Consider the following 56,942-nt stretch of genomic DNA (forward strand, 5'->3'; position numbering starts at 1 on the left):
GTCTCGGTCAGCAGGGCGCGCACGTCCGCGCCGCTCAGGGTCAACACGGATAACTGGTTTTTGAATGGCAGCAGGGTGAGCGCCGCATCCCCTTCGCGCAGTTCTCCTGCGGGAAGATCGGCGCGCACGCCGCCCACTGCCAGCAACGCAAAGTGAACCGGGCCACCGGTCAGGGCCTGCACCGCCTGGGTGTTGGCCCAGTAGTATTGGCCTTCGGCCACCAGGGGGGCGACGTCTGAGCCGTGGCTGTCGCTGCCATTGTCACCGGGGCGGCGGGCATTTTGCAGCAGTGCCGGTACAGTGGCGATAACGGGGCCAAAGGCCTGCTCCAGTGCGGGCTTGTAGTGACTGTCGATGATGCCGCGCAGGCGCGGGTCTTCATCCACCGTCACCAGGTTGGGTTGGGCATCGACAAACTTGCTTGCCTGTTTGCCACTCGCCTTGTCCAGCGCCTGCCGGCGGGCAGGGTCGGCGAAGAAGTCGCGGCTGGCCAGCAGCTTGTTTTGACCCTTGCAACCAATGACCCGGCCCTGGCCGTCGAAGCTGACCCGGGCCAGGCCGATGGCCTGGGCGTAGGAGCCAGCCTGCACCACGCAGGTCAGGCCAACGCCGTCCGGATTGGTCACCAGCTGGGCGTATTCGCCGGTCTTGCCCCAACCTATGTTGGTAAAATCGCCGAGCAGGCTGTGGGAGTGGCCGCCGACGATGGCATCGATGCCATTCACTCTGGACGCCAGCGCCAGATCCCGCTCATTGCCGATGTGGGTCAGGGCGATGACGTGATGGATCCCCTTCTTGCGCAGCATGTCCACTGTGCTCTGGGCCGATTCAACCTCCTTGCCAAAACGCAGTTTGCCGACGTTGGGGGAGATATTGGCCATGTCCTCCAGCACCAGTCCCATCACGGCCACCAGTTGCTTGCCCTGGGGCAGTTTGTTGAGATCGGTAACCGGACTCTTCTGGTTGCCATCGAAGGCATAGACCACGAACGGCTTGAGGTTGGTCGCGTGGCGCAGCGCCGGATCGTCACGGGTGTCCAGGTTGGCAGCCAGCAGAGGGAAGTTGACCCCCTCGATGAAGCGGGCCAGCTTCCGGTTGTCGAGATCGAACTCGTGGTTGCCCAGCGCCATGGCATCGAGACCGAACTGACTCAGCAGCTCGGCGTTGGCCATCCCCTCGTTGAGTTTGAAGTAGCCGCTGCCCTGCCAGGCATCGCCGCCGTGCAGCAGCAACAGTGGCTGATTCTTGGCGAGCGCCTCGGCCTGATAGGATTTCACCATGGTGAGCAGGCGCGGATAGCCGCCAAAACGGGTGTAGAGGGTGTCGGTTTCCCCCTGCTTGCCAAAGATGGGTCCCTTCAGCTCGACGTTGACCGGGTCAAACTGGGAGTGAGTGTCGTTCATGTGCGCCAGGGTCAGTGCGAAGGGCTGGTTTTCTTTGCCGGGCTGACAGGCGAACAGGAAGCTGCAGCAGGCAAGGAGCAGCAGCGGGCGCAAGCGATTCATGGATCAATCCTTAACCTGCGGTGGGGCAGGGCAATACCGGGTGTGACAGGGCTAGAAAGACAAAAACCGCCAGCTGGCGGTTTTTGTCACAACAGTGTCTATCAATGCTCAAACATGGCAGAGATGGACTCTTCGTTGCTGATACGACGAATGGCTTCGGCCAGCACGGTTGACAGAGTCAGCTGCTTGACCTTGTCCACTGCCTTCATCTCGGCTGTGAGCGGGATGGAGTCGGTGATGATCAGCTCGTCGATCACTGAGTTCTTGATGTTTTCCACGGCAGAACCGGAGAAGACCGGGTGAGTGGCGTAGGCGAATACACGCTTGGCGCCGCGCTCTTTCAGGGCTTCTGCGGCTTTGCACAGGGTGCCGCCGGTGTCGATCATGTCATCGACGATAATGCAGTCGCGGCCTGCGACGTCACCGATCAGGTGCATGACCTGGGAGACGTTCGGGCGGGGACGACGCTTGTCGATGATGGCGATGTCGGTATCGTCCAGCAGCTTGGCGATGGCACGAGCGCGCACCACACCACCGATGTCCGGCGATACGACGACAGGGGATTCGAGGTTTTTGGACTTCATGTCTTCCAGCAGCACAGGGCTGCCGAACACGTTGTCGACCGGGACGTCGAAGAAGCCCTGGATCTGCTCGGCATGCAGGTCAACGGTCAGCACACGGTCCACACCCACGCTGGAGAGGAAGTCGGCGACAACCTTGGCGGTGATGGGAACACGGGCGGAGCGGACGCGGCGGTCCTGACGGGCATAACCAAAGTAGGGGATAACGGCAGTGATACGGCCAGCTGAAGCACGACGCAGAGCATCCACCATGACGATCAATTCCATCAAATTGTCGTTGGTCGGGGCACAGGTGGATTGAATGATGAAGATATCGCCACCACGTACATTCTCATTGATCTGTACGCTGATCTCGCCGTCGCTAAAGCGACCTACGGCAGCATTGCCGAGTTTGATAAACAGGCGATCTGCGATCTTCTGGGCTAGTTCCGGCGTTGCGTTACCAGCAAACAGCTTCATGTCAGGCACGGTTTGAAACCTCGGGGTTGCATCCAGTATGTGGGGAGTCTGATTCAGACCCGTATCGTTTTGGGGCAAACGATTTATCAAGTTGACGGGTCAGGCCACTATAGGCCGCTTTCAGGCTAAGTGCATATCGTTACATGTTTCAAATCAGATGGCTGTCGCGTTTGGACTGCCCGTCATCAACGAGGCCGATGACCTCTTCGCGATTAACCCGGGGCACCCTGTTGGCGGCAGACCAGCTTGACGAGATTGCACTCTTTCAAGTTTCGCTGCGGCCAGTCAATCGATGCACCCGTATCAATCACCAAGAGAATGGCTGGGGTACTAGGATTCGAACCTAGGAATGGCGAGATCAAAACCCGCTGCCTTACCGCTTGGCGATACCCCAATCACTGATTTGTTGCAATGTCACGAATAGTGGTGATATGTTCTCGCCCTTGGCGACAAACCCATCCCATCTTTCCGGCACCTTTGCCAACACTTCCCGAGCAGCCTTTTCGTCTTCAAATTGAGCAAAGACGCAGGCTCCTGTGCCCGTCATTCTTGACGGCGCGTATTCTAGCAACCAGCCGAGCGCATTGGCAACCTCGGGGTGGCGCTTTTTCACCAGCAATTCGCAATCGTTTTTCCACTCCCCCTCCAGCAAGTTGTGAAATGCCATTTTCGGGGTCGCTCTGGGCAGGTCCGGATCCTGGAACACGGCGGCCGTTGCCACGTGGCAATCGGGCTTGAGCACCAGATACCAGGCGCTTGGCAATTCGACCGGTTGCAGTCGCTCGCCCACCCCTTCTGCAAAGGCGGCTCGTCCGCGCACAAACACCGGCACATCGGCCCCCAGCTGAACGCCAAGTTCCGCCAGTTCATCTTCGCCCAAGCCTGCCTGCCAGAGGTGATTGAGCGCCACGAGCGTGGTGGCTGCATCCGAGGATCCACCGCCGATACCACCGCCCATGGGCAGCAGCTTCTCCAGCCGGATATGGGCCCCCTGCGGGCTGGGCAACCGCGCCTGCAGCAGGCGGGCGGCGCGGATGATGAGGTTCTGCTCATCGGGCACGCCGGGAATGGCCGGGCTCAAGGTGAGCTGGTCCGTGTCCGGCAGTGGCTCGAATTCGAGCCAGTCGCCGTGATCCAGAAAGATGAACAGGGTCTGCAGCTCGTGATAGCCGTCCGGACGACGGCCATTGACATGCAGGAAGAGGTTGAGTTTGGCCGGTGCCGGCCAGCGAATGGTGGCCATTCTTGGCTCCTTGTCAGTCGCAGCCATCAGCGTGCAAGCGTCCATTGGTTGATCTGCAACTTGAGGCGACTGCCCTGGCCCGTCATGGTCAGCAGGTGGGGCAGGCGATAGCCGTCCTGATCCCGGTAGTCGCCATAGACAATCTGCCACTGGCCGTCACGCACACTGGCCAGGCTGCTGTCGGAATTGAGCTCGAATTCGGCCTTGCCCGGCAGTCCCTTGATCCACTCCGGCAGCCCCTGCACCGGAATGTCCCAGCCAGTGAGCTGATAGATGAGCGCCTCGGCATCCTGGCTTTGGTGCGGGTTGCCCTCGTTGTCGATCAGGGTGATCTCGCCCTTGCTGCGGGAGAGCTCCAGAATGTGGGTACCGATCAGGCTGGTTAGGTTGAGGCGATAGTCGTCGCCATTTTGCTGCCAGTTGACCCGGGCGCTGCCCTTCTGCTGGGCTGTGATGATGGCCATCTTGCCAGATAGCTGCCAGTGGCTGAGCTGCTCGAGACGAGTCCGCTCTTTCTGCCAGTTGACCTGATCCCGCTGGGGCTGGGTGGTGGTACAGCCGGCCAGCAACAGCAGGCAGCCAAAGGTGAAAATACGCAAGAACAAGGTCATGCTCCAGATGAGGGGATTTGCCACAGTATACGGGGCGGCCGTATTGCTTTTAAAGACTTACCCTTTCTCGTACAATTGGCAGCCTTTGCACCCAGTGTATGAAATGATCGTCGCCCACTCATGAGTTTGCTTGCCCTCGGAATCAACCACAACACCGCCAGTGTCGCCTTGCGGGAGCGGGTCGCGTTCGGCCCGGACTGCATCGATCGCGCCTTGCGTGAGCTGGTCACCCAACCCGGCGTAAGCGAGGCGGTGATCGTCTCGACCTGCAACCGCACCGAGCTTTACTGCAGCCTGGAAAAGGGGCAGGGAGAGCAGGTGCTGCACTGGCTGCAACGTTTCCATGGCCTGGATGCGGCCGAAGTGGTATCCGCCATTTACCAGCATCAGGACGAAGAGGCAGTGCGTCACCTGATGCGGGTGGCCTGCGGCCTCGACTCTCTGGTGCTGGGTGAGCCGCAGATCTTGGGGCAGATCAAGCAATCCTATGCCCATGCCCAGCAGTCCGAAGCAGTGAAAGGCTCGCTGGAGCGCCTGTTCCAGAAGTCCTTCTCCGTGGCCAAGCGGGTGCGCACCGATACCGAGATTGGCGCCAGTGCCGTCTCGGTGGCCTTTGCCGCCGTCAGTCTGGGGCGACGCATCTTCTCCGATCTCTCCCAGACCAAGGTGCTGCTGGTCGGTGCCGGCGAGACCATAGAACTGGTGGCCCGCCATCTGCGTGAGCAGAACGTCACCCGCATGATGGTGGCGAACCGTACCCTGCAGCGGGCTCAACTGCTGGCCGAAGAGTTCGGTGCCCAGGTGATGACGCTCGAAGAGATCCCGGATTACCTGCACGAGGCTGACATTGTCATCAGCTCCACCGCCAGCCCCTTGCCCATCATCGGCAAGGGCATGGTGGAGCGCGCTCTCAAGGCCCGCCGTTTCAAGCCCATGTTTCTGGTGGATATCGCCGTACCGCGGGATATCGAGGCCGAGGTGGACGAGCTCTCCGATGCCTATCTCTACACGGTTGATGACCTGCAGGGCATCATAGAGCAGAACCTGGAGACCCGTAAAAGGGCCGCCGCCGAGGCGGAGGTTATCGTGCTGGAAGAGCGCGATGAGTTCATGGGCTGGTATCGCAGCCAGCATTCGGTGGATCTGATCCGCGATTATCGTCATCAGGCCCAGCAGGTGGCCGATGAGGAGTTGCAGCGCGCCTTGCTGTCCCTGCAACAGGGCGAGAATGCCGAACAGGCCCTCAAGGCCATGGCACACCGCCTCACCAACAAGTTGATCCACGCACCGACCCAGGCCTTGCGCCAGGCGGCGGCCCAGGGGGATCACCATCAGTTGTCCCGCCTGCGTCAGGTGCTGGGATTGCCACAAGAGTAATTGTTCGGGGTGGCCAGCTGGCGGCCCCTTCCTCCATCGAGAAAACAAGATTTATGAATCCGTCACTGATCAGAAAGCTGGAAGGCCTCATCGAGCGCCACGAAGAAGTACAGGCCATGCTCGGCGAGCCTGGGGTGGCCTCGGATCAGGATCGCTACCGCGCCCTGACCCGGGAATATGCCCAGCTGGAAGATATCGTTCATGCCTTCCAGCGCTTCCGCCAGGCCGAAGAGAACCTGGAAGCCACCAAGCTGATGCTGGAAGAGGATGATGCCGACCTGCGCGAGATGGCGCAGGAGGAGTTGCCGCTGGCCAAGAGCACGCTGGAGGAGCAGGAGCAGGCGCTGCAGGTGATGCTGCTGCCCCGGGATCCCAAGGATGACAACAACTGTTACCTGGAGATCCGTGCCGGTGCCGGTGGTGACGAGGCGGCCATTTTTGCCGGTGATCTGTTTCGCATGTATTCCCGTTACGCCGAGCGTCAGGGCTGGCGTATCTCCATCGTCAGCTGCAACGACGGCGAGCACGGTGGCTACAAGGAGGTGATCGCCAAGGTGGACGGCGAGCATGTCTACGGCCGCCTCAAGTTTGAATCCGGCGGTCACAGGGTGCAGCGAGTGCCCGAGACCGAATCCCAGGGCCGGGTGCACACCTCTGCCTGTACCGTCGCCGTGCTGCCGGAAGTGCCGGAAGCCGAGCAGATCGAGATCAATGCGAACGACCTGAAGATAGATACCTTCCGCGCCTCCGGGGCTGGTGGTCAGCACGTCAACAAGACGGATTCCGCCATCCGCATCACCCACCTGCCGACCGGCCTGGTGGTGGAGTGCCAAGATGAGCGCTCCCAGCACAAGAACCGCGCCAAGGCAATGTCCGTGCTGTCTGCCCGTCTGCAGGCGGCCGAGGATGAGCGCCACCGCGCGGCTGAACAGAGCACCCGTCGCAACCTGGTGGGTTCCGGCGATCGCTCCGAGCGTATCCGTACCTACAACTACCCGCAGGGTCGCCTCTCGGAGCACCGCATCAACCTCACCCTCTATCGCCTTGGCGAGATCATGGAGGGGGATCTGGACTGCATCATCAGCCCCATGATCCAGGAATATCAGGCCGATCAGCTCGCCTCCCTGGCGGAAAATAGCTGATGCAGCCCGTTTGTGCAGATATCGCCGTCACGGCGATGGCGCGCAGTTGATGCAGATTCAGCAGGCCCGCGCCCACATAATGGCGACCCTGGCCGGGGGGGAGTCTCCCCGCGCCGACGCCGACGTGCTGCTCTGCCATCTGCTCGATTGCCGGCGCAGTTATCTGATGACCTGGCCGGAGCGCGAGCTGGATGTGACCCAGCAAGAAAAGCTGCAAGGGTGGCTCACTCGTCGGCTGGCAGGCGAACCTATCGCCCATCTGGTAGGGGAACGGGAGTTCTGGTCGCTGCCGCTCAAGGTGAGCCCGGCTACCCTGATCCCGCGTCCCGATACCGAGGTGCTGGTCGAACAGGCGCTGGCACGGCTGCCCCCCAGGCCAGCCTCGCCGGATCAGGCGCCCTGCGCCCTGCTGGATCTGGGCACTGGCACGGGGGCCATCGCATTGGCGCTCAAGTCAGAGCGACCCGATGCCGATGTATGGGCGGTGGATCGGATGCCGGAGGCGGCCGCACTGGCGCGCGACAACAGCGCCGCGCTGGGTTTGCCCATCACGGTGCGCGATGGCAGCTGGTTTGAGCCGCTTTGCGATCCGCTCCTGAGTCAGGCCCCACGCTTTGCGATGATTGTTTCCAATCCGCCCTACATAGACGGTGCCGACCCTCATCTGAATGAAGGGGATGTGCGGTTCGAACCTCGTTCAGCCCTGGTCGCCGACGAGCAGGGGCTGGCGGATATCAGCCTCATCGTCGCCGGTGCGCCTGCTCATCTGTGTCCTGGTGGCTGGCTCTTGCTGGAGCATGGCTGGCAGCAGGGCGAGGCGGTGCGTCAACTCCTGCTGCAACAGGGGTTCAGCCGGGTGGAAACCGTGCGCGATTACGGGGATAACGAGCGGGTAACGCTGGGATGCCTGGCTCATTGATGGTGAATGGCGGGCCTGAGCCTGCCTTTGTTCAAGGACACGTTATGTATTTTGCTCTCAAACATCTGCATCTGGTGCTGATCGCCTCGGCCGTGCTGATGTTTATGCTGCGTTTTTACTGGGTGCAGACAGGTTCCGGCCGTGCCTACAGTGGCCAAATCATGAAGGTGAGCGGCTGGCTGAACGGGCTGGTGGTGCTCTCCGGCGTGCTGCTGTGCATGGTGCTGGATCTCAATCCACTCAACAACGGCACCCCCTGGCTCAGTGAGAAGCTGACCGCCATCCTGGTGGTGGCGTTTTTGGCCATGATGGCACTGCGACTGGCTCGCAATAACGGTATCCGCTGGTTTGCCTTCCTCGGCGCCATCGGTTGGGTCTTCTTTATCGCCAAACTGGCCGTATACAAGCAGGCCAGTCTGTTCGGTTAAGGATGATGACGATGATACGTGTAGACGAATGGACCGATTTCGAGGCCCACGACATCGCCGAGCTGGCGCTGTCGGTAAGTGATGAGATCCATGGTATCAGTGGCCGCGGTGAGGCCGAGCTGGCCCGTCTCGATGCCTGGCTGGATGAAGCGATTGCCGAGGGCAGTTGTGACGAAGTACGCCGCCAGCTGTTGCAGGGGTTCTACCAGACCCTGGGTTTTCACGGTGACTGGCAGGATTATTTTTCTGCCGCCAATTCCGATCTCGCCCAGGTCCTTGCCACCAAGCGGGGCATACCGGTTAGCCTCGGCATTCTCATCATACAGCTGGGCCGCAAGCTCGGGCTGGATGTGGAGGGGATCTGCTTCCCCGGTCACTTCCTGGTGAGCTTTGCCGGCAGCGAAGGCGAGGTTTATGTGGACCCCTTCACCGGTGACGAGTTGAGCCTGCACCACATGGAGTTGTTGCTGCGCGGTGCCCTTGGCAATCTGGCCACCCTGACCCCTGAACACCTGCAACCCTCGGGCCAGTGGGAGATCATCGAACGGCTGCTCAACGTCAGCAAAGGTGCTCTGCTGCGGGAAGATCGTATGACCGAAGCCCTGCGTTGCAGTGAGCTGCTGCTGCGTATGAAGCCGGGCGATCCGCTGGAGACGCGGGATCGGGGATTCATCTATGAACAGCTCGACTGCCCGCGTTTCGCCGCCGACGATTTTGAATACTTTATTGAACAATGCCCGGACGATCCGGTGGCCGATGTGCTCAAGGTACAACTGGCCGCGCTGGATCTTAGCCCCAAGCCCCTCCATTAAGGATGCCCGGGAACTGAAACAGAAGAATATCAAGGCCGGTGTGCCTAGGGCATAACTGACCGACTTGGATGCAAGCCCCAGCTTCTTCACTTTGAGTGATGCCTGGGAACTGAAACAGAAGAATATCAAGGCCGGTGTGCCCAGGGCATAACGGACCGACTTGGATGCAAGCCCCAGCCTCTTCACTTTGAGTGATGCCTGGGAACTGAAACAGAAGAATATCAAGGCCGGTGTGCCCAGGGCGCAACGGACCGACTTGGATGCAAGCCCCCAGCCTCTTCACTTTAAGGATGCCTGAGATGGAACAGAAGAATATCAAGATCAATGACATCGATGTAGCCAACGACAAACCGTTCGTGCTGTTCGGTGGCATGAACGTGCTGGAATCCCGCGACATGGCGATGGCGGTGTGCGAGAAGTACGTGGAAGTGACCAGCAAGCTTGGCATCCCCTTTGTGTTCAAGGCGAGCTGGGACAAGGCCAATCGCTCCTCCATCCACTCCTACCGGGGTCCTGGCCTGGAAGAGGGGATGAAGATCTTCCAGGAGCTCAAGGCGACCTTCGGCATGCCGGTGATTTCCGACCTGCATGAAGTGCATCAGGCCAAGCCGGTTGCCGAGGTTGTGGATGTCATTCAGCTGCCCGCCTTCCTGGCGCGCCAGACCGATCTGGTGGAGGCCATGGCCCGCACCGGCAACGTCATCAACATCAAGAAGCCGCAGTTCCTGAGCCCGAGCCAGATGAAGAACATCACCGACAAGTTCGAGGAGTGCGGCAACGACCGTCTGATCCTGTGCGAGCGCGGTGCCAACTTTGGCTATGACAACCTGGTGGTGGACATGCTGGGTCTGGGCGTGATGAAGAAGAGCACGGGTGGCTATCCGGTGATCTTCGACGTGACCCACTCATTGCAGTGCCGCGATCCGCTGGGGGCTGCCTCGGGTGGTCGTCGGGATCAGGTGACCGAGCTGGCACGTGCCGGCATGGCGGTTGGTCTGGCGGGTCTGTTTATCGAATCCCATCCGGACCCGAAAGTGGCCCGTTGTGATGGCCCGAGTGCCCTGCCGCTGGACAAGCTGGAAGGCTTCCTCAAGCAGATGAAGGCGATCGACGATCTTATCAAGGGCTTCGAGCCACTCGATACTTCCGCCTGATCCACCGCGCCAGTTTCGTGATGCCAAATGCCCCGCCATGCGGGGCATTTTTATATCCAGGATGTTGTCATTGAGGTCTTAAATAAATCACCGACCAAATATATCACGGTTGCCGTGGTGTTAATGATGTTAAATGTGTTGTGTGATTAATGTCTCTTAATTGCTTCTTATAACGTGTGAAAGTGGCGCCGTTACGATGACGAAATAGCATTAAGCTGGCGAGAGAACGATGATCTCTCGTTACGGCTCCCTGCATGCTTATTTCTACCATATGAGATGTCGATTAATTAACAGGACGTTAATAATGCGAAAAAAAATATTCAGCAGCCTTTATTTTCAGGTGCTGCTTGCGATCACCCTGGGGGTATTTCTGGGGCACGTCTATCCCGACCTAGGGGCGGATATGAAGCCATTGGGTGATGGCTTCGTTAAATTAATCAAGATGATCATAGCCCCCGTTATTTTCTGTACCGTGGTGACGGGTATCGCCGGCATGGAGAGCATGAAGGCGGTGGGGAAAACCGGCGCCATAGCACTGCTCTACTTTGAGGTGGTGAGCACCATCGCCCTGGTCATAGGGCTGTGCGTGGTCAACCTGCTGCAACCCGGGGTGGGCATGAACGTGGATCCCGCCACGCTGGATGCCAGCGCCATCTCGGCCTATGCCGAGCAGGCCAAGTCGCAAGGCATCATCGCCTTCCTGCTGGACGTGATCCCGGGCAGCGTGATCGGCGCCTTTGCCAGCGGCAATATTCTCCAGGTATTGCTGTTTGCGGTGCTATTTGGTTTCTCCCTGCATCATATTGGCGAGAAGGGAAAATTAATCTTCAATGTCATCGATAGCTTCTCCCAGGTTATTTTCGGCATCATCAACATGATCATGCGACTGGCGCCGGTTGGCGCATTCGGGGCGATGGCCTTTACCATTGGAAAATATGGTATTGGCTCGCTGGTGCAGCTGGGACAATTAATCGCCTGCTTCTACGTGACCTGTCTGCTGTTTATCTTCATGGTGCTGGGTAGTATCGCCAGGGCAAATGGTTTTAGCATCTTGCGCTTTATTTCCTATATCAAGGAAGAACTGCTGATCGTGCTGGGGACCTCCTCTTCGGAATCCGTATTGCCGCGCATGCTGGTCAAGATGGAGGCGCTCGGCTGCAAGAAATCGGTGGTGGGGCTGGTGATACCGACCGGTTACTCCTTCAACCTGGATGGCACCTCCATCTATCTGACCATGGCGGCCATCTTCATCGCCCAGGCGACCAACACGCCGCTGGATCTGTTCCAGCAGATCACCCTGCTGGTGGTGCTGCTTATCTCTTCTAAAGGGGCGGCCGGCGTCACGGGCAGTGGTTTCATCGTGCTGGCGGCTACCATCTCTGCGGTGGGGCATCTGCCGCTCGCCGGGTTGGCGCTGATCCTGGGGATAGATCGCTTCATGTCGGAGGCGCGTGCCCTGACCAACCTGATCGGCAACGGGGTGGCCACTGTGGTGGTGGCTCGTTACTGCGATCAGCTCGATGAGCAGCAGATGAACGAGGTGCTCGCCAACCCGGCCGCCGTACAGAAGGTCGACCAGCACGGATAGCTGGGGGCGCGGCCTGCGAGGAGAGGATGGGCAAGCACGGTTTCTTGCCCATAAAAAAACGGCCCGCGTGGGCCGTTTTTCATGGTGCAGATCACCGCAGAGGGAATTACAGGCTCTGGGTAAAGGTGCGGGTGACCACGTCACGCTGCTGTTCCGGGGTCAGTGCATTGAAGCGCACGGCATAGCCGGAAACACGAATGGTCAGCTGCGGATATTTTTCCGGATTGGCGATGGCGTCTTCCAGGGTTTCACGGCGCAGTACGTTGACGTTCAGGTGCTGGCCACCTTCTACGGCAGGTTCAGCTTGAACCGGCAGTTCACGGTATTCGAACTGACCCAGATCAGACAGTTTGACTTCCTGATCGGCGGCGAAGGTGTCGCCCTTGGCGCAGATGCAACGCGCTTGTTGCTTCTCTTCGTCCAGCAGCCAGAAAGAGTTCAGCAAAGCTGTGTTGGCGGACTGGGTGATTTGGATGCCCTTGATCATGGTATGACTCCTCATAGGAAAGCGGATTCAACTGTAAGGAAATTACCCTGATGTATTTAAACCACCGGGATGACTTAAAGGGCCCTTGCCTTACACCTTTACTTCGTTGGGTCATATATACCACGATGGTAATATTACGAAAATTGATCTAAATCAAGAAATGTGTGTTTTGCGCAGGAGTTAAGGGATTAATTCATTGAGATTAATCAAAAATAGATCATTTTTCTGATTATGTAAGATATCCAAATTATGCATTTTTTATTAATTTAATCTAGTAATTTAACTACATCTTATAGGGTGTTCCCCCGTGATTAAGGTGCTCGGCTCTCTCTTGAAGGGATAGATATTTTGGTTCATCGGCAGTATGGGTCAGGGAGCCATTAGGCTGGAAATGGGGCCTGTAGCCATTGATCTTCTCTTCTATATAGAAGGGCTGTACAGCCAGCTGGGAGGACGCGTGACCGAGTCTGCGATACCGGGGCCGGGAGATGCCCCTGCTGCGTGTTATCACTCAAGGATACAGCCTTGCTTGGTGGGCTCAGACGATGGCGCTACGGTTGCGTCTTGCTGTCTGGCCCCCTATCCTGAGCCCCTTGCTGTATTAATTGAGGATATTGGGGTGCGGACCTGGACAGATGTGATTGGATCAGAAAAAGAGCAGGACTATTTCAAGGCGACCCTGGCGACGGTCAGGAGCGAGCGGGAAGCGGGCAAGGTGATCTATCCTCCCGCAACCGAGGTGTTCAACGCCTTCAAGCTGACCGAGCTGGATCAGGTCAAGGTGGTGATCCTGGGGCAAGACCCGTATCACGGCCCAAATCAGGCCCATGGCCTCTGCTTCTCCGTGCTGCCCGGTGTGCGTACGCCTCCCTCTCTGGTCAATATCTACAAGGAGATGCAGCGGGATCTGCCGGACTTTGTCACACCCAACCACGGTTTTCTTGAATCCTGGGCCCAGCAAGGGGTCTTGCTGCTCAATACAGTGCTGACGGTACAGGCGGGCATGGCCCACTCCCACGCCCATCTGGGTTGGGAGACCTTCACCGACAGGGTTATCGAGCAGATCAATGCCAGCTGTCAGGGAGTGGTCTTTTTGCTGTGGGGGGCCCATGCCCAGAAGAAGGGACGCTTCATTGACCGGAGCCGACACCATGTGCTGAGTGCGCCTCACCCCAGTCCGCTCTCGGCTCATCGCGGTTTTATCGGTTGCGGCCACTTCTCCGAGACCAATCGTCTGCTGTCCCAACAGGGGATGAGCCCCATCAACTGGCATTCGGTCTGCGGGTAACGGCCATAAGTGTCGCGGGCAAGCCTGCTCTGGTCACGTCATGAACGGATCCTGGTGAGGGTGGCTTGGTGTCTGCACATGGGCTGAGGAGCCGAATTGGCGGGGCTTGACGGGCGTATGTGAGGGGGCTGAGCTCTTGCTTGCTTGTCGCCTTGTCTGCAGATGACTTGATTGAGTGCAAAGTTAGCGCGATAAATGACCGTATACTCGAGACAGGATCTTCCCATTTCAGCGCAAGGAGTGCCCATGTTATCCAGTCTGCACAAGGACCATCTCAATATCGCCAGGTTGCTGACGCTGCTCAAACACAAGCTCGTCGCCATTCGCAATGAACAGCCAGTCAGCTACTTCCTGATCCGGGACGCGGTGGACTATTTGCGAGAGGTCTCTGACAAGTACCACCATCCGAAAGAGGACATGATCTACGACTACTACCTGAAATACCGGGTGGTGGAAGGGGAGGTGGCCAACAGGCTGCAGGAGGAGCACGCCAGATTGTTGGGTGCCGGTGCCGAGCTCAAGGAGATGGTGGAGATGATACTGATGGATTCGGTCATTCCGCTGGATCAGTTCACCGCCAGGCTGGAGCAGTTTGTGGCGCTGCAAGAGGCGCACATGAACTATGAAGAGGCGGTCATCTTCCCTCATCTGCGTGATTCACTGACCGAGGATGACTGGCGTCACCTGGAGCAGCTCTGGCAGAATCGCGCCATCGGGGATCCCCTGTTTGGCGCCGAGATCAGCCAGCACTTTCAGGAGTTGGCCCAACGGCTCTCGCTGCCCCCCTCGTCCTGAGGGCAAGGTACTCAAAAACAAGGCCCCGGTTGAACCGGGGCCTTGTTTTTACAGTTCGATCTCGTCTGAGAGACCTTCATAAGCGATGTCGATGGATTGCAGCTCCTTCTGCAGGCGATGTTTATCTTTCAACGCCTCAATCTCACGCCATTTACGTTTTTTTCCCGTTGTCCCGCGGCTACGCGAACCGAGCTCAACTACATCGTCATAATCGAAGTTGAACATTTCCATGGCTCCCTCCTTGGTTATTCTCGTTTTCATCACCCGTATAACATAACGCCATTGAAAATAAAACGTTTTCGTGACGAACTCATGACAAGGGATCAAGCGCTCATAAAAAAACCGGGCTCCCTCGCGGGAGCCCGGTTTTTGTCTGGTCCTGACGCCTTATCAGAGGCGGCTGGCCAGCATGGTTTCCAGCTTGCCCTGATCGATGGCAAACATGCGGATGCCTTCACCCAGCTTCTCGTGAGCCATGGCGTCCTGGTTCAGCTCCCAGCGGAATTCGGCCTCGGACATCGGAGTCGGTTTTGCCTTGCGCTCGCCGGTGTAGTTCAGCTTGCGCACCACGGCGCCTTCGGTTTTGCTCAGCTCTTCCAGCAGGGCAGGGCCTATGGTCAGACGATCACAACCGGCCAGCTCCAGGATTTCGCCGGTGTTGCGGAAGCTCGCGCCCATGACCACTGTCGGGTAATCGTGCTGCTTGTAGTAGTCGTAGATGGCGGTGACGGAGACAACGCCCGGATCTTCGCTCGGGGTATAGTCACGGTTGTGCTTGGCTTTGTACCAGTCGAGGATGCGGCCCACGAACGGGGAGATCAGGAAAGCACCGGCTTCGGCGCAGGCACGGGCCTGAGCGAAGGAGAACAGCAGGGTCAGGTTGCACTGGATACCCTCTTTCTCCAGTACCTCGGCGGCACGAATGCCTTCCCAGGTGGAGGCCAGCTTGATCAGGATGCGATCGTTGGCGATGCCCGCTTCGTTATAGAGACGGATCAGTTTGCGGGCCTTGGCGATGCTGGCTTCGGTGTCGAAGGATAGACGGGCATCCACCTCGGTGGAGATGCGGCCCGGAACGATTTTCAGCACTTCCAGACCTATGTTGACCGCCAGCTTGTCGCCCGCGTCGATGATTTGCTGTGCCTTGTCCTGGCTCTGGGATTTGGCCCAGCTGATGGCGTCTTCGATCAGCGCCGCATATTCGGGGATCTCGGATGCCTTCAACACCAGGGACGGGTTGGTGGTGGCATCGATGGGCTGGTAGCGCTTGATGGCTTCGATATCACCGGTATCGGCGACAACTGTGGTCAGGGCTTTCAGCTGGGTTAATTTATCGGCCATGGCAAATATCATCTCTTTATGAGGGCGCATTCTCTTGGTGAGGGCGCAGGCTCTGGGGTGGCGGGCGTGAGACGACAGTTCTGAAATAAAATTACAAAATCACGGCGACTCAGGCTCAGAAAAGCACGATGGGGGAGGCCCATCGCCACTGCCTGCCTAATTAATACGGATGTGGCTCATCCTGCAATAGGGTGGCTTGTATGCTTATCATCCAGTCCTCGCCAGCAGTGGGAAGTAGTGGGTGAAAGTAGTTGATTAAAAACGACTTTTATCCATTTTTCGTGATCGTTTTTATCCCCTGATAAAAACAACTTTTTTGGTTGATTCTCGGTTTTGTGTAGTCGATCACATAAATTGTGTGGTTAGCTACTTGAAATTTTATTACGTGTAAAACGTTTGGCGAAGTCGCCCCATTTTGAAAGCCATTTCAGGTAAACGCTTGCGCAATAGTTTGCCTCCCGACGAGCACGGCTACCTCTATGTAGATAATTGCCAAAATGTGCTCTTTTGGGTCTAATTTATCGCCGGATAAATTTGACTCTCAGTTTTGTTGAAACTTTGCGTGTTAAATGAAGCTTTATTGCGTTGAAACGCTCGTTTTTTGTTTCTGTAGTGATCGGGATCACTATTCTGAACTCCCTCGCTATGCTAGATTCCGCCCCTTTAGTGAAACGCTAATTCAGAAATAGACAGAAAGGGGTCAGCGCAGACTGGCCATGGATGTGATAACAACGAGAGAAATATGGACACCTTGATCGCAATGCTAAACGACCTGATGTGGGGAGCTGTGCTCATCTACCTGCTGATAGGGGTCGGCATCTTCTTTACTTTCCGCCTGGGTTTTATTCAGGTTCGCCACTTCGGCCACATGTTCTCCGTCTTGCGCAATAGCCGCAAATCAGACAAGGCCGGTATCTCCTCCTTCCAGGCTCTTTGTACCAGCCTTGCCGCCCGTGTGGGTACCGGCAACCTGGCCGGTGTGGCCGTTGCCATCTATCTGGGTGGCCCGGGCGCCATTTTCTGGATGTGGCTGATCGCTTTCATTGGTATGGCGACGGCGTTCGTTGAGAGCACCCTGGCCCAGTTGTACAAGGTGAAGGATGAGGATGGCAACTATCGTGGTGGCCCGGCTTACTACATGGAGCGCGGTCTCGGCATGCGCTGGATGGGGGTGGTATTCTCCCTCTGTCTGCTGCTGGCATTCGGCCTGGTGTTCAATGCGGTGCAGGCCAACTCCATCAGCCTGGCGATGAAGGTAGCGTTCGGCATTCCTGACTGGGCTACCGGCCTGGCGCTGGTGGTGCTCTCTGGCCTTATCATATTCGGCGGCATTCGAGGCATAGCCCGTTTCGCCGAACTGGTGGTGCCCTTCATGGCGCTGGCCTACATACTGATGGCGCTGTTCGTGGTGGCGATGAACATCACCGAGCTGCCCGGGGTATTTGCCCTGATCATCAAGTCTGCCTTCGGCATCGAGCAGGCAGGTTCAGGCGCCATGGGTTATGCCATCTCCCAGGCGATGATCAATGGCATCAAGCGCGGTCTCTTCTCCAACGAAGCGGGTATGGGCTCTGCCCCCAACGCCGCCGCGACCGCGACGCCCTATCCGCCACACCCGGCTTCCCAAGGCTATGTACAGATGCTGGGGGTCTTCCTCGACACCATCGTCATCTGTACCTGTACTGCGGCCATCATACTGATGTCCGGTCAGTTTGAACCCGGTTCAGGCATCACGGGTGTTGAGCTGACCCAGCGTGCACTCTCTTCACAGATTGGTGGCGGTGGCAACATCTTCATCGCGGCAGCCATCTTCTTCTTCGCCTTCACCTCCATAGTGGCGAACTACTCCTACGCCGAGACCAATCTGGTGTTCCTGGAGCACAACCACAAGGGTGGCCTGATGCTGTTCCGGATGTTCGTGCTGGGCATGGTGATGTTCGGCTCAGTGGGTGAACTGCCGACCGTGTGGGCCATGGCGGATGTCTCCATGGGGCTGATGGCCATCGTCAACCTGGTGGCCATACTGCTGCTCTCCAGCGTGGCCATCAAGCTGGCCAAGGACTACAACGATCAGCTCAAGCTGGGCAAGGTGCCCACCTTCGATGCCAACAAGTACCCAGAGATCCGCAGCCAGCTGGAAGAGGGGATCTGGGATAACCCGACCCAGCACGGCAAGCAGCTTTAAACCCTGCGCAGGTCAACATGGGATGATAAAGAAGGGGAGCCATTGGCTCCCTTTCTTTTTTGGTGGATCCTTGTCGATATTCCATGCTGGCTGGATTGCCACTACCTGCGCTTGTCCCATAGCTGGCAGGTTTGGCGCAGCCGTCGTTGCAGTTGTCGCAGGGCTTGTTGCCGCCGTTGTTCGGAGAGAGGGGCATAGCGCCAGCGCCGATAGAGCCAGGCGCAGCGCTGCAGTGGCCGCGCCAGCTCGGGGTCAAGGTGGATGAGCCGCTCGCACCAGCTGGCCAGACTCTCCCCTGCGTGGGGCTGCCACCCCTGGCGGGCAGCCCGTCTGAGCAGGGGTTGCCATACCTTCAGGTGTGGCAGAGCCCGTCCCGGCCATAGCAGCAGTGTGCCGATCAGGGTGGCGACTCCCAGCAAGCAGGTCAGGATCAACCAAGGGGTATGACTGGCAAGGGCCGGCCAGCGCAACCCCACCTGTTGCCACAGCCGGGCCGCATCGTAGTTGAGCACCCGCCGCGTCCATTGATAGTCGAGGTTGGCTCCCCACCAGCGCAGCTGGTTTAGCAGGGCCCATTGGCGATAGCGCTGCAGGGAGAGGGGATCGGCGGCGGTGAACTCTTCGCTCAAGGCTGCCGTCATGCCGCCCTCGACCCGCTGCGGTGCCACCGCCGCCGTCGGGTCCAGTCGCTGCCAGTTGCCACTGTCATCCTGGTACTCCACCCAGGCATGGGCATCGAACTGATGCACCTCCAGATACTGGCCCTGTGGATTCCACTCCCCGCCGAGATAACCGGTCACCAGCCGCGCCGGGATCCCGGCTGCCCGCAGCACGAAGGCACTTGCCATGGCGTAGTGACCACAAAAACCACGCCGGCTGTTGAACAGGAAGTCATCCACCCCGTCAGGCCCCAGCAGGGGGGGCTGCAGTGTGTAGTAGAAGGGCTCGCGCCGAAAGCCGTCGAGCAGGGCGGCGACGAGCTCGGCTCGCACTGGATGGCGGGCCTTCAGTGCCTGGGCATGGGCGCGGGCTCTTGGGTTGCCGGCGGCGGGCAGTTGCAGGTTGCGCCGCAGGGTGGCGCTGTCGGCAGGCAGCGCCGTCGGCGCTGTGGTGACCCGGTAGCTGATCCTTTGATCCCCCCGATCGCGGCGATACAGGGTTGCCAGCGGGCTGACCAGCACAGGGCCGAGCAAGACGCTGGGCTGGGAGAGCGCCAGCGTCCAGCGGTGGCGCTGGGGTTCGGCGATCACCTCGTAACTGGCGGGGGGCAGGGGACCTGCGCCGGTTTGTAGCTGTATGCTTTGCATGGGCTGGGATTGCTGCCACTGCCGGGTCTCGGCACTCAGCAGCCAGCGGCGGCCATCGAATTGTTCCTGGCGCATCACCGGAAAATAGCGCTCGCTGGCGGGGGGCGGGCCATCGGCAAAGGTGACGCGAAAGGCCAGCTCGGAGGAGTTGACCAGCTCGCTGATGTCGCCGGGGGCCACCTCTTCCGAGAGCCCCGACAGGGCGCGGCTGGTGGTCGGCATCTGCCAGAGCGGGGGCAGTCTTGGCAGCACCAGAAACAGGGTCAGCAGCAGGGGGAGAGCCAGCAGCAGGGAGGCGCCGGCGCTGCGCCACGGCTGTCTCTGCTCCGGTGCTACGGCCGTCACCAGTGTGCTCACCGTCAGCCAGAGTGTGCCCGCCATGGCCAGCGCCCAGCCCATGCTCTGACGTTGCACCAGCGCCAGCGCGATGAGAAAGAAGGCGAGCAGCAGCACCTGTTCTACATCCCGCTCCCGCCGCACCTCTATCATCTTCAGACTGTAGCCGAGCCAGAGCAGGTTGATGAGGGCTGGCAGCGTGCCCAGCGCCCGCCATTGCCAGGCCAACAGCAGAACCCCCGTGATGGCCAGCAGTGCCAGTACGCGAGCGGGGGGCGATCGCCACTCCTGCCACAGCATCATGGCCCGCACGCCCAGGGTGATGGCGCCGACTGCGACGACCCAGAGCTGCAGCTGGGGCCAGAGTGCCAGCACCAGCACACCTTGCTGCAAGGCGATGAGGGGCAGCAGACGGCGATTATCGAGCAGCATTGGGAGAGCTCTCGTTTACAGATCCGGCTCTGTCATCGAAGCGGGCCAATGCCCGCTGACAGTGCCGAAGAAAGGCGGGGCCGCTCTCCGGGCCCAGGGTCTGGCCTGTCAGGGTCAGGGTGAAAGGAATGCCCCGCTTGCCATAATCGGCGCACCACCAGGCCAGGGCTGACAGTCGTTGCTCAAGATCCGTGCCTGTGACGCCTTGCAGGCTGAGGTGAGTGTCATCTTGTTCGGGTTCCTGGAACTGCTTGACCAGCAGGCCGCGCCCCTGAGCGAACTGCTTCCAGGCAATTCGGCCGAAGGGTTCCCCGACCTGGTGTGCCCGCAACATGTCAAAATCGCCGAGGGGGGCCGGACCAGCTTGACCCTGGGTACCTTTCTGCCCTGATGGCGAACCGCCCCGCAGTGGCCCATAGAGAGGCTTGGGCGAGAGCCAGGCTTCCAGTTGCAGATCCAGCAGCGACCAGCAGCGAAACAGACCGAGTGGGTAGCGGCTCTCGACCCGAAGACGGCCCAGTGGCAAGCGGCCGCGTTGCATTCCCCGCACCGGCAGGGTCAGGCTCTGGGGTGTCGAGTTTGCCTGCGCCAGCCAGAGGGAGCCTTCATTGAGGGCAAAGTGCAGCGCCTGACACGGGCGCACGCTTCGTACCGTCACCTGGATGGGGACCTGGCTGCCCGCCTCCCCCAGCACGGTCGAACCTCCCAGCAGTTCCAGCCCCAGCAGGTTGCGATGGGTAAGCCACATGGCGGCCATGAAGAGGCTGCCGAGGCAATAAGAGACCAGCAGCACCAGGTTGTTCTGGTAGTTTGTTCCGAGCAGGTAGATGGCGATCATCACCAGCAGATAGAGCAGCCCCATGCGGGTGGGCAGGATAAACAGGCTGCGCGGCCCCAGAGCCATCTGGCGGGCGGGGGGGATACGGCGGGTCAGCCAGCGTTGCTGCCACTGCTCCCTGAACCGGCGCCAGCCCAGCAGGGGGCGTTTCATCAAGGATTGTCCGGACTGACGCTGGCCAGCAGGCGCTGGCTCAGGGGGCTGGCCTCGCCGCGCTGTACCCCGAAGCTGCCTCTGAGCCTGTGCTCGGCAACGTAGGGGAAGACGGCCTGCACATCCTCCACAGTGACGAAACGGCGCCCCGCCACCAATGACCAGGCCCGGCTCACCGCCAGCAAGGTCTGGGCCGCTCTGGGGGAGAGAGGTTGGGGCAGCTCGGCATCGAAACGGCTCTGCTGTACCAGCGCCAGCAGGTAGTCGAGGGTGGCATCGGAGACATGAATGGCATCCACCTCGGCCTGCAGGGTGGCCAGCCCGGCAGCATCCAGTTGCCGGGTCAGGGGGCTGGTCTGGTTACCGCTTCGCAGCAGCTGGCGTTCGGCCTCCCGTGGTGGAAAGCCGAGCGACAGGCGCACGGCGAAGCGATCGAGCTGGGACTCGGGCAAGGGATAGGTGCCCGCCTGATCCGCCGGATTCTGGGTGGCGATGACGAAGAAGGGGGCGGGGAGCGGGTGGGTGTGGCCCTCTATGCTCACCTTGCCCTCGGCCATGGCCTCCAACAGGGCACTTTGCACCTTGGGGCTGGCACGGTTGATCTCGTCCGCCAGCAGCACCTGGGTAAAGACGGGGCCGGGGTGAAAGCGAAATTGTTGCTGGTGGGGGTCAAAGATCTGCAGCCCCAGCAGGTCGGCGGGCAGCAGATCAGCGGTGAACTGTACCCGTCGGCAGTCGAGCCCCAGCACCTGTGCCAGCCCGTGGGCCAGGGTGGTTTTGCCCATGCCGGGCAGATCCTCGATCAGCAGGTGACCACGGGCCAGCAGGGTGACCAGGGCTATCTTGAGTTGCAAGGGCTTACCCAAAATCACCTGCTCCAGTGCCGCCAGCAGCCCTGCTATCTGTTCTTGTGCTTTCACTCGTGCTTCCCCCTGTGTCTCATTGCCCCTACAGCTTATACGTCAGCGATGGAGGAGGGGGCAACGAAAGGGCAAGCCATTGAGCCGGGTCATTTTTGGGGCGACTTCACACAGACTTCACTCTGGTTCACTGTGGGCACATGGAGCTCATCTATGCTGACGCACGGATTGACTGTGCCAGCCATGGGGTTGGCGTTACCTACATTCATCATGAGACTCATCAAATGGAAAAAGCTACAACCCGGTCGCTGTTGGTACTGAGTACCCTGCTGCTCTCCCCCTTATCCCATGCAAAAGAAGCCGAGGCCCTGACGGCCGTGGTGGATGGCGCCATCCAGCCTTTGCTCAAGGAGCACAGGGTTCCGGGCATGGCGGTCGCCGTGCTCAAAGAAGGCAAGGCGCACTACTTCAACTACGGGGTGGCGGATCGGGAGAGCGGAGCTCGCGTCAGCGAGCAGACCCTGTTCGAGATTGGTTCGGTCAGCAAGACACTGACCGCGACCCTTGGCGCCTATGCCGCGGTCAAGGGTGGTTTTCAGCTGGAGGACAAGGCGAGCCAGCATGCGCCCTGGCTGAAAGGCTCCGCCTTCGACGGCATCACCATGGCCGAACTCGCCACCTACAGTGCGGGCGGTCTGCCGTTGCAATTCCCCGACGAGGTGGATTCCACCGACAAGATGCGTGCCTATTATCGCCAGTGGACGCCAGCCTACCCGGCGGGTACCCATCGCCAGTATTCCAACCCCAGCATAGGTCTGTTTGGTCACCTGGCCGCGAATAGTCTGGGCCAGCCGTTTGAGCAACTGATGAGCCAGACCCTGCTGCCCAAGCTGGGTTTGCATCACACCTATATCCAGGTGCCGGAGTCGGCCATGGCGAATTATGCCTATGGCTACTCGAAGGAAGACAAGCCCGTCAGGGTCAATCCGGGCGTGCTGGCTGACGAGGCCTATGGCATCAAGACCGGCTCTGCGGATCTGCTGAAGTTTGTCGAGGCGAACATGGGGTATCAGGGAGATGCCGCGGTAAAAAGCGCGATCGCGCTGACCCACACAGGTTTCTACTCTGTGGGGGAAATGACCCAGGGACTGGGCTGGGAGAGTTATGCCTATCCGGTGACCGAGCAGACATTGCTGGAGGGCAACTCCCCGGCGGTGACTTACAATGCCAACCCGGTCAAACCTGTTGCCGCGTCCCAAGAGATGGGGGGAGCGCGACTCTACAACAAGACGGGCTCGACCGGCGGCTTTGGGGCCTATGTGGTGTTCGTGCCGGCCAAGGGGATAGGCATCGTCATGCTGGCCAACCGCAACTATCCCATCGAGGCCAGGGTCAAGGCGGCTCACGCCATCCTGAGCCAGCTGGCTGAGTGACAGTGCGGTTGTTTTGATTGAGATGAGTACGCCGGGATTGCCCGGCGTACTTTTTGGTGCTGCCTGGCACGGCCATCGTTCACGTTAATGCCCAAATAGCTCGGCACTTAAAATAAAATGTCCAAATTGGAATGTACCGATCGCCATCTCTTCACTAGGTGCAGGAGGGGGTCGCCCATATAGTTCCCCCATTGCGACCCTGTTCGTTGTCATGTTCGTTACTACGTTCGTTACTACGTTCGTTACCACCTTGGCCCCGCCCACTCTGGCCGCCTGTTTCAGCCGTCAGGCGGGTGCTTGCGGGCCACTCTGTTATGGAGCATCCATGGGTATTTTCCTGTTGTGCAGTTTTCTGATGATCATCCTCTATCCGGTCGGGATCGATCTCTATCTGGTGGCGGTGCCCCAGATTGCCGACACCCTGCAGGCGAGCGAGGCGCAGATCCACACCGCCTTCTCCATTTATCTGTTCGGTATGGCGGCCACCGTGCTGCTGGGGGGAATGATTGCGGATCGTTACGGACGGCGCTGGGTGGTGATCGGGGGCGCCCTCATCTTTGTCATCGCCTCGCTGGTGGCGGCCAATGCGGCGGGGATCAGCCAGTTTTATCTCGGCCGTTTCTGGCAGGGCGTCGGGGCGGGGGCGCTCTATATCATGACCTTTACCGTGCTGCGGGATGTATTGAGCCAGGAGCGGCTGGCGATGGCGCTCTCGATGATCAATGGCGTCATCTGCGTGATCCCTGTGCTGGCTCCGGTGCTCGGTTATCTCATCCTGTCCCACTTTGACTGGCGCGGGATCTTCGTGGCGATGGCGCTGGTGGCGGCCATTAGCGGTCTGGTGAACTTGTTGCTGCTCAAGGAGACCCGTCCTGCCCGGCAACCGGGGAGTGACACGGCGTTGCCCTTCGCCCTGCTGCGCTCCCCGCGCTTTATGCTGCTCTCCCTGCTGACCAGTGCCAGCGTGACGTCCATTTTGGTCTACGTCAGCGTCTCGCCACTGATCCTGATGAAGGAGTTTGGCTTTACCACCGAGCAGTACTCCATCGTGATGATGGTGATGGCCGGGGTGAGCATGTCTACCTCCTTCCTGACTCCATTGTTGTTGCGCCGCCTGGGCAAACAGCAGGTGCTGGCGCTCTCCCATCTGGCCTATCTGCTGGCGGCGTGCTTGCTGCTCGGTAGCTGGCAGTCGGGAGGGGATATCCACTTGCTGCTGCCGGGGTTTGCACTGGTCTGCGTTGGCTTTTCTTGCGGCTTCGGGGTGGCGATGGGGGAGGCGCTCGATGGTTGCCAGCACAATGTGGCGTTCGCCAGCGCCGTGCTCTGCATCATGCAGATCAGTCTCTCCGGCCTCTATATCTGGTTGCTGGGCCAGCTGGGCTTTGCCCCGACCGAGATGCTGATCTACGCCCTGTTGCTGGCACAGCTCAGTTACCTGGCCGTCAAAGGACTGCTACCATTGCTCGCGGTACGTGAAGCGCAGTCGCGGGGATAACGAAAGATGAGAGGGGATATGCGCAATCTGGGTGAGCTCGATTTGAACCTGCTGGTGGTCTTCAAGTACCTGATGCAGGCGCGCAGTGTGGCAGGGGCGGCCAAAAAGCTCTGTGTCACCCCGTCTGCGGTGAGCAAATCCCTCGCCAAACTGCGGGACTGGTTTGATGATCCCCTGTTTGTACGGGTGCGGCAGGGGTTGCAGCCCACCAACCTCTCCCTGACCCTGGAGGAGGAGCTGAAGGTCTGGTTCCAGCTCACTGACACCATCACCTCGCTCAACAGCGAGGCGATCCCCGACGGGGCCCGCTTTAGTCTGGTAATGGAGTCGCCTTTCTACATCAGCTTCCTGAGCGACTTGCCCATGGCCATCTACCAGAAGTACCCCAACTCTGTGGTCAGGATGCTGGGGTGGGATCACCATTCCCTCAATGACATTGTCAACGGGGATGCGGATCTGGGATTTTGTGCCAGGGAAACCTATGCCCGCTCCCGGGCCAAGGTCAACCGGTTGCCCTACTACATCGACCATGAGGTGCTGTTCACCGATCGCCCCGTGGTCTTTCTGCGCAAGGATCACCCCCTGCTCGAGCAGAAGTGGTCGCTGGAGAACTTTCTGGCGTCTCCTCAGGTCAGCATGGTGTGGGAAGCGAATGACAGCTGGGCTCTCGACAGTCTGCTGGAGGAGGAGGGGCTGAAACGAAATGTGCCCATCATGGTCTCCAGCTTCGAGCAGGCGTTGCATATTGCCGCCCAGTCCAGCCACGAGCTGATTGCCATCGCCCCTTCCTACTGCGGCGGTTATGCGGCCAAGCATCACGACAACCTGATTGCCATGCCGCTACCGCTGTCCGAGAAGCTCTACGCCCAGTTGGAGATTGCCTTCGTTCTGCTCTGGCACAAACGCCACAATCAGGATGTTAAGGTGATGTGGCTGCGCAACGAAATCCGGCGACTCTACAACGACGTATCGCCACGCTAATGTCGCAGTCACGGTTCCCATGGGGCATTCGGAACACCTGAGTCTGACAGAGGATGAGGCGCTGGCGCCTGATCAGTCACAGGCATGATGGGGGAGTATGTGGCAAGGGCTGAGGCCCTTGCCTTGTTGTTTCTGGATTAGCCGTACTGCTCTTCCATCCAGGCTTCCAGAATGAGCTGGGCGGAAACCCCGTCCACGCTGCCTTTATCGAGCGCCTTGTAGCCACCCCGTTCAAACAGGCGGGCGCGGGCATCCGTGGTGGTGAGCCGCTCGTCCTTGAACTCCACCTGCTTGCCGAAGCGGCCGTGCAGGCGATTGCCGAATTTGCGAGCCCGCACAGTGATCTCCTGCTCTGTACCATCCATGTTCAGCGGCAGGCCGACCACCAGCAGATCCGGTTGCCACTCCTTGAGCAGCTTCTCGACGTCGTCCCAGTTGGGCACACCGTCGTTGGCCTTGATGGCGCGCAGGGGCTGGGCCGTGCCGGTGAGCTCCTGTCCGATGGCGACCCCTATGCTCTTGGTGCCGTAGTCGAAGCCCATGATACTGCGTGATGACATTGAATATTTTCCTCAAAACGCATCGCAAAATGCGTGGCAAACGGCATCAGCTATGGCCGATGTCGCTGGATAGATGAATGGGATTGACCCCTATGCTGGCGGCCGCTTGCTGCCAGCGTTGATGAATGGGGGTCTTGAAGACCAGATCCGGGTTGGGCGGTATCACCAGCCAGGCCCCATCCACCAGTTCCTGTTCCAGTTGACCTGCACTCCAGCCTGCGTAGCCGAGCGCCACCAACCAGTGATCCGGTGCCTGTTCGGTGCCCAGGGTTTCCAGTATGTCCTTGGAGGTGGTGACCATGAGTTCGTCCCCCACCTGCAGGGTGGAGTTGAACCCGGGACGGAAGCTGTGCAGCACGAAGCCGCGATCAGCATGCACAGGCCCCCCTTGCAGCACCGGCTGTTTGAGCTCCGGGCTGGGCGGTGGTGCGAGTTTGAGCTGGGTCAGCATGGCATCCAGTGACATGTCCACCGGGATATTGACCACCAGCCCCATGGCACCCTCTTCATTGTGCTCGCACAGATAGACCAGCGAACGTTCGAAATAGGGATCGGAGAGGCTCGGCATGGCGAGCAGAAAATGATTTTGCAGTGTTTGCATATGGGCCAAATATTGCAAAGGTATTTGAAGCAATTATGGCAGCTCGCCTCGTTGGGCAAAACCGCTTTTTACCAGCAGGGTCTAGGCTATCAGTATATTTCGAGTGGAGAGAAAGCCATGGAAGGTATTTCGATCAGACAGAAGTTGATTCTGGGTTGCGTTGTGCCCCTGTTGGCACTGTTGGCCTTGCTGGTCGGTGCAACCCAGGCTATGTCCCAGTTGATGGCGGGAATGAACGCCATGTATCAGGGAGAGGTGGTACAGCTCAAGGAGCTCAAGCAGATTGCCGATCTCTACGCGGTCAAGGTGATCGATGCGGCCAATAAAGCCAATGTGGGGGGCATAGCACCGTCCAACGCCAAGGCTGACATGCAGCAGGCGCAGCGGGAGATAGCGCAGATCTGGCAGCAATACCGGAGTCGGGAGATGAGCGCGGCCGAACAGCAGGAGGCCGCCAGTGTGCAGGCCTTGTTTGGTGCCGCCGATCAGCAGATTGCTGCCGTGGTGGCTGTGCTGGATCAGATGCAGGGGGAGGCGCGGGATTTGCTGGCTGCCCGCATCATGCCCCTCTACGGGGTGATAGATCCGGTGAGCGACGGTGTGAGCGCGCTGGTGGAATTCCAGCTCAAGGAGGCGGAGCAAAATATTGGCGAGCTCAATGATCTCCGGCAGCAACTATTCCAGCTCTTTATCCTGATGTTTGTGGTGGGGGGGGCCTGCATTCTGTTCTTCGGTGTGTGGGCAGGGCGTAGCGTCAGTCAACCTTTGGTCGCCATGGGCGGGATCTTGCGCGGCATGCAGACCGATCTCGACTTGAGCAAGCTGGTACCCGTGCTACGCAAAGATGAGATGGGCGGGCTGGCTCATTCACTCAACGAGGTGATCTGCCATTTTCGTGAGCTCATCACCCAGATCAACGGCATGGCGGAGCAGCTTGCCACAGCGTCGGCCCATCTGGCCCACATCGGCATGCAGAGCCGGGGGCGCTTCGCAGAGCAACAGGCAGAAACGGATCAGACCGCAACCGCCATGAACCAGATGAGTGCAACTGTGGCCGAGGTGGCGAACAGTTCCAACAGCGCCGCTGATGCGGCGCACCATGCCCACGAGAGTGCCCGTCACGGCCACCATATCGTCGAAGATGCCATCTTGCGCATGTCCGGCCTCTCCGCCCAGATCCAGAACACGGCCGCCATGATCACCCAGCTGGCGGATGACAGCCGCAATATCAGCAGCGTGATGGATGCCATTCGTGGCATTGCCGAGCAGACCAACCTGCTGGCGCTCAATGCGGCCATCGAAGCGGCGCGGGCCGGCGATCAGGGTCGCGGCTTTGCCGTGGTGGCCGATGAGGTGCGTACCCTTGCCCAGCGCACTCAGCGCTCTACCGAAGAGATCGGCAAGACCATCGTCAAGTTGCAGCAGGGGGCCAGCGAGGCGGCCTCCAGCATGGAACTGGGGCTGAGTCAGGTTGAGGAGTCCAATCGCACCGTGCTGGCCTGTGGTCAGGCCCTCGGCGAGATAGTGAGTTCGGTCAATGTGATCAACGAGATGAACACCCATATCGCCACGGCGGCTGAGGAGCAGAGCAAGGTAGCCGAGGAGATCACCCGCAACGTGGTCAACATAGCCCACATAGCGACCGAGTCGACCAGGGCCGCTTCCGAGTTGAACCAGAGTTGTCATGAGCTGGAGCAGCTGTCGAGCGATCTCAAGGTGAAGGTAGGGCAGTTCCGCTGCTAAAGGGTGCCGGGATAAATGAGGTAACAGGATGAAAAAGAAGAGGCGGCCCAGGGGCCGCCTCTTCTTTTATTGCCGTTTAGTGGTGAGCCACTCAGGCTTTCGCCAGCCGACGCTCGATGGCATCCATCAGCATGCCGGTGATGGAGACGTCAAAGGCGGCCTCGATCTCGCGGATGCAGGTCGGGCTGGTGACGTTAATCTCGGTCAGCCTATCGCCAATGATGTCGAGGCCGACGAAGATGAGGCCCTTCTCTTTGAGGGTCGGGCCGACGGCGCGGGCGATGGCCCAGTCCGCTTCGCTCAAGGGGCGTGCCTCGCCACGGCCACCGGCCGCCAGGTTGCCACGGGTCTCCCCCTGTGCCGGAATGCGCGCCAGGCAGTAGGGAACCGGTTCACCGTCCACCACCAGCACCCGCTTGTCGCCATCCTTGATGGCGGGCAGATAGGTCTGCGCCATGCAGTACTGGCTGCCATGTTCAGTCAGGGTTTCGATGATGACACCGACGTTGGCGTCATCTTCCTTCATACGGAAGATGGAGGCGCCACCCATGCCGTCCAGCGGTTTGAGGATCACGTCTTTGTGTTTGGCGTGGAAGGCCCGCAGTTTGTCTGCTCTGCGAGTGACGAGCGTGGTCGGGGTGTGTTCGGCAAACCAGGCGGTGTAGAGCTTCTCGTTGGCATCGCGCAGGCTCTGGGGCTTGTTGACGATGAGGCAGCCCTCATCCTCGGCTCGCTCCAGCATATAGGTGGCATAGATGAACTCTGTGTCGAAGGGGGGATCCTTGCGCATCAGGATCACATCCAGGGTGGAGAGGGGCTGATCGATCACCTCGCCCAGGTTGAACCAGTCGGCATAGTCATATTTGACGGTCAGCGGGCGCATGGTGCCAAAGGCGCGACCGGCTTCCATGTAGAGATCCGACATCTCCAGATAGAAGAGCTCATAGCCGCGCTTTTGCGCCTCTTCAAGCATGGCAAAGCTGGAATCTTTCTTGATATTGATGGCCGAAATCGGGTCCATCACTATGCCGAGTTTAATGGTCATCCGAATATCCTTCTTAATGGCTCGATTGGGTTGTAGGGTCGATTAGCGCAGCGTAATCGGCCGTTTGAGGCTGTCATCATTCGCTGTCGCCACGCAGTTTATCGACACTGCCCGCGCAGGTATGGCGCTGCCCGCAGGTATTAAGCGAGATCACCGAATCGGCACTGCAGCGCGGTAATGGCGGTCAGGGCGGCGGTTTCGGTGCGCAGCACCCGCGGCCCCAGCAGCATCTCTTTGAAATCTTCCTGCACGGTACGGGCGATCTCGTCGCTCGACAAGCCCCCTTCCGGACCGATCAGCAGGCGCACCCCGTGTTCCGGCACCGGCAGTGTGTTGATGCTGTAGGGCGCGCGCGGGTGCAGGTTGAGCTTGAGCTCTTGGGTCTCTTCCGCCAGCCAGGCATCGAGCTCCATCGGCATGCGAACTTCGGGCACCACATTGCGGCCGCACTGCTCGCAGGCGCTGATCACCACCTTCTGCCACTGCTCGCGTTTCTTCTCCAGCCTGTCGGCGGGCAGCTTGACGCCGCAGCGCTCGGAGAAGAGCGGCGTGATGCAGGTGACACCCAGCTCGACGGATTTCTGGATGGTGAAGTCCATCTTGTCGCCCCGGCTGATCACCTGGCCCAGATGGATGGCGAAGGGGGATTCCACCGCGCGCTGCTCGCAACTGTCGATGGTCACTTCAACCGATTTCTTGCCGACCAGGGTGATGGTGGCGGCATATTGATTGCCGTCGCCATTGAACAGCTCGAGCTGCTGGCCCGGCTGCATGCGCAGTACCCGGCCGATGTGGTTGGCACCGTCTTCCGACAGGGCGAGGGTCTGGCCAACTTGCAGGGTGGCCGCTTCATAGATACGTGGAATGCGCATGGCTGATTATCAGTCTCTTGCTTGGAAACCCTTCAATATCCTACTGCGAGGCGTTGAGCAAGGCTCACGCGGCAGAGGTTGAAGGGGTTCATGATGAGAGGGGGCGCTCCCCCTCCTTAGTCAAATGGGGTTATCGGCACTGCTTTTCAATGAAGGGATTGGTATTGCCCTGCAGCTTGCCGATGCGGCGGTTGCGCTCGCACTCCCAGCTATCTGCCGGGTACTGCCTGTCCCAGGCTTCGAACAGTTTACGTTGTTGCGCGGCGAGGCGCAGCCCGTGTTGCTGGCTCATATAGAGGTAGGCGCGGGCGATCTGGCCTCGTACCAGCCCCTTGGGTGGTTGCACCCGGCGCTCCTTGAAGTCCACCAGCATCTGGCACTGGCCGTATTGATCCGGCTTGCCGTTCCAGTCGGAGAAACGGTAGTTGGCCCGATCGCCATTTACCTCGCCGATGGCGGGGAAGAGGTTGTGCATGTCCCCCTCCATCTTGTTGAACTCATCGCTCTTGCTGCAATTTTTGCGTCCACCCTGCTGCCAGCACTGCAGTTGATGGCCAAATTCCCAGGCGGGTACCACGTGTTCCCACTCGATACGGGCGGCTCGTTTGGGCTGCTTGCGCGGTTCATAACCGCAGCTGGCCAGATCCGGGCTCATTTTTTTGCCCTGATAGCGAATGTCGCAGCCGCAGTAGAAGGTGGTGACTGTGGGCTGGGTTTGATAGAGCTTGACCAGATCCTGCTTGGCGGTGCGAAAAGTCTGGGCATGAAGGGGCAGGCTGACCAACAGAGTCAGGGCGACAGAGAGCAGGGGACGAAACATGAAGATCCTTGGCAATAAAACGGTTGGACGAAAAGAGAAGGCACCCTAACACAGGGTTGCGACACGGGCTGGCTTACTGTGCAGGCACTGGCACCTGCTGTTCCCGCTCCAGGGGCTGCTTGCAACGGCGGCAGTGGTAGCGGGCGTCACCGCGCACCACCTTGTTGTGGCGGCGAACCGACAGCTGATGCTGCTGGCAGTGACAGCGATAAGGCACTGTGCGTTGGGCCAGCACCGTCAGATCGAAGCTGTGGGTGGTTCTGGGCTCAAGCCCGAACAGCTCCCGCATCAGCGACTGCCACTGCTGGCCGTGGGGCAATACCCTATGCTTGCCCCGACCCTCACCCCAGAGGGCATAGACCAGCAGATGGGCCACTTCATGGGGCACCACCTCGTCCAGAAACGCCTGCTGGTTGGCCTGATAGAGGGCAGGGTTGAAGCGCAGCTCCCAGGTCTGCAGCCTCGCCGAACCCGCCGCCCGGCCCCGCATATTGCAGTGGATGCGCGGACGGGCAAAGGTGCGACCGAGGCGCGCCTCGGCCTGCACGAAACAGGCGTCGACCCGCTGATACAGCAGTTGTTCGAGATGAGCAGGGGTAGCAGACATGGGATTTCCGTCGGTCGGCAGACAAGCAAAAGGGGAGCCAGGCTCCCCTTTTATCACAACTGAGTGCCTTAGAGGCCAGCAGCGGAGCGCAGCAGCTCGGCCTTGTCGGTCTGCTCCCAAGGGAACTCTTCGCGACCGAAGTGACCGTAGGCAGCGGTAGCCTGGTAGATGGGGCGCTTCAGATCCAGCATCTCGATCAGGCCATACGGGCGCAGTTCGAAGTGCTCGCGTACCAGCTTGACCAGCAGATCCTCGGCCACCTTGGCGGTACCGAAGGTTTCGACGCTGATGGAGGTCGGCTCGGCCACGCCGATGGCGTAGGAGATCTGGATCTCGCAGCGATCCGCCAGACCGGCGGCGACTATGTTCTTGGCCACGTAGCGGGCAGCGTAGGCGGCGGAGCGGTCAACCTTGGACGGATCCTTGCCGGAGAAGGCGCCACCACCGTGACGGGCCATGCCGCCGTAGGTGTCGACGATGATCTTGCGACCGGTCAGACCGCAGTCACCCATGGGGCCGCCGATAACGAAACGGCCAGTCGGGTTGATGAAGTATTTGGTGTCCTTGGTGATCCACTCTGCCGGCAGCACAGGCTTGATGATCTCTTCGCGCACCGCTTCCACCAGATCTTTGTGGCTGATGGACTCGCTGTGCTGGGTAGAAAGCACAACGGCATCCACACCCAGGATCTTGCCTGCGTCGTCGTAGGCGAAGGTGAGCTGGCTCTTGGCATCCGGACGCAGCCACGGCAGGGTGCCGTTCTTGCGCACTTCGGCCTGACGCTTCACCAGCAGGTGAGAGTAGGTGATGGGGGCGGGCATCAGCACGTCGGTTTCGTTGGTGGCGTAGCCAAACATCAGGCCCTGGTCACCAGCGCCCTGCTCCAGCGGATCGCTGCGGTCAACACCCTGATTGATGTCAGGGGACTGCTTGCCGATGGCGTTCAGCACGGCGCAAGAGTCAGCGTCGAAGCCCATGTCGGAGTGGGTGTAGCCGATGTCACGCACTGTATCGCGCACTATCTCTTCGATATCAACCCAGGCAGAGGTGGTTACTTCACCCGCTACCATGACCATACCGGTCTTGACCAGGGTCTCACAGGCGACACGGGCCTTGGTATCTTGCTTGAGGATGGCGTCCAGTACCGCATCGGAGATCTGGTCCGCAATCTTGTCGGGATGGCCTTCGGAGACCGACTCGGAAGTAAACAGCTTTGCCATGATGGGATTCTCAGCTTGTCTGGGGTTATCGCCACAGCAATAACCGGGTGATGATAGGATGATTGTAGAGGTATCTACATCTGGACGTCCATTTTAGTTAGCGCCCTTCTCGATTGCCAGCACTATTTTGGTTTTGCCCCGTGCTGGCCGAACAAGATACGTGCTTTACCCCATTTGGGGTGCAAGCCGATGACAACTCAATCGTTTGCCTTGGCAAGAAAAGCGATTGAGCTCCCAAAGCCACTTTATTCGCCCAGATAATATTTGCACCGCACGCCCCCTGCTGGGACAATAACGCGCCTTAATCTTGGCCATCAAATGAAGCAATCGCAGGAGATACAGATGCCTTCTCGTAAAGAGCTTGCCAATGCCATTCGCGCATTGAGTATGGATGCCGTTCAAAAAGCCAACTCCGGTCACCCGGGCGCCCCCATGGGAATGGCGGATATCGCCGAAGTGTTGTGGCGCAGCCACCTCAAGCATAACCCGAACAACCCCAAGTGGGCCGACCGCGACCGTTTCATTCTGTCTAACGGCCACGGCTCCATGCTGCTGTACTCTCTGCTGCATCTCTCCGGTTATGACCTCTCCATCGACGATCTGAAAAACTTCCGCCAGCTGCACTCTCGCACCCCGGGCCACCCCGAGTACGGTTATGCGCCAGGCATCGAAACTACCACAGGCCCGCTGGGTCAGGGCATCACCAATGCCGTGGGCATGGCGATCGCCGAAAAAGCCATGGCCGAGCAGTTCAACCAGCCGGGTCACGACATCGTTGACCACTACACCTACGCCTTCATGGGCGACGGCTGCCTGATGGAAGGCATCTCCCACGAGGCTTGCTCCCTGGCAGGTACCCTGCAACTGGGCAAACTGATCGCGTTCTGGGATGACAACGGTATCTCCATCGACGGTCACGTTGAAGGCTGGTTCACCGACGACACCCCCAAGCGTTTCGAAGCCTACGGCTGGCACGTGATTGCTGCCGTTGACGGTCACAGCCCGGAAGCCATCAATGCCGCCATCGAAGCCGCCAAGGCCGAGACCGGCAAGCCGACCCTGATCTGCTGCCGCACCATCATCGGTTACGGTTCACCGAACAAGTCCGGTTCTCACGATTGCCACGGCTCACCGCTGGGCAACGACGAGATCGCCGCCGCTCGTGCCTTCCTGAAGTGGGACCACGCACCGTTCGTTATTCCGTCCGACATCGCCGCCGAGTGGAACGGTCAGGAGAAGGGCACCAAGCTGGAAGCCGACTGGGCTGCCAAGTTTGCCGCCTATGAAGCCGCTCACCCGGCGCTGGCTGCCGAGTTCAAGCGTCGCACCGCAGGCGAGCTGCCGGCCAACTGGGCCGCTGAATCTGCCAAGATCATCGAGACCCTGCAAGCCAACCCGGCCAAGATTGCGACCCGTAAAGCGTCCCAGAACTCTCTGGAAGCGTTCGGCAAGCTGCTGCCCGAGTTCATGGGTGGTTCCGCTGACCTGGCTCCGTCCAACCTGACCATGTGGTCCGGTTCCAAGTCGCTCACCCCCGAGAGCGCGGCAGGCAACTACATCCACTACGGTGTGCGCGAGTTCGCCATGTCCGCCATCATGAACGGTATCGCCCTGCACGGTGGTTTCATCCCCTACGGCGCCACCTTCCTGATGTTCATGGAGTACGCCCGCAACGCCCTGCGTATGGCCGCCCTGATGAAGCAGCGCGCCATCTTCGTTTACACTCACGACTCCATCGGTCTGGGTGAAGATGGCCCGACTCACCAGCCGGTCGAGCAGATCGCCTCCCTGCGTCTGACCCCGAACATGAGCACCTGGCGCCCATGTGACCAGGTTGAATCCGCCATCGCCTGGAAGCACGCCATCGAGCGTATGGACGGCCCGACTGCGCTGATCTTCTCCCGCCAGAACCTGCCCCAGATGGACCGTACCGCCCAGCAATTGGCCGATACCGCCAAGGGTGGTTATGTGCTGAAAGACTGCGCCGGCACCCCGGAGCTGATCCTGATCGCCACCGGTTCCGAAGTGGAGCTGGCCGTGGCCGGCTATGAGCAGCTGACTGCCAAGGGACGCGCCGTGCGCGTGGTTTCCCTGCCGGCCACCGACGTATTCGACGCCCAGTCTGCCGAGTACAAGGAGTCCGTCCTGCCGTCTTCCGTCACCAAGCGCGTGGCCATCGAAGCGGGCATCGCCGACTACTGGTACAAGTACGTCGGTTTCGGTGGCAAGATCATCGGTATGACCACCTTCGGTGAGTCTGCACCGGCCGAGCTGCTGTTCAAGGAATTCGGCTTTACCGTGGAAAACGTGGTTGCGACCGCAGAGTCCCTGTAATCGCTGAACATTGGGTCAATCTGACTCAATAGCCGGAACGATAAAACGCCCTCCATCGCAAGATGGGGGGCTTTTATTTCAAAAATGGATATTGTCCAATGAATTTTTGGTATTTTTTAGTTACTGATAATTTATTTTGAGTATCATAGTGTTCCTTGTCTGTTCTAGTGAAATTTAAACATCAGGTGGAAAGGTGAATTTAGCTTTAGGGGGTTGGAATGAAAGCGTTTGGTGTGGGTTGCCTAAACTTTTCTTTTAAAGAGGGAATAACTAGAGAAATTACAGTTCAAGAGTATATTGATGAGGTTAAACTTTCTTTAGAAAAGCTATCCACTGTAAGTGACGTTGAAATAATTTTTGATTATGACGTAAAAAATGAAAAGATTCAGACATGTGAATCCACCAAAATGAGGAATGGTGAGCCATGTCACCCTCTTATTCCATTATATAAACTGTCATTTAATCTTTATTTGCCCAAAAGAGTTCAAGGTGAGCTTATTGGTAAAGAACGAGATAATATAGATACTGACTCAGATAATTTCAAAGTTTTATTCATACATGACTGGCATGGACCTTTTACTATCGTTGAATCCATTGGTGCAGGCAGAAGTTCATCTCCATCAACAGCAATACAAGTAGTTAGGGAGTATTTTAAAAAGGAGATCGGTTTAGTTAGTTCTATTTTGCAACTTGATTACATTGGCCCATCACCATTTCATGCTGATTTTTTCTTTAGTGAGTCATCGAAAGAAAACATTGATGAATTCAAAGTATTTGAATTAAATCACACGAAGGTTCCAGGTTATGATGATTTAAGTTTCTCTTATTCTAAGAATGTGTTTGAGTCTGAAGATATTGCTTTTGATGAGTTTGTTTTTGAGTTGTCTAGTGAGGTTGGTTTTTATTATGAACTGGAGGCAATGAATCGTAAGCGGCTTTTGGATTGGTGTGTTATACAAGATAAGCTGCATGATCTAATGAGGCTGGAAGATGATGGATATAAGAAGACATTGAAGGATCGAATATCATATAGGCCAAAACTATTAAGTGGCTTATATCGAGATATTGGTCTTTATAAAGGCCAAGAGATTCAATTTAAAAACACATGTCAGCAACACTATTCATCAATATATAAAAGTGGAAAATATAGTAATTATCTAATGCATTTTGTTGATGATTTAATAAACAACTGGCCATCTTATCCTATTGCAGAAACAGCTGAAATAATAAGTTATTTTGAAAGTAAAAGTAGTAAGTCAATGGAGTTGGTCATTATCTTCTTAGCTTCCGTTTTTGGTGGTGCAGTCGGTGCTGGTATTACAGTTATTTTTGGGAGTTAACTATTATTCTGGGGTTGGTGATGTGTGGCGTGATGTGATTATAATTAATAAAAAATCCCGCCCCCCTGAATTTACATTATTTAAAAATGAAAATCATAAACATGTAAAAAGAGACCGGCCATAAGCCGGTCTCTTTTTTATTTACCGCAACACTTACGCCTGCGGCGGGGTACTTTCCGCATTGGAGAGTACTGCATCCATCTGCACCAAGGCGCCGGCGGGCAGCTCGCTCACGCCAATGACGGTGCGGGCGGGCAGATAGCTCGGGAAATAGCGGGTATAGACGGCATCCACCTCGGCCAGATCCGCGATGTTCTTCAGCTGAATATTGACCTTGACGATATCGTCCATCACATGGTCGATGCTCTCGACGATGGCTTTTATATTGCTGAGGCACTGGGCTGTCTGCTCTTTGACACAACCAGTCAGGATCTTGCCGGTGGTGATATCCAGCGGCAGTTGAGCGGCCAGATGGTTGTAGTGGGAGAAAGCGACAGTCTGGCAATGGAGCGGGCTGCGCGGTGCCTTGTCGGTATTGCGGGCAGCGATCACCAGATTGTGACGGTCTTCTACCAGTTGCGGCGGTGTGCCGTCACCGTGGGAGATGACCGCATCCATCTGCACCCGGGCACCCATTGGCAGGGCGGCGGCACTGATCACCGAGCGGGCGGGCAGATAGGCCACGGCGCGGGCAATGGCGGAGTCGGGGAAGAAGGTGGTGTAGACCTCGTTGACGGTCTCCAGATCGGCGAGGCTGGTCAGATAGATATTCACTTTGACGATATCGTCAAACGGCACGTCGATGCTTTCCAGCACGGTCTTGATATTGCGCAGGCATTGACCTGCCTGCTCCTTGATGCCACCGGCGACCAGCTTGCCCGAGGACGCATCGACCGGCAGTTGCGCGCCTATGTTGTTGTAGTGAGAGAAGGCGACTGTATGGGTCGAGAGCGGGTTGTGCGGTGCCTTGTCGCTGTTGCGGGCCAGTTTCACCAGGGCGCAGGGTGCCTGCGGGAAGGTGCCTTCGCCATTGGAGATGATGGCGTCGATCTGCACCTGGGCATCCAGCGGCAGGGCGGCCACAGCGAGTGTGGTACGGGTCGGCAGATAGCTTGGGAAGAATTCGCGATAGACGGCGTCGACCGCCTCCAGATCCGAAATGTCTTTGAGGAAGATAGTGGCTTTGACCATATCGTCCATCACGTGGCCAATGCTCTCTATGATTGCCTTGAGGTTATTCAGGCACTGTCTGGCCTGTACTTTGACGTCGCCACTCACCATCTTGCCGGTCTTGGGATCGACCGGTAACTGGGCAGAAATATTGTTGTAATGAGAGAACGCCACCGTCTGGGTGTAGGGGCCCAGATCCTGGGGGGCATGGGTGGTATTTCTTGCAGCCTTGATGATGGTGCCACTCATAGATATTCCTCTTTTTAGTATTCGTTGTTAACTCAGGTACAGGTTCGTCCCATCCGAGTGCGCCAGCAGGTGCATCCCCGGTTATATATTTAATCCACTCAATAGCTGAATGGGATAAGAGAGGAAGGGACAGGGTTGATTATTTCAGACGAGGCGATTCTATGAGTGGCCATCAGGGGATGCAAACCAGTGATTGCGTTTCTATGAGATGGCTCAACGCTTGGAAATATAGCTGTTTTGCTATTCAATTCAGGGTGAATACGATTCCTCGGTGGATCAAACAGGTCTGGCATCGCGGGCGAGCCCGTGTGGACTGGGTTCTTCCCCTTGCGGGGGAGGGGGCTGTGCTGTGAACGAGGCGTTAAAAATATGCGTCCTCTTGCGGTTAATCTATTTTATTGTGCATAGATATGTATTTTAAATCGTTTTGGGCATCTATCCAGTCCGCTAAAAATATGCTAGCCCAAGGTCATCCAAAGGCTAATAAAGATGTGGCTGGAATATAATTCAATATATTGCATAGACGATGTTTTTTATTGCACTTGAATAGCCGCTTGTGCGCTTATTCTGATGATATTTGCCGCGCAAAATAGAGAGGTAAATATGCCATAAGGGTGCAGTCGTCCTGTGAGCGGGTCGTGATGGTGGGGTGAGATGATGGGGCCAGATGCTGGCTTACCCGCTTTGGGTGACGCCGGTCGGGCAGTCAGTGTCACTTATCCGGCGGGGTATAGGGTTGTGCGATTAGCGACCGTGTATGGGAGGGCTGCTTGCCCTCCCTTGCTGGCAGTGATCGGGGTAATAGGTGGTGCTCCCAGTTGGCGATCAGGCGGGATAGAGGGCACCCAGGACGGCAAGACGGCTGGCACCGGTAACGGCGGGCAGGTTGCCGGGTTTGCGGTGGATAAAACGCTCTGCCAGCCAGGCAAATGCCGCTCCCTCCATCCAGTCGGGGGCAATCCCCAGCTCGGTCGTGCTGGCGATGCGCCAGTGGGGCAGTAGGCTGGCCAGCTCAGCCAGCAAGGGGCCATTATGAGCACCGCCACCACAGACGAAGAGCTCGGTTTTGGGCTGGTTGATCCCGGGGGATTCGGGAGGGACGGGCAGCTGACGAGCGATACTGTGGCAGGTGAGCGCCTGCAGGGTGCGCTGCACATCCACCGGCGCGTAGCCACTGTCTGCCAGCTCATCATCGAGCCAAGCGAGGGTGAACATCTCTCGACCGGTACTCTTGGGGGCGGGGGAGGCGAAGTAGGGGTGAGCCAGCAGCTTTTCCAGCAGTGCCGGGATCAGCCGGCCGCTGGCGGCCCATTGGCCACCGGCATCGTAGTTGCCGCCGTCTGGCTGATGACGGCGATACCAGCCATCGAGCAGGGTGTTGGCGGGGCCGGTATCGAAGCCATACACCCCGCCCGCGTTGCCCGGCAGTACCGAGATATTGGCGATGCCGCCGAGGTTCAGCACCACTCGCAGGGCGCCGGGTTTGGCAAACAGCGCCTGATGGAAGGCGGGCACCAGGGGCGCCCCCTGACCGCCGAGGGCCATGTCCATGGTACGAAAGTCGGCGATGACGTCGATGCCGGTCAGCGCCGCCAGCAGGGCCGCGTTGCCGATCTGCAGGGTAAAGCCGAGCTGGGGGCGGTGGCGAATGGTCTGGCCGTGGCTGCCGATGGCGCGAATAGCGGCAGGGGCAAGGCCCGCCTTGGCGAGCAGGGCCTGAGCGGCGGCGGCAAATTCCTGCGCCACTTGCTGGTCGGCGACCCCCAGCCTGTCTATCTCGTTGTCGCCGGGCGTACAGAGGGCATGAAGCGCATGCGCCATGTCGGCAGGCCAGGGGTGGCCGAGTGCTGCTTCGACCCGTAGTTCATCCCCGTCAATCATCACCAGTACGGCATCAATCCCGTCCATGCTGGTGCCGGACATCAGCCCAATGTAGCGCTCAATCATGAGATGTCCTTATTTATCGAGATAAAGATGTGGAACAAGGGTTCAGCGTTCGCCTTTTTCTGCGGCGTGGTCAGAGGCTGATGACGCATTAACTGCCGTTGCTATCTCGTTTGTTCTGGGCCAGCTGCAGCTCGGGTTTGTCGAGTTGGTCGAGTTTGGCCAGTTGCGGCGTTGCCAGCAGTTTGAAGTTGGCCAGCTCCCGCCCTGTGAGGGTCTCGGCCTGCGGCAGATTGAGGGTGCGCGGGTTCTTGTGAATGCCGCCCACCACAAATTCATAGTGCAGGTGCGGGCCTGTTACCCGACCTGTCCCCCCCAGGGTGCCAATGGTCTGCCCCTGTTTCACCCGCTGACCTTTATTGACGGTGCGTTTGGAGAGGTGCAGGTACTTGGTCACATAGTTGCCGGCGTGCTTGATGAAGACATAGTTGCCGTTGAACTGGTTGTAACCGGCCGCCACTACGCTGCCGCCGCCCGCCGCCATGATGGGGGTGCCCACCGGTGCCACATAGTCGATGCCATTGTGGGGACGCACCTTGCCGGTGACCGGGTGCAGGCGGCGCGGATTGAAGTTGGAGCTGATGTATTTGAAGTTGACTGGCGCGCGCAGGAAGCTCTTGCGCATCGCCTTGCCTTCCGGTGTGTAGTAGTTGCCATCCTCGTTCAGTACGGCGCGATAGATGGCGCCCTGATTGATGAACTCGGCGGCCAGAATGTCGCCGGAGGCCACTCGCTCGTCATCCTGGAATTTTTCCTGATAGACAACCCGAAAGCTGTCCCCGGGTTGCAGGTCCTGTGCGAAGTCGATGTCCCAGCCGAAGATGGCGGCGAGATCCATGATCTGATCTTCGGTCATCCCCGCCTCGACGGCGGCCCCCCAGAAGCTGGAGCGTATCTCGCCTCGGGTAACTTGTTCGCGGGTATCGAGTTCCAGCTTGACCGGTTTGGCCACGAAGCTCTCGGCCTTGCGGCTTACTTTCAACGCCTGTTCCAGGCTGTGGGGGTAATAAAGGCTGTGCAGATCGCCATTTTTGGTGAGCTTGAAGGTGAGTTCTTGCCCGGGACGCAACATGCGCAGGGGGTCGCTGCCGTCGAGTTGATCGATCAGGTGCAGATCCGTGGTGCTGAGCCCCAGCCGCTGGAAGATGACGCCCATGTTGTCGCCACGACGCACTTTCACCTGTTTGGTGACATAGCTCGGCTTGGGCGGGATAGCCGCTTGCCCGGCTTGTGCCAACAGATCGTCGCCGTCCGGTTGCGGCTCGGCGGCTAGCTCGTTGCTGTTGTCATCGACCCGGGTGGCGACTGCCCGTTCGCTTGGCCAGGCCGCCAGCATCATCACCATGATGCTCAAAATCAGCACCATCTTGCGGTGCCAGGTGGGAAGAGAGTTGAAGGCGTTCCAAATGACCATGAGAAGCTGACGAAGTCGGGCAGAATGAGCGGATTTTACAGCCTTTCCAATTAGCTCGCCATTCCAGTAATATGTTTGGCCCTGTGGAATCGTGATTGGAGTGTCAAAAAATGTCCCAGCTCGAGGTGGCGCTAGCCGAGATCAAGCGCGGAGCGGAAGAAATTCTGGTTGAAGAAGAACTGGTTGCCAAGTTGAAGGAAGGGCGCCCGCTGCGCATCAAGCTGGGGATGGACCCGACGGCTCCCGACATTCACCTGGGTCATACCGTGATCCTCAACAAGCTGAAGACCTTCCAGGATCTGGGCCACGAGATCATTCTGCTGATCGGCGATTTCACCGCCATGGTGGGTGATCCCTCCGGCAAGAACAGTACTCGTCCGCCGCTCTCCGAAGAGGCCATCAAGCACAACGCCCTCACCTATGCGGAGCAGGCGTTCAAGATCCTCGATCCCGCCAAGACTCGCATCGAGTACAACTCCAGCTGGCTGGGCGAGCTGGGCGCGACCGGCATGATCAAGCTGGCGGCCAAGCAGACCGTGGCCCGCATGATGGAGCGCGACGATTTCAAGAAGCGCTACACCGGCGGCCAGTCCATCGCCATTCACGAATTCCTCTATCCGCTGCTGCAAGGCTATGACTCGGTTGCGCTCAAAGCGGACGTCGAGCTCGGCGGTACCGATCAGAAGTTCAACCTGCTGATGGGCCGCGAGCTGCAAAAAGATGCCGGCATGGCCGCCCAGTGCGTGCTGATGATGCCGCTGCTGGTGGGTCTGGATGGCGTCAAGAAGATGTCCAAATCCGCCGCCAACTACATAGGCGTGCACGATGCCCCGGGCGAGATGTTCGGCAAGATCATGTCCATCACAGATGACCTGATGTGGAACTACTACGAGCTGCTCTCCTCTCGTCCCTTGGCCGAGATTGAAGCGTTCAAGGCCGGTATCGCCGCGAACACCCTGAATCCCCGTGACGTGAAGATCTGGCTGGCGAAAGAGATCATCGCTCGCTATCACGACGAAGCGGCAGCGGAAGCGGCCCACGAAGATTTCACCCAGCGTTTCTCCAAGAACGCCATTCCGGACGAGATGCCGGAAGTCGAACTGGCGCTGGAAGGTGACGGTCTGGCCATCGCCAACCTGCTCAAAGATGCCGATCTGGTGGCCACCACCTCCGAAGCACTGCGCATGATCAAGCAGGGCGCGGTCAAGCGTGACGGCGAGAAGCTGGAAGATGGCAAGGCACTCATAGGTGCCGGTACCGCCGTTTATCAGGTCGGCAAGCGCAAGTTTGCCCGGGTCACCGTCAAGTAAGCCAGTCTCTCTACGAGACTTGCTTTGTGGCTGTCTCCCGAGCACTGCCTGTGCTCGGGAGACAGCACTTGCAAGCTGTCCCATTGCGATGGTTTGCAAGATAACTCTCCCTTCTTGCTAGCTGTCTACCCCTCTCTCGCCTCTTGCTGTCTGACTTGCCTTGTCCGTTTGCTCTCATACTATCCGCGGCGGCGGAGAACACCTGCGCTGTTTCACGATAGGAACTGGTGGGTGATGTTTTGTTTACCCGCCTTCAGCCAAGGCTCACTTCTCCCGTCGATTTATGAAGACCATAAAAAATGCCGGTCAAGTGACCGGCATTTTTGGACATGGCGTTGGTCGCGTTACATCAGACGGTAAAGAACTTGAAGTTGACGAAGGCCACAGCGATGAAGGAGGCCACCATGCCACTGATGCAGAGCACGGCCGGGCGCATGGCTGGCCAGCGATGGGTCAGCAGGATAATGGCCAGCAGGGTCGGGTAGAGACCGAACATGTAGCGTGGCATGGCGTTGAGGCCCGTCATCAGCGGTATGGTGCAGCAGATGAACATCAGAGTGGCTTCGGCCCAGCGCTTCTGGCTGAACAGGTAGAGATTCAGGCACCAGCCGAAGATCACCATGATGGAGAGGTAAGCCTTGCGCCCGCCCAGTTCGAAGCCACTCAGCCACCAGTCGAGCGGGCTGTCCATGTAACGGCCCCATGCCACCTGGATATGTTTGAAGGCCAGCGCATCACCTGTGAGGTGATAGAGGTAGACCATATAGGAAAACAGGCCGAGCGGAATGAGCCAGAGGGTGAATACCACCTTGAAGGCGCGTTCGGTGAAGCGGAAGAACTCCCGCCAGCCGTAGGCCTGCAGCGCCAGGATCAGCACAGGGAAGACCATCATCACACCCAGATTGCGGGTGCCGGAGATGCAAACGCCGAGTACTGCGACCATCAGCCATTGTTCCCGATAGGCAAACAGGAACATCCCCAGCATCAAGGCCATGAACATCGACTCTGTATAACCGGAGACGAAATAGGCGGAGAAGGGGGAGAAGGCGAGCAGCCAGACGCCGAAGCGGGCTGTCTCGTCACCCAGCTTGAGCTGGCGAAGCACCAGCAGCATCAGCGGCAGGCTGGCGAAGAAGGCGATGTTGGCCACCAGCATCAGGCCGATCAGGCTCTCGACGTTGAGCAGGTTTGACAGCGCACCTGACAACATCGGATAGAGCGGCATGAAGGCCCAGTTGGCCGCATTGCCCTTGCTGAGCCAGCGCGGGTAGAGATCGTAGCCGTTTTCGATGATGCGCTGGAACCAGACGCAGTCGAACTGGCAATAGGCTTGCAGCGGACCTATGTCGGTGGCGCCGTAAAGCTGGACACCGAAATAACCCATGCCATAGAGGGCAACCCGACTCAGCAGGAAGGCGGCGATGATCATCAGCCAGTCACGGCTGCTGATGGCCAGTGACGGGCGATAGGGAGCCTGACTGCTGGGAGTCGAGCTGTCGGGAGTCAACGTTGTAATGTCATTCATCAGGCAAATACCCAGACGCGAGAGAGGATATAGGTGAGCACTGTGACTGTCAGCGTGGCGATCACCACAGGCAGCAGACCAGAAAGACCCGCAAACAGCAGACCGCTCAATATCAGGTTTCTCACCGCCAGCGAGAAGAGGGCAACCAGCAAGAACTTGCCGATGGCACCCTGTTTCTGGAAGGTGATGTAACGATGGCCAAAGAATGAGAACCAGAAGGCAATCATGAAGGCGATGGAGGTGACCCAGTGTTCAGAGATGGCGGGCCAGGTATGAAACAGCGCGATAGAGGTACCAAGGTCGACGAGGGTTGCCCCCCCGCCGACCAGACCGAACCGGAACAGGCGCCAGAATTCCTCGCGGGAGATCATTGAGGCGCTTGCTCCTTCTTGTTTTGTTGTTGTTCAGTCTCTTGCTGTGTGTCAGCGTCCTGCTGCTTGTCTTCCTCCGGCTTGGCATACTGGCCGTAGACCCCTTCGATGAGATAAATAGGACGCTGTTTCACTTCCACAAACATGCGGCCTATGTACTCGCCAATGATGCCAAGAGACAGCAGCTGGATGCCACCAAGGAACAGCACTACTGACATCAGGGAAGCATAACCGGGTACGTCGATCCCGAAGAAAACCACCTGGGTGACGATCTTGAGGATGTAGAGGAAGGCAACGAAGGAAACACCGACCCCCACATAGCTCCACACCCGTAGCGGCCAGCTGGAGAAACTCATCAGGCCATCGAGGGCGAAGTTCCACAGCTTCCAGTAGTTGAACTTGGTTTCACCGGCGTGACGGGCCGGACGCTCGTAAGGAACGCCCACGGCACGAAAGCCGGCCCAGGCAAACAGACCCTTCATGAAGCGGTTGCGCTCTGGCAGTTGCTTGATTGCTTCCACCACACGGCGGTCGATCAGACGGAAGTCACCTGCGTTCTCCGGCAGCTTGGTGCTGGTGGAGAGGGCGTTGAAGAAACGGTAGAAGCCACCGGCGGTGACACGCTTCATCGGGGTATCGGCACTGCGATCCACCCGTATGCCGTAGACGGTGTCATAGTCACCGGTCTGCCACAGCTTGACGAACTCCAGGATCAAGGAGGGGGGATCTTGCAGATCCACGTCCATCGGCACTATGGCATCACCTTTGGCATGATGCAGACCGGCGGTCATGGCCGCTTCCTTGCCGAAGTTGCGCGCCAGGTTGACCAGGGTCACCCTGGGATCGCGGGTGATGGCTTGCTCGATCACTTCACGGGTGCTGTCACGGCTGCCGTCGTTGACGAACACGATCTCCAGCCGATCCTTGAGAGGCGCCAGTTCGTTATCTATCGCGTTGATGAAGGCATCTATGCTCTCTTCCTCGTTGTAGACGGGAACGATCAGAGAGAGTCGAAAATCGGCATGCGACATGAAAACTTCCTTATTTGGAAAATTATTTTATAAAACAACGTATAGGAGAGTACGTCTTACTGGGCGACGGTCAGGCGTACCGACTGGACATTGAGGGGGGTCGGTGCGGACAGCGCCAGGAAGTTAGGCCGTTTCGGGTCCGACGTCAGAGAGTCGCCCGGCAGATTGAGCCGGATTTCGTTGATGCCAGCCTTGGCCAGGCGGACTGTCGTGGTGAAGTCATGACCCAGTGCCACCTTGAGCAGGGTGCCTGCCTGCGGGCTGTTGACCCTGGCCTGTATGGTCAACTGTTCAGGCTGAGCCTGATGTTTGGGCAGCACGAAATAGAGGCCACCCTGGCCGCTGAGTTCGGTGCCTTCGCTGCTTGGCTTCTTGGCCCAGCCTGCGCTGGAGAGAAAGCGGCTCGGCCTGGTCAGGTTGAGCTCGTTGCCGGGCTGATAGGTCATGCTGGAGTTGTGCTCCCAGAAGCGGGTCTTGCCTTCCAGGTAATAGAGTTTGTAGGCCAGGCTCACGTTGGGGTGGGCAGCCAGATAGAGGGTGTAAAGGTAGAAACCACTCAGTGCCATGATGGCAGTCAGAAAACCGAACTTTTTATACGTCATATCACTCTCTACGCCTCACGATTGGTAGGCTGATTTCGCGCATATGCTAATCCAATTGCAAAAAAAGCATAGTGGATCACAAAAATATATTTGGTCACATATTAACCCCTTTCGAGCCCGTACTCCAAATGCTCCCTGTTTGCCCTGTTTATGGCTTGAACAAGCCCGGTGCCGCACTGGGTCTGGACTGATTTCATGGCCGAGTCCCTGTGGGGAGAAACCCGTCCCTCGTAGAGTACCGATAGATAAGGATCGCTGTGGCAGGATCTGTCGCCATTTGGCCAAGGCCGATTTATGATGAGGCATCGCGTTGTCAAGGATGACCCATGAAGCTGATACTCTTCTGCTGTGCGCTCTGGTTGCTCTCTCCGGCTGCATCCGCCAACAGCTTTTGCCCCTCTCCGCTGCGGGTCGGTTTTGACCATTGGCCGCCCTATCACTATTACGACAGCGCGACGACGGATGACAAGGTGCTGAAAGGTTTTGCCGTGGAAACACTCAATGCCATGCTCACGCGACTGGGTTGTCAGGTCACCTATGTGGAGCGGCCCTGGAAGCGGATACTGCACGATCTGGCGCGGGGCTCGCTCGATATCGCCATGGAGGCATACTCCAACGAGGAGCGTGGCCGCTATGCCTGGTTTTCCGATGGCTATAATCCGGGGCGCAGTGTGCTCTGGGTCCGCAAGTCCTCTTCCTATCCTGAAACCGATTTGGCGAGCTGGCTGGCCAGTGGTCATATTCTCGGGGTGACCAAGGATTACTACTATGGGGCCGAGACAGCCGACTTGTTGCGCCGTTATGCGGCCCAGGTAAGCGTGGTCAATGATCATCAAAATTACGGCAAGCTGGTGCTCGGCCGGATCGACGGTTTTCTCGGGGATATTCTGGCCACGCCCTGGGGTCTGAAAGAAGAGGGGCTAAACGATCTGATCGTGCCTCACGGTATGGCCGTATATGAAGCACCCACTTTTTTCATGTTCAGCAAACAGCGGCTTTCACCGGCGTTTGTCAGGGCGTTCAATCGGGAGCTGGCTGAATTTAAAGCAACCAATGAGTATGACGTTATCTGGCGGCGCTACGCGCCCGCCAGCTAGTAAAGTCATTGGCATTCACGCATCATGAGCGCCTTGACCGCCGGGTCTGGCAGTTGAAGTGAACCGATCTTGAGGTAAGCATGGGGAAGAAGTATTGGCTGGCGTTGGCAAACCTGATCTGGCTGGGCTGCTTGCCAGCGGCAATGGCGCAGGCAAGCGAAGGACAGGTGTTGGTAACCAATGCTGCAGTGCAGCATGACTGGTATCAAAACAGTACCGCAGAGCAGGCTCGCCTTGAGTTGGAGCACCAGTTGCAGGAGGCCGTACTGGCCCAGTTGCACCCTGACTTCTTCAGTCTCTGGAAGAAGCTGCAGGCCAAACCGGCCGATCAGCGTGGGGCCATTTACGATGAAGTTTTTGGCAAGCTGGCCCGCTTTCAGCAGGCTTGGCGTGCCATGGATCTGGTCGCCCGCGAGCAGATGCAAACCCTCAAGCTCAATTTGAACCAGCCGTTGGCCCACGAGCCTGTTGGCGACAATCTGCTGGATCAGGTCAAGCAGCTCAGACCCCAGGTTGCCGAGTATGAGGCGGTGCGCGAGGAAGTACGCAAACTGCTCGCCATGCCCATGGCAAAGCAGTGGCCGACCCTGACCATGCCGACCCTGCGGGCGGGTGAGGCATCCCCTGAACTGGGGCAGATCCGTACCATCCTCAACGAGCTGGGGGATGGCGCCCCCCGCCATGACGACGCCACCTATGACGTTGACACCCAGCAGGCCATTAAGCAGTTCCAGCGCCGCCACGGTCTGACCGCTGATGGCATCATTGGTCGCCAGACTCGCACCTGGCTCAACACCGGGCCGCAAGTGCGTGCCAGCCTACTGCTGCGCAACCTGTGGCGTCGGGATCTGGTTGATCATCTATCCGGTGCCCGTTACGTGCTGGTCAATATTCCTGACTACCGTCTGAGTGTGGTGGAGTCCGGCAACGAGGTGTTTACCAGTCGGGTCATCGTTGGCAAGGAGCAGCGGGCAACCCCCATTCTCGCCAGCGAGATCCGCTCCATAGTGCTCAACCCGCCCTGGCATGTGCCGCGTTCCATCCTGAGCAAGGATATTCTGCCCAAGCTGGGTCGGGATCCAGCGTATTTGAATCGCGAGCAGTTCGAAGTGATCGACGGCGAAGGCAACCCTGTGCAGTTCACAGAAGAGGGTTGGTATCAGGCGTTGGCCGCCGGTTTCCCTTATCGCCTGCGGCAAAAGCCCGGTGATCACAATGCCCTGGGGCGCTACAAGTTCTATCTGCCCAACAACGATGCCATTTATCTGCACTCCACTCCGCGCAAGGCGCTGTTCGAGCAAGGGGCTCGGGCCTTCAGCTCCGGTTGTATCCGTGTGGAGCACGCCGACGATCTGGCCGAGTTGCTGCTGGCGGACTCCCGCTACCAGCCGGACAAGGTGGCCAGCATACTGAAAAATACCCAGACCAAGTGGTTGCCGCTGACCACCCCTATCCCGGTATTTACCGTCTACTGGAGCAGCTGGATCGACGAAGAGGGTCGCCAGCAACTGCGCAATGACATCTATGGATTTGATCGAGTCAGCTTCCAAAGTCGCCTGCTGTGATCCTTGCCACAGAGTGAAAAGCCCGGCCCTTGCCGGGCTTTTTCATTGGTGCTGGCGGTTTGACATGAGAGGGTTCGAAAGGTAGTTTCAAGCACCTGTATCAAATTCACTCAACAGTGTCGCTTACATCTGCGATGGACGAACTCCTTATGCTGGAACAAGAGATAAGTCGACGTCGCCTGCTGCTGGGGGCTGGGTGCCTGCTGGGGGGAGCAATGCTCTCATTCCCTGCCATGGCGAGCCGCAGTACCTCAGGACGTGAACTCAGTTTTTTCAATCTCAATACCGGTGAGCGGGTGCAGGCCAGTTATTGGGAGAATGGTCGCTACCTGCAAGACGGGCTGGCCGAGCTCAATCATATTTTCCGCGACTATCGTCGCAACGAAGTGTTCAACATCGACAAGAAGCTGTTCGATCAGCTCTATCTGTTGCAGCACAAGCTGGGCCGCAACGGCGAAATCCAGCTGATTTCCGGCTACCGTTCGCCAGCGACCAATCGCCAGAAGCGCAGCAAAAGTCGCGGCGTTGCCAAGCACAGCTATCACACCCTGGGTCAGGCGGTGGATGTGCGGATCCCGGGCGTTCAGCTGGCCCATCTGCGCAAGGCTGCGCTCAATCTCAAGGTGGGTGGAGTGGGCTACTACCCGAGCGACAACTTCGTTCATCTGGACACCGGGCCCGTCCGCAGCTGGTAGTCGTTGGCGGCATCCGGCGAGCGACACCTTGCCTCAATGGCGGGCTGCAGCGCCTGGTCACTGGCAAAGAGGGGCGCCGAGCTGTTAGGCTCCGGACACTATCCAGAGGAGAACCAGATGAAACATATTTTGCTCGGGGGCATGATTGCCCTGCTGCTGACCGGTTGTGGCAAGCTCAATCGCGAGAATTACGACAAGTTGAAGATGGGGATCAGCTACGCGGAAGCGAGCACCATACTCGGCAAGGCAGAGCGCTGCGACGATGCCTTGGGCACCACCAGCTGCATCTGGGGAGAGGAGGGCAAGAACATCAAGATCCGCTTCATCGCCGACAAGGCAACCTTCTTCAGCTCGGAAGGGATTAACTGAGTCGCGTATGCGCTCAGTGTCTCCATACAAAAAAGCGCCTGTCAGGCGCTTTTTTGTTGTCTGCAATCCGAACGGCTTCGCCAGAAACTGGCGCGCTCAGTGGGTTGCGTACTGATAGTGGAAGGTGGGCAATCCCCACTTGAATCGTACCGCCAGCAAGCGCAACACGAAGCCGATCCCGATGGCACCAAAGGCGGCCCAGTCGTTGGGCAGGCCCTGATCCAGCGCCAGGCAGTAGATGGCGGCGGTGATCAGCGAGATGGCAGCATAGAGCTCCCGGCGAAACACCAGGGGAATGCGCTGGCAGAGCAAGTCTCGCAGTACACCGCCAAAGGCGCCGGTGACCACCGCCATGATGCAGGCAATGCCGATGCCATGGCCCATCTCCAGGGCCCTGGCGGCGCCGAAGATGGAGAAGACCACCAGTCCCAGCGCATCGAGCGCCAGGAACAGCTTGCCGAGGTAGCGCATCAGCGGTGCCGATATGACGGCGGCCATGGCCGCGCCTGCCACCAGCAGCACATATTCCGGATGTTCAACCCAGAGCAGGGGATAGTGCCCAAGCAACACATCCCGGATGGTACCGCCCCCAATGGCTGTTGCCGAGGCGATGATCACCACGCCAAACAGATCCATCCGTCGCCGACCCGCAGCCAGTGCGCCAGTCATTCCTTCGGCCACCAGGCCCAGCAAGAAGAGTGTATGTAACATGAGATATCCCAGGGTGCGAGAAAGGCCCGCATCCTATCAATTCAAGCTATATGGGACAAGGAATGAAGGCTATTCATTATTTTTAATAATGCAAAAAGTAAAAGGCACCGACGAGGTGCCTTTTTTCATTGGGGCAGGGATCAACGTTTGAGCTGTTCGGCGCGGTAGTGGTCCACCCACATGGCGGTGGCACCACAGATGGCGACCGGCATCACAAAGAGGTTCACCACCGGAATGGCGGAGAAGAGGGTGACCAGGGCACCGAAGCTCAGGCACTTGCCGCGGCGCTGCTTCAAGGCATCGCGCATTGTGATGAAGCTTATCTTGTGGTTGTCGAACGGATAGTCGATGTACTGAATTGCCATCATCCAGGCGCTGAACAGGAACCAGAGCACGGGGGCCAGGGTCTGCCCGACCACGGGGATGAGGAACAGGATCAGGCAGCCGATGGCCTTAGGCAGGTAGTACTTCAGCTTGGTCCATTCACGGCCGAAGGTACGGGGCACATCCTTGACGATGTCCAGCATGCCGGTGTCGCTGACCACTTCGCCGGTGAGGGTCTGTTCCACCTTCTCCGCCAGCAGGCCATTGAAGGGGGCCGCTATCCAGTTCGCGACCGAGCTGAACAGGAAGGAGAAGACCACCAGTATGGTGACCAGAGCGATGGGCCAGAGCAGATAGTCCAACCAGCTGAGCCAGCTGGGGATCTGCTGGTGCAGCCAGCCGAACAGACTATCGAGCTGCAACAAGAGGGCGTAGAAGGCCCCGGCAAACAGCACGAAGTTGACCAGCAACGGGATCAGCACAAAGGTGCGGATGCCCGGTTGGCGAATGAGGGAGAAACCGCGCAGGAAGTAGTCTGCGCCGCTGATTGAGTCTTTGACCATAGGGGGTGATTGGCTCATCGGAGCTCCATCTGTTCATGGGAAAGTGCCAGCATATTACAAACAAGGTTTGGATTTGGTAAAGTCGCCTGCCCGCCTTCTCTTTATTTCGTTACCCAATAGGCCTCCATGCGTCTGAAATTGATCAAACTCGCCGGTTTCAAGTCGTTTGTCGAGCCAACCCGCATCGAGTTCTCGGCCGACATGACCGCGGTGGTGGGGCCCAATGGCTGCGGCAAGTCCAACGTGATCGACGCCGTGCGCTGGGTGCTGGGGGAGAGTTCGGCCCGCCATCTGCGCGGCGAGAACATGACGGACGTCATCTTCAACGGCTCCATCAACCGCAGCCCTCACGGTCGCGCCTCGGTGGAGCTGGTGTTCGACAACCCCCACAACCGGGTACCCGGTGAATTTGGCCGCTTTACCGAAATCTCGGTGCGCCGCGAGGTGCTGCGCGACGGCTCCAACCATTACCAGATCAACGGCCAGAAGTGCCGCCGCAAGGATGTCACCGACCTCTTCCTCGGTACCGGCCTCGGGCCGCGCAGCTACGCCATCATAGAGCAGGGTACCGTCAGTCGGCTGGTGGAGTCGCGCCCCGCCGATCTCAAGCTGTTCATGGAGGAGGCGGCGGGTGTCTCCCGCTACAAGGAGCGGCGACGCGAAACCGAGCAGCGTATCCGCCATACCCAGGAGAATCTGGAGCGGCTCGGCGACATTCGCGGTGAGCTGGGCTCCCGCCTCGAACATCTCAAGGCCCAGGCCGAGACGGCCGAACGTTACAAGCAACTCAAGAGCCGTTCGCGCGCCGCACGGACCGAGCTTATCGGTTCCGAGCTGTGGGTGCTGGAGACTCGCCTGGGTGAGGCCAAGGCCGAGCTGACTCAGGCCGAACAGGCGCTGGCGGCGCTGGATGCCAAGCGCACCCAGGATGAGGGGCGTCACGTCACCCTGTCGGTGGCCCGCCAGGAGGCTCAGGCCGAGCAAGCGAGCCGCCAGCAACAAATTTTTCTCGGTGGTCAGGCCATCGCCCGCCTCGAACAGCAGCAACTTCATCAGACCGAGCTTGGTCGCGACTGGCAGGTCAGGCGTCAGGCGCTTGGCGAGCGGATAGAGGGCATCAGGGCACAACTGGCGAGCCAGCAGGAACAGCTGACCGAAGGCGCCCTCAAGGGGGAGCAGGAGTCGGCGCGACTCGAACAGTGTGAGCAGTTGCTCACCGATCAGCAGGGGTTGCGTCTTGCCGCCGGCGAACAGCTGGAGCAGGCGCGTCAACGCCAGCAGCAGTGGCAACAACAACTCGGCCAGTTGCAGGGGCAGCTCAACCAGACTCGCGCCCAAGTGAACGGTCTGCAGGAGCTGCAAGCCAAGACCCGGCTGGCACGGCTCAAGCTGGAGGATGAACGCGCAGGTCCACTCGGTGGGGAAGGGGAGTCGTTGCAGCCCGGGCTAGACGCCCTGGCGTCCGAGCTGGAATGCTCCCGGGCTCGCCACGCCGAGCTGGAGCAGCAGTGGCAGGCCAGCGTGGCTCGCCATGAAGAGTGCAAGTTGCAGCAAAGCCAGCAGAGCGGCCTGCTGCGGGAGCTTGAAGCTCGTCTCACCACGCTTGACCAAATTTTGGGGGAGCAGATGGTGGGCGCCACCCTGGCGGATAGGCTGCAGGTGGCGCCCGAGTGGGCACAGGCGCTTGACAAGGTGCTCGGCCGCTGGCTCACCGCCCAGCCCAGCGACGAGTGCAATCTGGCGCAGAACGGACTCTGGATTGGTCCATCCCGACCTGCGGTGGCGGGTACCCTGGCGGCCCGGCTTGAGGGGGCGCATATTCCCGCCTTCCTCAACGCCATCTGGCTGGTTGAAGATAGAGACGCTGCGCTGGCCCGCCAGCCTGGCCTCCTGGCCGGTGAGTCGGTACTGACCCCGACCGGAGACTGGTTTGGTCCCAACTGGGCCGATCTCGGCCAGGGCAGGGCACTCGGCACTCTGGCCCTGCTCGGTGAACGTGAGCGGTTACACACAGAACTGGCGGCAGGCCAGCAGGCCCTTGGCCTGTTGGATGAACAACTGGGCACTGTCGATGCCGCGCGCGCTCAGCTGCACAGTGCCTTTGAGCTGAGCCAGCGCACAGTGCGCGAGCAGGAACAGCAGTGGCAGCAACTGCGTGAAGCCTGGAGCCTGCGGGAAGGCCAGCGTCAGGAGCGGTTGCAACGGCTCGGTCAGCTTGGCGAAGAGCTGATCAGGCTGGACAAGGAGCAGGCCGACGAGGCGCAGCGGCTGGCAGCGGCATTGCAGCAGCTTGAGCTCGATGAGGAGCGGCTTGGCGAGTTGCAGGAACAGGGTGAGCCCTTGACCGAGTCGCTGCAGCTTGCTCAGGAGCGAGTCACTCATGCCGAGCGGGCGGTGGAAGAGGCGCGCCTGCGCCGTGAGCAGCAACAAGCCAGCTGCCAGCGCTGGCAGCTGGAGCAGCAGAATCAGAGCCAGCTCATCAGCCTGCGGGAGCAGGAACTGGCCCGGCTCGGGCTGGAATTGGCCGAACTCAAGGAGCCCGGAGCCACGCCGGGTCAGGATCTGTCGCCCCTGCTGGTCGAGCAACGCAACCTCGAAGCATTGCAACTTGCCTGCCATCAAAGGCTGGCAGAGTTGGAGCGACAACTGACCGAACTGGAACAGGCACGCAGCGTTGATCACAAGCAGCTGCTGACCTTGCAGGAGAAGCTGGCGACCCTGAGGCTGGAGCGCGAGCGCAACCTGACCCGCCGTCAGGGGTTGCATGAGCAGTTCGAGGAGCTGGGGGTACGGCTGGTGGATCTCGATCAGGCTGTCTTGATCGCCGCCGATCGCGGCAAGTTGCGTCAGGAGATCCAGACGCTGGAGGCACAAGTGGAGGCACTTGGCGCCATCAACCTGGCTGCGTTGGAGGAGTATGAAGAGGCGAAAACCCGCTCAACCTACCTGGAAAACCAGTGTCAGGATCTCGAGCAAGCGCTGGAAACCTTGAGCCAAGCCATTAAAAGAATTGATAAAGAAACACAAATACGCTTCCGTGACACTTTCGATAAGGTCAACGAAGATTTAAAATCCCTCTTTCCAAAAGTGTTCGGGGGAGGCAGTGCCTGGCTTGAGCTGACCTCGGATGATCTTTTGGAGGCCGGAGTGAGCATCATGGCAAGACCTCCGGGTAAGAAGAATGCTACCATTGCCCTGCTTTCCGGGGGGGAGAAGGCGTTAACCGCACTTGCGCTGGTTTTTGCCATCTTCAGACTCAACCCAGCACCATTTTGTCTGCTGGATGAGGTGGATGCACCGCTCGATGAAGTGAACGTCGGTCGCTTCTGTTCTCTTGTCAAAGAGATGTCGAGCACAGTACAGTTCGTTTACATCAGTCATAATAAGGTCTCCATGGAGATGGCTGAGCAGCTGGTTGGCGTTACGATGCAAGAGCCCGGGGTTTCTCGCATTGTGTCGGTCGATATCGGTGAAGCCGTCGCTTTGGCTGAGCAAAACTAGAAAGAGAAGCAGCTAATGCAGGAATTGCGTTACATCTTGGTTGCCCTGGGCGGTATTGCTATTGCGGCATTGCTCATTCACGGGTTGTGGAGCAACAGAAAGAATCGTCAGGCACCGATCAAAGAGAAACCTCTGGGCCGGATGGAATCCAAATCACGTGGTCGCGACAGTGACGCCTTCGACAACGATGGTGTCGGTCAGGTGCGTGTGGTCAGTGGTAGCCGTCGTGCCGAGCCCAAGCTCCACAGCGAGGAGGCTCGCCAGCCGGATGTCAGCCGCCGTGCGCCCGTCACCGCTTTCGATGACGAGGATGACGAGGTCGAGCTGCCAACCCCTGTGGTGCGCAAGCCTGTCGCCCGCCCGGTTGCCCCGCCCCCCGTCTACGAAGAAGACGAGGAGGAGTTCGAGGAGCCCATCGCCGAGACAGTAGAGGAAGTGCCTGCCGCCCCGGTGCGCAAGCCCGCTCAGGTGATCCGTCGTACCCCGGTACACCGTTCTCGTTCCCAGCGCGAGCCGCTGCTGCAACAGCTGGATGATGAACCTCTGGTCGAGCCTGCCTACGCGACCGCACCGACCTTCGGTGCCCGCGAACCTGCTCATGTGCCAGTGCCTGAGTACAAGCCGCAGCCCCGTTATGTGGCCCCAGAGCCTGCCTACGAGGAGCCTGTGTATGAGGAACCCGTTAGTGAGCCGCTGATGGATACCCAGCCGGTCGAGAAGATCTGGCAGGATGTCTATGTCATCAACCTGATGGCGCGCCCCGGTCACGATCTGGAAGGGGCGACTCTGCTGGCCTCCCTGATGGCGCTAGGCTTCAAGTTTGGTGAAATGGATATTTTTCATCGCCACGAGGATCTCAACGGCAAGGGTGAAGTGCTCTTCTCCATGATCAACATGGTCAAGCCGGGCACCTTCAATCCGTACCGGATGGAGCAGTTCAACACCCCGGGTGTCTCCCTGTTCATGCAGCTGCCGCTGCGCAGCAATGCAGCCTTTGCCTTCGAGCACATGCTGCAGGCTGCCGACCAGCTGGCCAGCGATCTCGATGCCATGTTGACTGACATGGATCGCAGCCCGCTGAGCGACGAGACCATAGCCCGTTACCGGCACGAACTGGCCGCCTATGAGGCTAATCGAGACTAAGACTCCACGGGGTCGAGTACATCAAAAGTGCGGTACCCAGGTGCCGCATTTTTGTTTGTGCGGTTAACTTATTATTCCAACCACAGTCCGAGACTTTTCCATGAGCGAAACCCTCTCCCGCCACCGTCAACTGTGTGATCTGCTGACCGAATACGGTCATCAGTATTATGTGCTGGATAACCCCACCGTCCCTGACGCCGAATACGATCGCCTGATGCGGGAACTGATCGCGATCGAGACCGAGCATCCAGAACTGAAAACCCCAGCCTCCCCGAGTGTTCGGGTTGGTGGTCAACCGCTGACCGCCTTCAAACAGGTACGTCACGAGATCCCCATGCTGAGCCTGGACAACGTCTTCAGCAGCGAAGAGTTGCAGGCGTTCGAGCAGCGCATGAAGGATCGCCTGAAGCGGGAGGTGAGCTTCACCTTCTGCTGTGAGCCCAAGCTGGACGGTCTGGCAGTG

General features: G+C 58.7%; 50 protein-coding genes and 1 tRNA gene (2 of these 51 only partly in view). 24 read left to right on the plus strand and 27 right to left on the minus strand.

Annotated features, from left to right (window positions below; translation table 11 throughout):
- The 5 genes from ONZ54_RS06390 to lolB all read right to left on the minus strand — a co-directional run.
- Nucleotides 1-1,505: the 5' portion of a bifunctional metallophosphatase/5'-nucleotidase gene (locus ONZ54_RS06390; protein ID WP_271787724.1), read on the minus strand. The gene continues 484 nt to the left of window position 1, outside the view; 1,505 of the gene's 1,989 nt are visible here — the first part of the coding sequence; the start codon lies at nucleotides 1,503-1,505; the stop codon falls past the left edge of the window.
- A 101-nt stretch (nucleotides 1,506-1,606) separates the two neighbouring features.
- Nucleotides 1,607-2,554, minus strand: a complete 948-nt coding sequence (locus ONZ54_RS06395; RefSeq protein WP_005317019.1) for a ribose-phosphate pyrophosphokinase — start codon at nucleotides 2,552-2,554, stop codon at nucleotides 1,607-1,609.
- A 310-nt stretch (nucleotides 2,555-2,864) separates the two neighbouring features.
- A tRNA-Gln gene (locus tag ONZ54_RS06400) sits at nucleotides 2,865-2,939 on the minus strand.
- Nucleotides 2,919-3,788, minus strand: a complete 870-nt coding sequence (gene ispE / locus ONZ54_RS06405) for a 4-(cytidine 5'-diphospho)-2-C-methyl-D-erythritol kinase (protein WP_271787725.1) — start codon at nucleotides 3,786-3,788, stop codon at nucleotides 2,919-2,921. Before ispE ends, ONZ54_RS06400 begins: the two co-directional genes overlap by 21 nt.
- A gap of 26 nt (nucleotides 3,789-3,814) precedes the next feature.
- Entirely contained in the window at nucleotides 3,815-4,399 is a 585-nt protein-coding gene (lolB, locus tag ONZ54_RS06410) for a lipoprotein insertase outer membrane protein LolB (RefSeq protein WP_271787726.1), read from the minus strand.
- Nucleotides 4,400-4,519: 120 nt separating this feature from the next.
- Between lolB and hemA the strand changes: the two genes are divergently transcribed.
- From hemA to ONZ54_RS06445, 7 genes are all read left to right on the plus strand, one after another.
- Nucleotides 4,520-5,776, plus strand: a complete 1,257-nt coding sequence (hemA, locus tag ONZ54_RS06415; RefSeq protein ID WP_271787727.1) for a glutamyl-tRNA reductase — start codon at nucleotides 4,520-4,522, stop codon at nucleotides 5,774-5,776.
- 53 nt (nucleotides 5,777-5,829) lie between these two features.
- On the plus strand, nucleotides 5,830-6,918 hold the full coding sequence (gene prfA / locus ONZ54_RS06420) for a peptide chain release factor 1 (RefSeq protein ID WP_005317010.1): 1,089 nt from the start codon (nucleotides 5,830-5,832) through the stop codon (nucleotides 6,916-6,918).
- Nucleotides 6,919-6,967: 49 nt separating this feature from the next.
- Nucleotides 6,968-7,837 (plus strand): peptide chain release factor N(5)-glutamine methyltransferase, encoded by an 870-nt coding sequence (gene prmC / locus ONZ54_RS06425; RefSeq protein ID WP_271787728.1) that lies wholly within the window; start codon nucleotides 6,968-6,970, stop codon nucleotides 7,835-7,837.
- Between the two features lie 44 nt (nucleotides 7,838-7,881).
- Entirely contained in the window at nucleotides 7,882-8,265 is a 384-nt protein-coding gene (locus tag ONZ54_RS06430) for a SirB2 family protein (RefSeq protein ID WP_021140057.1), read from the plus strand.
- Nucleotides 8,266-8,276: 11 nt separating this feature from the next.
- Complete coding sequence (locus ONZ54_RS06435) at nucleotides 8,277-9,077, plus strand: SirB1 family protein (protein WP_021140058.1); 801 nt, start codon at nucleotides 8,277-8,279, stop codon at nucleotides 9,075-9,077.
- A 299-nt stretch (nucleotides 9,078-9,376) separates the two neighbouring features.
- Nucleotides 9,377-10,231 (plus strand): 3-deoxy-8-phosphooctulonate synthase, encoded by an 855-nt coding sequence (gene kdsA / locus ONZ54_RS06440; protein WP_021140059.1) that lies wholly within the window; start codon nucleotides 9,377-9,379, stop codon nucleotides 10,229-10,231.
- Between the two features lie 304 nt (nucleotides 10,232-10,535).
- A complete protein-coding gene (locus tag ONZ54_RS06445; RefSeq protein WP_271787729.1) occupies nucleotides 10,536-11,819 on the plus strand; it encodes a dicarboxylate/amino acid:cation symporter in 1,284 nt (427 codons plus the stop codon).
- Between the two features lie 106 nt (nucleotides 11,820-11,925).
- Here the strand turns inward: ONZ54_RS06445 and grcA are convergent, their stop codons facing one another.
- Nucleotides 11,926-12,306, minus strand: a complete 381-nt coding sequence (gene grcA / locus ONZ54_RS06450; RefSeq protein ID WP_005316999.1) for an autonomous glycyl radical cofactor GrcA — start codon at nucleotides 12,304-12,306, stop codon at nucleotides 11,926-11,928.
- A gap of 619 nt (nucleotides 12,307-12,925) precedes the next feature.
- Here grcA and ung point away from each other — a divergent pair.
- On the plus strand, nucleotides 12,926-13,594 hold the full coding sequence (gene ung, locus ONZ54_RS06455) for a uracil-DNA glycosylase (protein ID WP_005316980.1): 669 nt from the start codon (nucleotides 12,926-12,928) through the stop codon (nucleotides 13,592-13,594).
- A 246-nt stretch (nucleotides 13,595-13,840) separates the two neighbouring features.
- A complete protein-coding gene (locus ONZ54_RS06460; RefSeq protein WP_005316978.1) occupies nucleotides 13,841-14,389 on the plus strand; it encodes a hemerythrin domain-containing protein in 549 nt (182 codons plus the stop codon).
- A 48-nt stretch (nucleotides 14,390-14,437) separates the two neighbouring features.
- Here ONZ54_RS06460 and ONZ54_RS06465 read toward each other — a convergent pair whose 3' ends face one another.
- Entirely contained in the window at nucleotides 14,438-14,620 is a 183-nt protein-coding gene (locus tag ONZ54_RS06465; RefSeq protein WP_005316976.1) for a DUF3545 family protein, read from the minus strand.
- A 159-nt stretch (nucleotides 14,621-14,779) separates the two neighbouring features.
- Nucleotides 14,780-15,730, minus strand: a complete 951-nt coding sequence (gene tal, locus ONZ54_RS06470; RefSeq protein ID WP_021140061.1) for a transaldolase — start codon at nucleotides 15,728-15,730, stop codon at nucleotides 14,780-14,782.
- 742 nt (nucleotides 15,731-16,472) lie between these two features.
- On the opposite strand from tal, the gene ONZ54_RS06475 reads away from it, so the two are divergent.
- Entirely contained in the window at nucleotides 16,473-17,915 is a 1,443-nt protein-coding gene (locus tag ONZ54_RS06475) for an alanine/glycine:cation symporter family protein (protein ID WP_005316972.1), read from the plus strand.
- A gap of 101 nt (nucleotides 17,916-18,016) precedes the next feature.
- Here the strand turns inward: ONZ54_RS06475 and ONZ54_RS06480 are convergent, their stop codons facing one another.
- Genes ONZ54_RS06480 through ONZ54_RS06490 form a run of 3 tightly spaced genes read right to left on the minus strand, consistent with a single transcriptional unit; the run spans nucleotide 18,017 to nucleotide 21,901 of the window.
- Nucleotides 18,017-19,990 carry a transglutaminase TgpA family protein gene (locus tag ONZ54_RS06480; protein WP_271787730.1) on the minus strand — a complete coding sequence of 658 codons (1,974 nt, stop codon included), beginning with the start codon at nucleotides 19,988-19,990 and terminating at the stop codon, nucleotides 18,017-18,019.
- Nucleotides 19,977-20,981 (minus strand): DUF58 domain-containing protein, encoded by a 1,005-nt coding sequence (locus ONZ54_RS06485; RefSeq protein ID WP_271787731.1) that lies wholly within the window; start codon nucleotides 20,979-20,981, stop codon nucleotides 19,977-19,979. Before ONZ54_RS06485 ends, ONZ54_RS06480 begins: the two co-directional genes overlap by 14 nt.
- A complete protein-coding gene (locus ONZ54_RS06490; protein WP_271787732.1) occupies nucleotides 20,981-21,901 on the minus strand; it encodes an AAA family ATPase in 921 nt (306 codons plus the stop codon). Before ONZ54_RS06490 ends, ONZ54_RS06485 begins: the two co-directional genes overlap by 1 nt.
- A gap of 224 nt (nucleotides 21,902-22,125) precedes the next feature.
- Between ONZ54_RS06490 and ampC the strand changes: the two genes are divergently transcribed.
- The 3 genes from ampC to yidZ all read left to right on the plus strand — a co-directional run bounded on the left by ampC (nucleotide 22,126) and on the right by yidZ (nucleotide 25,753).
- Nucleotides 22,126-23,274, plus strand: a complete 1,149-nt coding sequence (gene ampC, locus ONZ54_RS06495; RefSeq protein ID WP_271787733.1) for an FOX/MOX family class C beta-lactamase — start codon at nucleotides 22,126-22,128, stop codon at nucleotides 23,272-23,274.
- A gap of 325 nt (nucleotides 23,275-23,599) precedes the next feature.
- Nucleotides 23,600-24,772: an MFS transporter gene (locus tag ONZ54_RS06500; RefSeq protein ID WP_271787734.1), complete on the plus strand. Its 1,173-nt coding sequence runs from the start codon at nucleotides 23,600-23,602 to the stop codon at nucleotides 24,770-24,772.
- Nucleotides 24,773-24,790: 18 nt separating this feature from the next.
- The gene (yidZ, locus tag ONZ54_RS06505) at nucleotides 24,791-25,753 is read left to right on the plus strand and encodes an HTH-type transcriptional regulator YidZ (protein ID WP_271787735.1); all 963 of its coding nucleotides are present in this window, start codon (nucleotides 24,791-24,793) and stop codon (nucleotides 25,751-25,753) included.
- Between the two features lie 137 nt (nucleotides 25,754-25,890).
- Here yidZ and ruvX read toward each other — a convergent pair whose 3' ends face one another.
- Both ruvX and ONZ54_RS06515 read right to left on the minus strand, forming a co-directional pair.
- Complete coding sequence (gene ruvX / locus ONZ54_RS06510; protein WP_042037503.1) at nucleotides 25,891-26,313, minus strand: Holliday junction resolvase RuvX; 423 nt, start codon at nucleotides 26,311-26,313, stop codon at nucleotides 25,891-25,893.
- 46 nt (nucleotides 26,314-26,359) lie between these two features.
- The gene (locus ONZ54_RS06515; RefSeq protein ID WP_005316953.1) at nucleotides 26,360-26,914 is read right to left on the minus strand and encodes a YqgE/AlgH family protein; all 555 of its coding nucleotides are present in this window, start codon (nucleotides 26,912-26,914) and stop codon (nucleotides 26,360-26,362) included.
- Between the two features lie 117 nt (nucleotides 26,915-27,031).
- On the opposite strand from ONZ54_RS06515, the gene ONZ54_RS06520 reads away from it, so the two are divergent.
- Entirely contained in the window at nucleotides 27,032-28,657 is a 1,626-nt protein-coding gene (locus ONZ54_RS06520) for a methyl-accepting chemotaxis protein (protein ID WP_059168429.1), read from the plus strand.
- 91 nt (nucleotides 28,658-28,748) lie between these two features.
- Here ONZ54_RS06520 and gshB read toward each other — a convergent pair whose 3' ends face one another.
- From gshB to metK, 5 genes are all read right to left on the minus strand, one after another.
- A complete protein-coding gene (gene gshB / locus ONZ54_RS06525; protein ID WP_021140068.1) occupies nucleotides 28,749-29,702 on the minus strand; it encodes a glutathione synthase in 954 nt (317 codons plus the stop codon).
- 140 nt (nucleotides 29,703-29,842) lie between these two features.
- Nucleotides 29,843-30,574 carry a 16S rRNA (uracil(1498)-N(3))-methyltransferase gene (rsmE, locus tag ONZ54_RS06530; protein ID WP_271787736.1) on the minus strand — a complete coding sequence of 244 codons (732 nt, stop codon included), beginning with the start codon at nucleotides 30,572-30,574 and terminating at the stop codon, nucleotides 29,843-29,845.
- Between the two features lie 130 nt (nucleotides 30,575-30,704).
- On the minus strand, nucleotides 30,705-31,394 hold the full coding sequence (locus ONZ54_RS06535) for an endonuclease (RefSeq protein ID WP_058393851.1): 690 nt from the start codon (nucleotides 31,392-31,394) through the stop codon (nucleotides 30,705-30,707).
- Nucleotides 31,395-31,467: 73 nt separating this feature from the next.
- The gene (locus tag ONZ54_RS06540) at nucleotides 31,468-32,001 is read right to left on the minus strand and encodes a SprT family zinc-dependent metalloprotease (protein ID WP_271787737.1); all 534 of its coding nucleotides are present in this window, start codon (nucleotides 31,999-32,001) and stop codon (nucleotides 31,468-31,470) included.
- Between the two features lie 68 nt (nucleotides 32,002-32,069).
- A complete protein-coding gene (gene metK / locus ONZ54_RS06545; RefSeq protein WP_021140072.1) occupies nucleotides 32,070-33,221 on the minus strand; it encodes a methionine adenosyltransferase in 1,152 nt (383 codons plus the stop codon).
- 342 nt (nucleotides 33,222-33,563) lie between these two features.
- On the opposite strand from metK, the gene tkt reads away from it, so the two are divergent.
- Nucleotides 33,564-35,555 (plus strand): transketolase, encoded by a 1,992-nt coding sequence (gene tkt, locus ONZ54_RS06550; RefSeq protein ID WP_271787738.1) that lies wholly within the window; start codon nucleotides 33,564-33,566, stop codon nucleotides 35,553-35,555.
- 218 nt (nucleotides 35,556-35,773) lie between these two features.
- Nucleotides 35,774-36,895, plus strand: a complete 1,122-nt coding sequence (locus ONZ54_RS06555; RefSeq protein ID WP_271787739.1) for a hypothetical protein — start codon at nucleotides 35,774-35,776, stop codon at nucleotides 36,893-36,895.
- A 153-nt stretch (nucleotides 36,896-37,048) separates the two neighbouring features.
- Here the strand turns inward: ONZ54_RS06555 and ONZ54_RS06560 are convergent, their stop codons facing one another.
- The 3 genes from ONZ54_RS06560 to ONZ54_RS06570 form a co-directional block, all read right to left on the minus strand.
- Complete coding sequence (locus ONZ54_RS06560) at nucleotides 37,049-38,314, minus strand: RidA family protein (RefSeq protein ID WP_271787740.1); 1,266 nt, start codon at nucleotides 38,312-38,314, stop codon at nucleotides 37,049-37,051.
- 825 nt (nucleotides 38,315-39,139) lie between these two features.
- On the minus strand, nucleotides 39,140-40,261 hold the full coding sequence (locus ONZ54_RS06565) for an anhydro-N-acetylmuramic acid kinase (RefSeq protein ID WP_271787741.1): 1,122 nt from the start codon (nucleotides 40,259-40,261) through the stop codon (nucleotides 39,140-39,142).
- Between the two features lie 88 nt (nucleotides 40,262-40,349).
- Nucleotides 40,350-41,672 (minus strand): peptidoglycan DD-metalloendopeptidase family protein, encoded by a 1,323-nt coding sequence (locus ONZ54_RS06570; protein WP_271787742.1) that lies wholly within the window; start codon nucleotides 41,670-41,672, stop codon nucleotides 40,350-40,352.
- A gap of 110 nt (nucleotides 41,673-41,782) precedes the next feature.
- Here ONZ54_RS06570 and tyrS point away from each other — a divergent pair, with 110 nt between their 5' ends.
- Nucleotides 41,783-42,982: a tyrosine--tRNA ligase gene (gene tyrS / locus ONZ54_RS06575; protein WP_131729700.1), complete on the plus strand. Its 1,200-nt coding sequence runs from the start codon at nucleotides 41,783-41,785 to the stop codon at nucleotides 42,980-42,982.
- A 349-nt stretch (nucleotides 42,983-43,331) separates the two neighbouring features.
- On the opposite strand, the gene ONZ54_RS06580 is transcribed toward tyrS, so the two are convergent.
- Genes ONZ54_RS06580 through ONZ54_RS06595 form a run of 4 tightly spaced genes read right to left on the minus strand, consistent with a single transcriptional unit; the run spans nucleotide 43,332 to nucleotide 46,511 of the window.
- On the minus strand, nucleotides 43,332-44,507 hold the full coding sequence (locus tag ONZ54_RS06580; protein WP_059169849.1) for a hypothetical protein: 1,176 nt from the start codon (nucleotides 44,505-44,507) through the stop codon (nucleotides 43,332-43,334).
- Nucleotides 44,507-44,878 (minus strand): GtrA family protein, encoded by a 372-nt coding sequence (locus ONZ54_RS06585; protein WP_271787743.1) that lies wholly within the window; start codon nucleotides 44,876-44,878, stop codon nucleotides 44,507-44,509. The genes ONZ54_RS06580 and ONZ54_RS06585 overlap by 1 nt, the downstream gene beginning before the upstream one ends.
- On the minus strand, nucleotides 44,875-45,909 hold the full coding sequence (locus ONZ54_RS06590; protein ID WP_271787744.1) for a glycosyltransferase family 2 protein: 1,035 nt from the start codon (nucleotides 45,907-45,909) through the stop codon (nucleotides 44,875-44,877). Before ONZ54_RS06590 ends, ONZ54_RS06585 begins: the two co-directional genes overlap by 4 nt.
- Nucleotides 45,910-45,965: 56 nt before the next feature.
- A complete protein-coding gene (locus ONZ54_RS06595) occupies nucleotides 45,966-46,511 on the minus strand; it encodes a hypothetical protein (protein WP_005316926.1) in 546 nt (181 codons plus the stop codon).
- 326 nt (nucleotides 46,512-46,837) lie between these two features.
- On the opposite strand from ONZ54_RS06595, the gene ONZ54_RS06600 reads away from it, so the two are divergent.
- From ONZ54_RS06600 to ONZ54_RS06615, 4 genes are all read left to right on the plus strand, one after another.
- Complete coding sequence (locus ONZ54_RS06600) at nucleotides 46,838-47,608, plus strand: substrate-binding periplasmic protein (RefSeq protein ID WP_021141070.1); 771 nt, start codon at nucleotides 46,838-46,840, stop codon at nucleotides 47,606-47,608.
- Between the two features lie 80 nt (nucleotides 47,609-47,688).
- Entirely contained in the window at nucleotides 47,689-49,173 is a 1,485-nt protein-coding gene (locus ONZ54_RS06605) for a L,D-transpeptidase family protein (protein ID WP_271787745.1), read from the plus strand.
- Nucleotides 49,174-49,322: 149 nt separating this feature from the next.
- On the plus strand, nucleotides 49,323-49,868 hold the full coding sequence (locus tag ONZ54_RS06610; RefSeq protein WP_005316921.1) for a peptidoglycan L,D-endopeptidase MepK: 546 nt from the start codon (nucleotides 49,323-49,325) through the stop codon (nucleotides 49,866-49,868).
- A gap of 117 nt (nucleotides 49,869-49,985) precedes the next feature.
- Nucleotides 49,986-50,237 carry a hypothetical protein gene (locus tag ONZ54_RS06615; RefSeq protein WP_005316919.1) on the plus strand — a complete coding sequence of 84 codons (252 nt, stop codon included), beginning with the start codon at nucleotides 49,986-49,988 and terminating at the stop codon, nucleotides 50,235-50,237.
- 96 nt (nucleotides 50,238-50,333) lie between these two features.
- On the opposite strand, the gene ONZ54_RS06620 is transcribed toward ONZ54_RS06615, so the two are convergent.
- Nucleotides 50,334-50,948, minus strand: a complete 615-nt coding sequence (locus ONZ54_RS06620) for a trimeric intracellular cation channel family protein (RefSeq protein WP_005316916.1) — start codon at nucleotides 50,946-50,948, stop codon at nucleotides 50,334-50,336.
- Between the two features lie 140 nt (nucleotides 50,949-51,088).
- Nucleotides 51,089-51,853 carry a sulfate transporter CysZ gene (gene cysZ / locus ONZ54_RS06625; RefSeq protein WP_271787746.1) on the minus strand — a complete coding sequence of 255 codons (765 nt, stop codon included), beginning with the start codon at nucleotides 51,851-51,853 and terminating at the stop codon, nucleotides 51,089-51,091.
- Nucleotides 51,854-51,961: 108 nt separating this feature from the next.
- Between cysZ and ONZ54_RS06630 the strand changes: the two genes are divergently transcribed.
- The 3 genes from ONZ54_RS06630 to ligA all read left to right on the plus strand — a co-directional run.
- Nucleotides 51,962-55,336 (plus strand): AAA family ATPase, encoded by a 3,375-nt coding sequence (locus tag ONZ54_RS06630; protein WP_271787747.1) that lies wholly within the window; start codon nucleotides 51,962-51,964, stop codon nucleotides 55,334-55,336.
- Nucleotides 55,337-55,351: 15 nt separating this feature from the next.
- The gene (gene zipA / locus ONZ54_RS06635) at nucleotides 55,352-56,479 is read left to right on the plus strand and encodes a cell division protein ZipA (RefSeq protein ID WP_271787748.1); all 1,128 of its coding nucleotides are present in this window, start codon (nucleotides 55,352-55,354) and stop codon (nucleotides 56,477-56,479) included.
- A 100-nt stretch (nucleotides 56,480-56,579) separates the two neighbouring features.
- Nucleotides 56,580-56,942: the start of an NAD-dependent DNA ligase LigA gene (gene ligA / locus ONZ54_RS06640; protein WP_271787749.1), read on the plus strand. 1,644 nt of this gene lie beyond the right edge of the window; only the first 363 of its 2,007 coding nucleotides appear in the window; the start codon lies at nucleotides 56,580-56,582; its stop codon lies beyond the right edge, outside the window.

Source organism: Aeromonas salmonicida (genome assembly GCF_028355655.1).
GTDB lineage: Bacteria > Pseudomonadota > Gammaproteobacteria > Enterobacterales > Aeromonadaceae > Aeromonas > Aeromonas salmonicida.

Excerpts from the sequence above, each read along its gene's own strand:
- ispE (WP_271787725.1), bottom strand. The coding sequence starts at position 3,788 with ATGGCCACCATTCGCTGGCCGGCACCGGCCAAACTCAACCTCTTCCTG.
- lolB (WP_271787726.1), bottom strand. The coding sequence starts at position 4,399 with ATGACCTTGTTCTTGCGTATTTTCACCTTTGGCTGCCTGCTGTTGCTG.
- hemA (WP_271787727.1), top strand. The coding sequence starts at position 4,520 with ATGAGTTTGCTTGCCCTCGGAATCAACCACAACACCGCCAGTGTCGCC.
- prfA (WP_005317010.1), top strand. The coding sequence starts at position 5,830 with ATGAATCCGTCACTGATCAGAAAGCTGGAAGGCCTCATCGAGCGCCAC.
- prmC (WP_271787728.1), top strand. The coding sequence starts at position 6,968 with ATGCAGATTCAGCAGGCCCGCGCCCACATAATGGCGACCCTGGCCGGG.
- ONZ54_RS06430 (WP_021140057.1), top strand. The coding sequence starts at position 7,882 with ATGTATTTTGCTCTCAAACATCTGCATCTGGTGCTGATCGCCTCGGCC.
- ONZ54_RS06435 (WP_021140058.1), top strand. The coding sequence starts at position 8,277 with ATGATACGTGTAGACGAATGGACCGATTTCGAGGCCCACGACATCGCC.
- kdsA (WP_021140059.1), top strand. The coding sequence starts at position 9,377 with ATGGAACAGAAGAATATCAAGATCAATGACATCGATGTAGCCAACGAC.
- ONZ54_RS06445 (WP_271787729.1), top strand. The coding sequence starts at position 10,536 with ATGCGAAAAAAAATATTCAGCAGCCTTTATTTTCAGGTGCTGCTTGCG.
- grcA (WP_005316999.1), bottom strand. The coding sequence starts at position 12,306 with ATGATCAAGGGCATCCAAATCACCCAGTCCGCCAACACAGCTTTGCTG.
- ONZ54_RS06460 (WP_005316978.1), top strand. The coding sequence starts at position 13,841 with ATGTTATCCAGTCTGCACAAGGACCATCTCAATATCGCCAGGTTGCTG.
- ONZ54_RS06465 (WP_005316976.1), bottom strand. The coding sequence starts at position 14,620 with ATGGAAATGTTCAACTTCGATTATGACGATGTAGTTGAGCTCGGTTCG.
- tal (WP_021140061.1), bottom strand. The coding sequence starts at position 15,730 with ATGGCCGATAAATTAACCCAGCTGAAAGCCCTGACCACAGTTGTCGCC.
- ONZ54_RS06475 (WP_005316972.1), top strand. The coding sequence starts at position 16,473 with ATGGACACCTTGATCGCAATGCTAAACGACCTGATGTGGGGAGCTGTG.
- ONZ54_RS06480 (WP_271787730.1), bottom strand. The coding sequence starts at position 19,990 with ATGCTGCTCGATAATCGCCGTCTGCTGCCCCTCATCGCCTTGCAGCAA.
- ONZ54_RS06485 (WP_271787731.1), bottom strand. The coding sequence starts at position 20,981 with ATGAAACGCCCCCTGCTGGGCTGGCGCCGGTTCAGGGAGCAGTGGCAG.
- ampC (WP_271787733.1), top strand. The coding sequence starts at position 22,126 with ATGGAAAAAGCTACAACCCGGTCGCTGTTGGTACTGAGTACCCTGCTG.
- ONZ54_RS06500 (WP_271787734.1), top strand. The coding sequence starts at position 23,600 with ATGGGTATTTTCCTGTTGTGCAGTTTTCTGATGATCATCCTCTATCCG.
- yidZ (WP_271787735.1), top strand. The coding sequence starts at position 24,791 with ATGCGCAATCTGGGTGAGCTCGATTTGAACCTGCTGGTGGTCTTCAAG.
- ruvX (WP_042037503.1), bottom strand. The coding sequence starts at position 26,313 with ATGTCATCACGCAGTATCATGGGCTTCGACTACGGCACCAAGAGCATA.
- ONZ54_RS06515 (WP_005316953.1), bottom strand. The coding sequence starts at position 26,914 with ATGCAAACACTGCAAAATCATTTTCTGCTCGCCATGCCGAGCCTCTCC.
- ONZ54_RS06520 (WP_059168429.1), top strand. The coding sequence starts at position 27,032 with ATGGAAGGTATTTCGATCAGACAGAAGTTGATTCTGGGTTGCGTTGTG.
- gshB (WP_021140068.1), bottom strand. The coding sequence starts at position 29,702 with ATGACCATTAAACTCGGCATAGTGATGGACCCGATTTCGGCCATCAAT.
- rsmE (WP_271787736.1), bottom strand. The coding sequence starts at position 30,574 with ATGCGCATTCCACGTATCTATGAAGCGGCCACCCTGCAAGTTGGCCAG.
- ONZ54_RS06535 (WP_058393851.1), bottom strand. The coding sequence starts at position 31,394 with ATGTTTCGTCCCCTGCTCTCTGTCGCCCTGACTCTGTTGGTCAGCCTG.
- ONZ54_RS06540 (WP_271787737.1), bottom strand. The coding sequence starts at position 32,001 with ATGTCTGCTACCCCTGCTCATCTCGAACAACTGCTGTATCAGCGGGTC.
- metK (WP_021140072.1), bottom strand. The coding sequence starts at position 33,221 with ATGGCAAAGCTGTTTACTTCCGAGTCGGTCTCCGAAGGCCATCCCGAC.
- tkt (WP_271787738.1), top strand. The coding sequence starts at position 33,564 with ATGCCTTCTCGTAAAGAGCTTGCCAATGCCATTCGCGCATTGAGTATG.
- ONZ54_RS06555 (WP_271787739.1), top strand. The coding sequence starts at position 35,774 with ATGAAAGCGTTTGGTGTGGGTTGCCTAAACTTTTCTTTTAAAGAGGGA.
- ONZ54_RS06560 (WP_271787740.1), bottom strand. The coding sequence starts at position 38,314 with ATGAGTGGCACCATCATCAAGGCTGCAAGAAATACCACCCATGCCCCC.
- ONZ54_RS06565 (WP_271787741.1), bottom strand. The coding sequence starts at position 40,261 with ATGATTGAGCGCTACATTGGGCTGATGTCCGGCACCAGCATGGACGGG.
- ONZ54_RS06570 (WP_271787742.1), bottom strand. The coding sequence starts at position 41,672 with ATGGTCATTTGGAACGCCTTCAACTCTCTTCCCACCTGGCACCGCAAG.
- tyrS (WP_131729700.1), top strand. The coding sequence starts at position 41,783 with ATGTCCCAGCTCGAGGTGGCGCTAGCCGAGATCAAGCGCGGAGCGGAA.
- ONZ54_RS06580 (WP_059169849.1), bottom strand. The coding sequence starts at position 44,507 with ATGAATGACATTACAACGTTGACTCCCGACAGCTCGACTCCCAGCAGT.
- ONZ54_RS06585 (WP_271787743.1), bottom strand. The coding sequence starts at position 44,878 with ATGATCTCCCGCGAGGAATTCTGGCGCCTGTTCCGGTTCGGTCTGGTC.
- ONZ54_RS06590 (WP_271787744.1), bottom strand. The coding sequence starts at position 45,909 with ATGTCGCATGCCGATTTTCGACTCTCTCTGATCGTTCCCGTCTACAAC.
- ONZ54_RS06595 (WP_005316926.1), bottom strand. The coding sequence starts at position 46,511 with ATGACGTATAAAAAGTTCGGTTTTCTGACTGCCATCATGGCACTGAGT.
- ONZ54_RS06600 (WP_021141070.1), top strand. The coding sequence starts at position 46,838 with ATGAAGCTGATACTCTTCTGCTGTGCGCTCTGGTTGCTCTCTCCGGCT.
- ONZ54_RS06605 (WP_271787745.1), top strand. The coding sequence starts at position 47,689 with ATGGGGAAGAAGTATTGGCTGGCGTTGGCAAACCTGATCTGGCTGGGC.
- ONZ54_RS06610 (WP_005316921.1), top strand. The coding sequence starts at position 49,323 with ATGCTGGAACAAGAGATAAGTCGACGTCGCCTGCTGCTGGGGGCTGGG.
- ONZ54_RS06615 (WP_005316919.1), top strand. The coding sequence starts at position 49,986 with ATGAAACATATTTTGCTCGGGGGCATGATTGCCCTGCTGCTGACCGGT.
- ONZ54_RS06620 (WP_005316916.1), bottom strand. The coding sequence starts at position 50,948 with ATGTTACATACACTCTTCTTGCTGGGCCTGGTGGCCGAAGGAATGACT.
- cysZ (WP_271787746.1), bottom strand. The coding sequence starts at position 51,853 with ATGAGCCAATCACCCCCTATGGTCAAAGACTCAATCAGCGGCGCAGAC.
- ONZ54_RS06630 (WP_271787747.1), top strand. The coding sequence starts at position 51,962 with ATGCGTCTGAAATTGATCAAACTCGCCGGTTTCAAGTCGTTTGTCGAG.
- zipA (WP_271787748.1), top strand. The coding sequence starts at position 55,352 with ATGCAGGAATTGCGTTACATCTTGGTTGCCCTGGGCGGTATTGCTATT.